The sequence below is a fragment of the Pleomorphomonas koreensis DSM 23070 genome, assembly GCF_000425185.1.
Lineage (GTDB): Bacteria > Pseudomonadota > Alphaproteobacteria > Rhizobiales > Pleomorphomonadaceae > Pleomorphomonas > Pleomorphomonas koreensis.
Window position 1 is genome coordinate 114640 of record NZ_AULH01000016.1, and the last position, 42037, is coordinate 156676.

The following is a 42037-nucleotide window of genomic DNA, read 5'->3' on the forward strand; positions in this document are numbered from 1 at the left end:
GCTCGGGATTCCAGGTGGCGCCATAGGCGAGCGACGACGGGAACAGCGTGCCGCCGCGCGCCATGGTGCCGGACAGGCATTCCTCGTGGCTGATCGCCGGGATGCCGAGCCGCGTTTCCTCGACGAGGAACTTCTGCAGGCTGTTGAGCGCCCTGACGCCGGCCGCCGGGTCGATCGAGCGGGTGCCGAGCGGCCGGGTGATCTGGCCGAGGCCCTTCTTCAGCATGTCGGTCAGCGTGTTCTCGTCGGACGAACCGATGAAGGCGTCCTCGGTGCGCGGGCGATGCTTGCCGTGCTCGTCGAGCACCAGCCAGACGGCGTGCATCTGGGCGATCTTCTCGTCGATGGTCATGCGCCCGAGGAGGTCGGCGACGCGGCGTTCGATCGGCTGGGCGGGGTCCTGGTAAACGAAGGTCATGATGGGCTCTTTCGGCCGGTCGGCCGTCCTGATGATGATCCGGGGAAGGTCAGAGGCTGTCGCGGCGGGGGAGCGCGATGCCGTCGCCGTCGAACAGGTGGCAGCATGAGGCGGGCGCCGCGAAGCTGGCGCTGTCGCCGGCCTTGAGGCCGCCGTCGCCCGGCACCTTGGCGATCAGTGGCGCCGCGCCGCCATCGAGGTAGACGAAGCTGTATTCGCCGAAATGCTCGACCGCCCTCACCTGGCGCGTCAGCGTCTGGGTAGCCGCCGCGGCCACCGGGGCAAGATGCTCCGGCCGCACGCCGAGCGTCACCGACGCGCCGGAGGCGAGCGTCGAGCCGTCGACAGGCACCGTGAGGTCCTCCCCGCTCTTCAGGGCGACGCGGGCACCGGTCTCCTCCTGTCCGACGAAGGTGGCCTCGAGGAAGTTCATGGTCGGCGAACCCAGGAAACCGGCGACGAACAGGTTGCGCGGCTGGTGGTAAAGATCGAGCGGCCGGCCGACCTGGGCGATCGAGCCGTGCTTCAGCATGTCCTTGCCGGCGTGCAGCAGCACGATCTTGTCGGCGAGCGCCATCGCCTCGGTCTGGTCGTGCGTCACGTAGATCATCGACGCCGCCGGGAAGTTCCTGTGCAGCGTGGCGATTTCCGAGCGCATATGGACGCGCAGCGCCGCGTCGAGGTTGCTGAGCGGCTCGTCGAACAGGAACACCTTCGGCTGGCGCACGATGGCCCGGCCGATGGCCACCCGCTGCCGCTGGCCGCCCGAGAGCGCCTTCGGCATGCGGTCGAGCAGCGGCTCGATTTGCAGGATGCGCGCCGCTTCCTTGACGCGGCGCTCGATCTCGTCCTTGGGCGTCTTCGCCTGGCGCAGGCCGAAGGCCATGTTGTCGTAGACGCTCATGTGAGGGTAGAGCGCGTAGTTCTGGAACACCATGGCGACCTGGCGGTCGGCCGGCTCCACCTTGTCGACGGCGCGCTCGCCGATGCGGATCTCGCCCGTATAGGCGGTCTCGAGGCCGGCCACCATCCTGAGGAGCGTCGACTTGCCGCAGCCCGACGGGCCGAGGAAGACGCAGAACTCGCCGTCGTCGATCACAAGGTCGACGTCGCGGATGACCGGGAAGTTGGCGCCGAAGGACTTGTTGACGCCGGAGAGGGTGATGCTGGTCATGGGGTGTCTCCGAAGCCTCAGCCCTTGAGCGAGCCGGCCATCATGCCCTTGACGATCTTCTCCTGCCCGAAGGCATAGGCGACGATCAGCGGCAGCGAGGTGAGCGTGACGACGGCGAGGATCGCCGGGATGTTCGAGGAATACTGGCCCTGGTAGTCCCAGATGGCGAGCGGCAGCGTGCGGGTGCTGGTCGACGAGGTCAGCACGTAGGCGAAGATGAACTCGTTCCACAGCATGATGGCGTTGTAGATCGCCACCGTGGAGAGGCCCGGCCCGGACAGCGGGAAGAACACCTTGAAGAAGATGGCGAACGGGCCGCAGCCGTCGAGCCGCGCCGCCTCCTCCAGCTCCTTGGGGATCTGCCGCATGAACTCGGTGAGGATGAAGATCGAGATCGGCAGCGAGGTCGCCACATAGGGGCCGACCAGCGCGAACGGGCTGTCGTAGAGGCCCATGTCGCGCGTCATCAGGTAGATCGGCACCAGAGTGATGTGGATCGGCACGATCATGCCGGCGACGATGAGGCCGAACAGCGCGTCGTTGAGGCGGAAGCGCATGCGGGCGAAGGCGAAGGCGGCCATGGCCGAGATCAGCACGATCAGCGTCACCGAGATCCCCACCACCATCACCGAATTCTTGAGATAGGTGAGGAAGGGGCCGGCGAGTACGGCGCGATAGTTGACGAAGTCGAGCGCCTCGGGCAGCGCCCACACCGAACTCGAGTAGGATTCCTGCTGCGTCTTGAAGGTGGTCATCACCATGAACAGGAAGGGCATGGTGGTGACGGCGAGCCAGATGAGGCCCAGCACGGGGACGGCGACCGGTCGGACGATGCGGGCGGTGGTGGACGACGCCATCTCAGACCTCCGTCTCGAAGCGCTTGGAGAAGCGCAGCAGCACCGAGGCGATCAGGATGACGATGATGAACATCGCCGAGGCCACCGTGCTGCCGTAGCCGAGCTGGAACGAGGAGAAGACGTTGCGGTACATGTAGGTGGCCATCAGTTCCGACGCGCCTTCCGGCCCGCCGCCGGTCATCACGTAGATCAGGTCGAAGTAGCGGAGCGCGCCGATCACCGAGAGCACCACGGCGGTGCGGAAGGTGCCCTTGAGGTGCGGCAGCTTCATCTTCCAGAAGATGGTCGTCTCCGACGCGCCGTCGAGCTTGGCCGCTTCCGAGATTTCGGCCGGGAACGAGGCGAGGCCGGCCATGAACAGCACCATGTAGAAGGGGATGTACTGCCAGCAGACGACGGCGATCACCGCCCCGAGCGCGAAACGGGTGTCGCCGAGCCAGTCCTGGGCAAAGGCGCCGAGGCCGACATAGTCGAGCAGCGCGTTGAGCGGGCCGAAGTTGACGTCGTAGAAGTATTTGAACAGGACGCCGAGGGCGACCGACGACATCAAGAGCGGCAGGAAATACAGGATCTTGAGGATGCGCGAGCCCTTGCCGGCGTTGTCGAGCACGACGGCCAGCACCACGGCGATCGGCATCTGGATCACCACCGAGAAGACGGCCAGCAGGATGTTGTTCCAGGCGGCCTTCCAGAACAGCGTGTCGGTGGCGAGCTTCTTCCAGTTGTCCAGCCCGACGTAGCGCGCGTTCTCCCCGAGCCCGTTCCAGTCGAGCAGCGACAGACGGAAGCTGTCGACCAGCGGATAGAGCAGGTAGACGGCGAGCAGCAGGACGGCCGGCGCCAGAAAGACGGCCGGCGCCAGCTTCCTGAGCGACAATGCCGCCCCTCCCGCCCCGCCGGCGGCGGAACGCGTCGATATGTCGGTCACGGGAATCCTCCGGTCCTCAGATAGGTGCCCCGCCGGCGGCGACCGTCGGCGGGGTTGTTTGCTGGAGGAGAGGTTACTTCAGCTCGGCCTTGGCGGCGGCCTCGAACTCGTCGGCCACCTGCTCGGGCGTCTTGGACAGGCCGAACAGCTCCTGCGAGGTGTCCTTGTGCAGCTCGCCGAGCTTCGGCGGCAGCTCCTGGTCCCACCAGAGCTGGACGCTCTTGGCTTCGCTGACCAGCTTGGAAACCTCCTGCAGGAAGGGATTGTCGACCTTGAGGTTCTTGATCGGCGGCAGACGCGAGTCGGCCACGCGGCCGGCGGCGGCGGTATCGTCGGTCAGGAACTTGATGAAGTCGACGGCCTTGTCCTTCTCGGGGCAGGCGTTGGTGACGGAGACGAAGTTGTCGCCGAGCGTGCCGAGCAGGTCGGACGGATCGCCCTTGCCGCCGGGAACCGACGGGAACGGGAAGAAGCCGAGCTTCTTGGCGAACTCGGGATTCTCGTTGCCGATGGTCGAGGCTTCCCAGGTGCCCATCAGCTCCATGGCCGCCTTGCCGGTGTAAAGCAGGCGCCGCGAGCCGCCGACGTCGTAGTCGAGGCCGTTGTAGCCCTTCTGGAAGGCGCCGAGGTTGACCAGCTCCTGGAGACGCTTGCCGGCCTCGACGAACACCGGATCGGCGAACGAGCCGCCGTCCTTGCGCTGGGCCGCCTTGGCGAAGGCCTCGGGGCCGCCGATGCGATCGACGAGGTAGCCGTAGTACATCGAGCCCGTCCACTTGTTCTTGTTGGCGAGGGCGAAGGGCGCGATGTCGTTCTTCTTGAGGACGTCGATCACCTGGAGCAGCTCGTCCCAGGTCTTCGGCGGCGTCAGGTTCAGCTTCTCGAACATTTCCTTGTTGTAGAACACCACGGCGATGGCGGTGTTCTCGGCCGGCAGGCCGTAGATCTTGCCGTCGACGGTGACCGCGCCGAAGCTGGCCGGAGCGAAGCGCTCCTTGAACGCCGGGTCCTTGTCGAGATAAGGCGTGAGATCGACCACCTGGTTGGCGGCGACATACTCACGGAACGGACCGCCGCCCCAGGAGGCGAACACGCAAGGCGGCTCGTTGGCGCCGAAGGCGATCTTGATCTTGGTCTTGTAGGCGTCGTTGAGGATGTGGGTATCCTCGACCTTGTAGCCGGGGTTGGCCGCCTCGAAGCGGTCGGCGGCGTCACGGATCACCTTGACGGCGCCGGCGGTGGTCTGGAGGTCCCAGGACGTGATGACCTTGTCGGCCGCATGAGCGGCGAACGGAACGACGGCGACCATGGCGGCGCCGCAGGCCAGCGCCGAAAGTTTGGATGCGAGTTTAGAAGACACCTTCTCCTCCCAAGAAGCACGTTGCGGCAGCAACGGGTGACAGCTGAACGTTAGCGCTAACGTCGGCATGCGTCAACTCTACCAGTTGACCGTTGACGGGACCGCCGGAAGAGCCCTTGCTGAAGAGAGGCGCCCTCCCCGCTGCCGGCCGCGATCGTCGGTTTTCCGCGCCTTTTCAAGGAGCGGCCATCGTCGTCGCAGTTGACAGGGGAAGGGCCATCGGACAAACAGGGACAATACCCGGAAACCATTCGACCAAATGATGAAGCGACAATACCCAACGTTAGCCGAGGTCGCCAAGGTCGCCGGGGTTTCCCTGATGACGGCCTCGCGGGCGATCAACAACCGCCCGGGCGTTTCGCCGGAGAAGCGCGAGGACATCCTGCGCATCGCCGACGAGATGGGTTACGTCGTCAACCGTGCTGCCCAGAAGCTCAGCGGCGCCCGCACCCGCATCATCGCCGTGGTGGCCGAGCTGCACACCCCGTTCACCAGCGATCTCGTGCTCGGCATGGGCGCGGTGGCGCGCGCCGCCGATTACGAGATGCTGGTCTATTCGCTGCCGGTCTGCGACCGCCGGCCGCCGGGTTCCATCCTCGACCTGCTGCGCCAGATCGCCGACGGCGTCATCGTTATCCTGCCTTACGAGTCGGATTACCTGGAATCGGTGGTCTCGGCCCACATTCCCGTGGTGACCATCGAGCAGGGCGCCATTTCCGCCTTTCCGTCGGTCACCGCCGACAACTACCAGGGCGGCCGCTCGGCCCTGCAGCACCTGATCGAACTCGGCCACCGCCGCATCGCCTTCATTTCCGGCAACGACCGCCTGACCTCGGCGCGCGACCGCCGCCGCGCCTATCGCGACGTGCTGGCCCAGGCGCGCCTGCCCTACGACCCCGACCTCGAGGTAACCGGCGACTTCTCGCGCAAGAGCGGCTTCGAGGCGGCCAACAAGCTGTTGGCCCTGCCCGACCGTCCCACCGCCATCTTCGCCGCCAACGACATTTCCGCCTACGGCGCCATCGCCGCCATCCGCGAAGCCGGCCTCAGCGTGCCCGGCGACATCTCGGTGGTCGGCTTCGACGACATCCCGATCGCCTCGCAGCTGCATCCGCAGCTCACCACCGTGCGCCAGCCCCTGCAGCAGATGGCCCGCGCCTCGGTCAACCTGCTGCTCGCCCTGGTCGCCGGGCTCGACGCCCCCTCCGAGCAGATCGTGCTGCCAACCCAGCTGATCGTCCGCGAATCGACGGTCGCGCTGCGTGGCCGCCGCCGCGCCGATGCCGCGACACGGACAGCCGCCGCGCCCTCGCTGCGCTGACCGATGCGACGAGACGGCGAAATCCAGAGAAAAGACACCTGAAAGGCGAGAAACGCCGCGGCGTCACATAACCGGTTGAAAAGATTGGTGGGCCCGGCAGGACTCGAACCTGCAACCAGACCGTTATGAGCGGCCGGCTCTAACCATTGAGCTACAGGCCCATCGGCGGGCGCCATCCTTAACGAAAAAGGCGGCGGCGCCGGGTGCGGCTCGCGGGTTGTGCCAGAAAACCAGGGCCTGCTCAAGAGCTTGCCGGTGGCACGAGCGCGTTACATTCACCTTTCGGCTGCTGGTCCGCCTCTTGAAACTGCCCCAATCGTCGGTGATTGTCGTTTCTCCAAAGCCGCGTGGACATGCGCGGCTGCAACCTACGGAGACCGAGATGATCGCCTTCACCCGCCCGCTCCTTGCCGCCGCCGGCCTCGTGCTGCTGCCCGCCATGGCCTTCGCCGCCGACGCCGCGACGGCGACGCTGACCCTTTCGGCCGATGGCGTCGTCAGCGCCACTCCGGATACGGCGATCGTGTCGCTCGGCGTGGTGCAGGAAGCGGAGACCGCCGATGCGGCGCTCGGCGCCAACAATACGGCGATGAATAAGACGCTGGCCGCGCTGAAGGACGCCGGCGTCGCCGATCGCGACATCGCCACCTCCAGCTTCACCATCGATCCGGTGCTGGTCTATCCGCCGCAGAAGGCCGATGGCACGCAGGAAGCGCCGAAGATCACCGGCTATCGCGTCTCCAACGCCGTCACCGTCAAGCTGCGCGACATCGCCAAAGCCGGCGGCCTGCTCGACAAGGTGATCCGTGTTGGCGCCAACGAGGTGCGCGGCGTCAGCTTCACCGTCGACGATCAGGACAGCCTGATGGACGAGGCCCGCGTCGCCGCCATGAAGACGCTGGAGACGCGCGCCGAACTCTACGCCAAGACCGGCGGCTTCACGCTGAAGCGCATCCTCGCCGTCTCCGAGGGTGCCCAGGACCGCCCGCCCGTGCCGATGATGATGGCCAAGGCGGCGTCGATGGCCGACGCCGTACCGTTCGCCGCCGGCGAGCAGGACATCCGCGCCACCGTCAACATCACCTGGGAGATCGAGCCGGCGGCCAGGTAAGGCGACGGGCGCCCCGTCGGCGGTCCCTGGAAAGGTCCGCCGATAGTCCTGCGCGGATTTCTCGTGCCCTCGGCGCGACCGGGAAATCCGCAATGGCTGCGGCGCGCCGAGACGCCGGCATCCTCGCAAGTTTGCATCAGGTCCCGGCCGGCGGATCGACCGGCCGGGGCCGTCCGGCGTCGTCGATCGCCACATAGGTGAACTCGCCTTCGGTCACCTTCTCGTGCAGGTCGGAGATGAAGCGGCGCACCCAGACCTCGATGCGGATGTGCATCGAGCTGCGGCCGACGCGGACGATATCGGTGTAGGCGCAGAGAATATCGCCCACCTTCACCGGCCGGTGAAACACCATGGCGTTGACGGCCACCGTCACCACGCGGCCGCCGCAGCGCTGCACGGCGGCCATGCCGCCGGCCGAATCCATCTGGCTCATCAGCCAGCCGCCGAAGATGTCGCCGTTGGCGTTGGTGTCGGCCGGCATGGCGATGGTGCGGATGGCAAGCTCGCCGCGCGGCCGATCGGCGTCCACCGCCTCGACCTCGATGGTCATTGGAAGACCGAGCGGCCCAACTGGTCGACGATCAGCCGCCCCTTCTCGAAGGCCATCTCCCGCGCCTGCTCGACGTCGGAGAATTTGTCGGCGCGGATGAAGCGGTGCTCGCGGACGACGCCGTCCTCCTCGAGGCTGACCACGCCGCAGAGCTGCCACTGCCCCTCGGCCTTGAAGGGCGTCGCGGCGATCTTGAAGCCCTTGTAGTCCTGCGTCTCGGCCGGCTTCTCCGCCGCGGGCGCGCTATCCCCGAGGCCGAACAGCTTTTTCAGGAACGACATGGACTTACCTCCTTGTTGGCATATCCCAAGGAATAGAGCGGCAGCTCCGGAAGGGCAAGGCGACGAGCGCTCCCTCTGCTCAGTAATACTCTATGTAGGTCTCGTTCAGAACGACCCGCAGGACCCGATAGGCGTAAAGAATCGACGCAAGTCCAAGTGTGACGATGATCAGCAGAAGCCAGATGATCACATGCCCGATGGACGAGCCGACGCCGAACTGGCAGTTCAGGCGGCCAACCGGCTGGCCTTGCGCGTTCAGCAGCTCGGTCTTGTTCAGGACCGCGCGATTCAGGAAGTAGGGAAAGAACACCAGGGCGATGCCCAGCGTCACGATGGTCAGCACGATCCACAATATGGCACCGCCGATCGCATCGACCGTCCCGAAGTTGCAGCGAAGACGCCCGATTCGCGTCGTTCCGGCCAGATCGCCCATCATCACCTCCACATGCGTTCCAGACCCATCGCACGCCTTTAGCGGCGAGTCGAGCCGGCGTCCGCCAGTCCCGGAGAGCAGATCACAAGGCGGGAAGTGACATGCGCGACTTCCATGCCCAAGCGGTTCGCAGCAGCGAGGCAGGTGCCGCCCGTCAATAACAAAACGGCGGACCTTGCGGCCCGCCGTCCCGATTTCGCTGGAGATGCTTCCTCAGTTGTCGAGGAAACTGCGGAGCTTGCGGCTGCGGCTCGGGTGCTTGAGCTTGCGGAGCGCCTTGGCCTCGATCTGGCGGATGCGCTCGCGCGTCACCGAGAACTGCTGGCCGACTTCCTCAAGCGTGTGGTCGGTGTTCATGCCGATGCCGAAGCGCATGCGCAACACGCGCTCCTCGCGCGGCGTCAGCGAGGCGAGCACCCGCGTCGTCGTCTCCCTGAGGTTCGACTGGATCGCCGCGTCGATCGGCAGGATGGCGTTCTTGTCCTCGATGAAGTCGCCGAGGTGGCTGTCCTCCTCGTCGCCGATCGGCGTTTCGAGGGAGATCGGCTCCTTGGCGATCTTCAGCACCTTGCGCACCTTTTCGAGCGGCATCGCCAGCTTCTCGGCCAGCTCCTCCGGCGTCGGCTCGCGGCCGATCTCGTGCAGCATCTGCCGCGAGGTGCGGACGATCTTGTTGATCGTCTCGATCATGTGCACGGGGATGCGGATGGTGCGCGCCTGGTCGGCGATCGAGCGGGTGATCGCCTGCCGGATCCACCATGTCGCATACGTTGAAAACTTATAACCCCGCCGGTACTCGAACTTGTCCACCGCCTTCATCAGGCCGATGTTGCCTTCCTGGATCAGGTCGAGGAATTGCAGGCCGCGGTTGGTGTATTTCTTGGCGATCGAGATGACGAGGCGCAGGTTGGCTTCCACCATCTCCTTCTTGGCGATGCGCGCCTCCTTCTCGCCCTTCTGGACGAGATGGACGATGCGGCGGAACTCGCCGGGTTCGAGGCCGGTCTCCGACGACAGCGTCTGGATGGTCTGGCGCAGTTCGCGGATGCCCTCCTTCTCGCGCGCCACGAATTCCTTCCAGCCCTTGGAGGCCAGCGAGGCGACGCGGCGGATCCAGTTGGGATCGAGTTCCGAGCCCTGGTACTGGCGCAGGAAGTCCTCGCGGCCGACGCCGTAGCTCTCGGCGAGGCGCAGCAGCTTGCCCTCGTGGCCCATCAGCTTCTTGTTGATGTCGTAGAGCTGCTCGACCAGCGCCTCGATGCGCGCCGCGTTGAGCGACAGGGACTTCACGTCCTCCTGGATCTCTTCCTCGAGCTTCTTGTAGCGGCGCTCCTGCGACGGGCTGAGCGTGGTGTTCTTGAGGCGGTTCTCGACGTGCTGCTCCTGCAGGCGCCTGAGCTTCTTGAAGTTCTCGGCGATGCGGTCGAAGGTCTCCAGCACCTTCGGCTTCAGCTCGGCTTCCATGGCCGACAGCGACACGTTGTTCTCGAGGTCGTCCTCGTCGATCATGTCGCCTTCCGGCGCCTCGCCTTCCGGCCGCTCCTCGCCGTCGGCGCGCGCCGGCTTGTCCGCCGCCTCGCCGTCCTCGGCACCCTCCTCGCCGCCCTCGAAGGGCAGCGCGCCGCCCTTGCCGTCCGGTCCGGCATAGGTCGCCTCGAGGTCGATGATGTCGCGCAGGAGGATCTTGCCTTCGTTCAGTTCGTCGCGCCAGAAGATGATGGCCTGGAAGGTCAGCGGGCTCTCGCAAAGGCCGGCGATCATCGCCTCGCGGCCGGCCTCGATGCGCTTGGCGATGGCGATCTCGCCCTCGCGGCTGAGCAGCTCCACCGAGCCCATCTCGCGGAGATACATGCGCACGGGGTCGTCGGTGCGGTCGGTCGGCTCGCGCGTCGTCGTGGTCTTGGCGACGGCGGTGCCGGTGGGCTCGCCCGCCTCGCCCTCTTCCTCGCTGGGGCTGTCGTCGGCGACCGGCTCCTCGGCCTCCTCGGAATCGACGACGTTGATGCCCATGTCCGAGAGCATCGCGTAGATGTCTTCGATCTGGTCGGACGAATTCTGGTCCGACGGCAGCACCTCGTTCAGTTCGTCATAGGTGACGTAGCCGCGCTTCTTGGCGAGCTTGATCATCCGCTTGACGGCGGCATCGCTGAGGTCCAGAAGCGGACCGTCCGGACCCTCGGTGCCGGTGTCCTGGACTTCGTCGTTTTCGGTGGCCTTGGTTGCCATAGTCATCTCCGCCGTCCGCCGGGCGCCTGACGCCTGCGCCTGCCTGTCGATCAAACGCGCCGCGGGACCAAAAGGTCCCGGCCCGCAGATCGCGCTACCAATAGGGTTGAGGCATTAAGCCCGACTTAACCCTGTCGCTCCCGCAAAGCGCACGGCATCCGTCAGGCCATAGCCAAATGGGCGGGCCGTTGCCGACCCGCCGAAAATCCCCGGAAAGGGTTATTTAGCGGCGCAAACGGATTCCGCAAGGGTGATTCGGATGGGAATGTGGTGATTCGGGATGATTCGCCTTGGCGGACGGCGGCTTCCGGCGCGCCGGCCGGGCCGGCCGGCAACGCGGCAAGCGCGGAATTGCCGGCTATTTCCAGAGCGCCGGCTGCGACGACGGGCCGCCGGTGGTGGCATCGCGGATGGCCTTGGCTTCCTCGGCCAGTTCCTGCTCGCGGCGAGACAGTTCCTCGCGGCGGCGGTTGAGGTCGCGCGTCAGCTCGTAGATGTAGGCAGCGACGCTCTCGTCGGTCTCCGCCGTCACCGTCTTCATGTCGCGCTCGATGTCGGCGGCCAGCGCCCTCAGCGACAGCCGCTCGACCAGCAGATCGAGGCAGGTCTCGACGAAGCTCTCCGGCGGGTGGAAGCGCAGGATCGGCAGCCGTTCGCGCAGCTTGTGGCCGCGGCCGATGCTGACGCCGTCGTCGCGCTTCACCTCGTCGCCGTGCACCTCGTTGAGCACGAAGTAGAAGCGGGCGTCGAGCCGCTCGTAGAAGCCGGACACCTGATCGGCGTCGAAGTCGACGGCGATGCGGTAGAGCGCCCGCTTGAAGTCCTCGAGCGCCGCCACGTGGAAGTCGAGCCGGGCCAGCCGCTCCATGTTGGCCTCGTAGAGGTCGGGATATTCGACGGCGAGGCCGAGCAGCACCCGTTCGATGTTGGCGAGATCCGGCTCGCTCGGCGGCCTGAGTTCGGCGGCGACGGCAAGGCCCTGCCCGTCACGGCGCTCGCCGCTCCGGAAGTCGCCCCTGTGGTCTCCCCGGCCCTCGCCGCCCCGGCCGCGCCGGTCGCGGCTCCAGAACAGCTCCGACAGGTTGACGCGGAGCGCCAGGCGATAGCGCCGCGCCACCCGCTCATCCTTGATCTGGCGGACCAGCTCGTCGATGCGTGCTTCGAGCGCCGCCTTGCGCTCGGGCGTATCGACGCGGGCATCCGAAGCCTCGCGGTCCCACAGCACCTCGGACAGCGGCCGCGCCTTGGCCACCTCGGCGAGGAAGGCGTCGGCGCCGCCGGTCCGGATGATGTCGTCGGGATCCTGGCCGCCCGGCAGGAAGCAGAAGTTGAAGGAATAGCCGCTCCTGAGCTGCGGCAGGATGCGGTCGATCGCCCGGTGGGCGGCGGACACGCCGGCCTTGTCGCCGTCGAAGCAGATCACCGGCTCGGCGGCGAAGCGCCACAGGCGGGCGATATGGTCCTCGGTGAAGGCGGTGCCGAGGGCGGCGGTGACGTTGCGGATGCCGGCCTGGTAGACCGAGATGGCGTCCATGTAGCCTTCGGTGACGATGATCGTCCCCGACTTGTGCGCCGCCTCGCGCGCCCGGTGGACGTTGAACAGCATCGTCCCCTTGTGGAACAGCGGCGTCTCCGGCGAATTGAGATACTTGGGCTGCCCCTCCGGATCGAGCGTGCGGCCGCCGAAGGCGACGACGCGGCCGCGCTCGTCGTGGATGGGGATCATCAGCCGGCCGCGGAATCGGTCGTAGGAGGATCTGTTGTCCTCGGGCTTGATCAACAGGCCGGCGGCGACGCCGGTCTCCTCCTTGACGCCGTTCTGGATCAGGTGGCGCTTCAGGGCGTCGCGCTCGTCGGGCGCGTAGCCGAAGCGGAATTCGATCGACGTCTTCTCCAGGATGCCGCGCCGCAGCATGTAGTCGCGGGCCGGCTTGCCCTCGGGCGAGCGCAGCTTCTGCTCGAAGAACTTGGCGGCGATCTCGCAGGCGCCGGCGAGGTCGACGCGCACCGCCTCGCGCTCGCGGTCGCGCGGGTCGGGTTTCGGGAGCGGCACGCCGGCCTCCTCGGCCAGCCGCTCGACGGCCTCCGGGAAGGTCAGCCCCTCGGTCTCGGTCAGGAACTTGAAGTGGTCGCCGGTCGCCCCGCAGCCGAAGCAGTGGTAGATGCCGCGCCGGTCGTCGCAGTGGAAGGACGACGTCTTCTCCTTGTGGAACGGGCAGCAGGCCCAGAAGTCGCCGCGCGCCGGCTGGCTCTTGCGCTTGTCGAAGGTGACGCGCCGCCCCACCACCTGGCTGATCGGCAGGCGGGCGCGGATCTGGTCGAGGAGGGAGGGCTCGAAGCGCATGGTCGACTTATAGTCGGAGCGAGGATCATCGCAAAGCGACGATCGCCGGCGCTGGCGCGCCGAGCCCGCCGTCGTCGCGGATCTTGCGGCGGAAGGCGGCCGGCGTCAGGCCGTAGACCGACTTGAACTGCCGGTGGAAGTGGCTGAGGTTGGCAAAGCCGGCCGCAAAGGCCGCCTCGGCCACCGAGGCGTCGCCCGACGCCATCAGCCCGGCCGCCCGTTCGAGCCGCCGCCGGTTGCAGTGGCCGACGAAGCTGAGGCCGGTGTGGCGGCGGAACTCCCGCGACAACAGGCTGCGCGACATGCCGAATCGGCTCGCCGCCGCCTCCAGCGTCACCGCCTCGTCGAGATGCTCGTCGAGCCAGGCGACGAGCGCCGCCAGCCGCCCGTCATAGGCGCCGGCCGGAACGAGCGCCGACCGCTCGACATGCCGCGCCAGCAGCAGGCCGAGCGTCGCCCAGTCGCCGAGCGCGGCAACGTCATCCAGTCCTTCCCGCAGGCTTGCCGCCAGGGTGAGCAGCGCCGCCGGATCGGCGTGCCCCGCCTGCGTCAGGCGGCCGCCGGTCGCCGGCAGCCGTCCGATGAGCTGCGGCGACAGGAAGGCGTTGGCGTCGGACAGCGTGAAGCAGACCAGCCGGACGCGGATCGTCTCGCCGGCGACCACCGAAAAGCGATGCTCCCGGCCGGGCGGCACCAGCAGCGTGTCGCCGGTCCGGAGCGGCCAGTTGCCGTCCCGGGTCGACAGCGCGCCGCCGGCCATCAGCACGGCGACGAACTCGTAGACATCGTGGCCGTGCCAGGGCGAGGATTCCGAAAGCTGCGCGTCGAGACACCACATTCTTGGCCGATCGTACATATTTGCGCGGCGTTTTGCGAAGACGCCAGCATCGTGAGTAGGATAACATCCTTCTTCACGGATAGCGAATCCACATATCGCCCAGGGAGCGCCGATGTACACCGCCCTTTATGAAGCTCACCGCGGCTTTGCCATGCTCGGCTGCCTTACCACGGTCCTGTGGGCCGCCTTCGCCCTGATCCCGACGTTGCAGCGCCGGCCGCCGTCCCGCCTGTGGCGGCCGTTCTACATCTCCGCCATGGCGACCACCGGCCTGTCCGGCGTCACCGGCCTCGTCATCCTGTGGTACGGCGCCTTTCTGACCTTCGTCTTCCCCTGGCTCGGCCTCGTCGCCGTGGCGCTGCACGGCGTCGCCGGCGTGCGCGGCCGCAAGGCGCTCGCCGTCGGCGCCGCCGGAACGCTCGCCGCCGCCGTCATCGTCCAGATCGTCACACTGGTCGTCATCTACGGCCTGATGACGGTCAAGCCCTTCTGAGGAAAGAACCGCACATGACCGACCAATCCCTGTTCGACCTGCCGCTGACGACGCTCGACGGCGCCCCCGCCACGCTCGCCGCCTGGCGCGGCAAGGTGCTGCTCGTCGTCAACACCGCCTCCAAATGCGGCCTGACGCCGCAATACGACGGCCTCGTCGCGCTCTATAGTCGCTACAAGGACCGCGGCCTCGAAGTGCTCGGCTTCCCGGCCAACGACTTCGCCGGCCAGGAGCCGGGCAGCGACGCCGAGATCGCCACCTTCTGCTCGGCCACCTTCGGCGTCGACTTCCCGATGTTCTCCAAGATCGCGGTGACCGGCGAGGGCAAGCACCCGCTCTACGCCGCGCTGACGGCCGCAAGGCCCGAAGCCCGCGCCCTGCCCGGCGCCGACTTTCGCGCCGCGCTGCACGGCTACGGCATCACCCCGACCGAGCCGCCGGACGTGCTCTGGAACTTCGAGAAGTTCCTGATCGGCCGCGACGGCAAGGTCATCGACCGCTTCTCGCCCGACACCCCGCCCGAGGCCGACATCATCGTCGAGGCGATCGAAAAGGCGCTGTGAGGCGGCTTGGCGGGATGCTTGATTTATAGCACCGAGTGCTATAAATTCGGCTTGCTTACGAAAGTGAGCATGACCCGATTGGGCGCCACACCAACGGAGAGCGAAATGATACGATCTCGTTGCCCAATTGGAATCGTCACTAATGCGAGTCCTCAAATCTCCCGAGTTCGCCAAGCGGGCGGGCAGGTTCAGTCTTGATGATGCCGCTCTTCTCAAAGCGGCCGAAGAAATCGAAAGCGGCAGGATCGATGCGCGCCTCGGCAAGCACCTGATTAAGCAGCGCATCGCCCGAACGGGCGGCGGCAAGTCGGGCAGCTACCGCAGCGTCGCCGTGCATGTTATCGGCGACCGGGCACTGTTCATTTATGCTTTCCCGAAGAACGAGAAGGCCAACCTCGGCGCCCATGAACTGGACCTCTACCGCGATGCGGCCAAGGTCCTGTCGGACTTGCCTATCGAACAACTCCTGAAGGCAAACTGGATCGAGATCACCCATGGAGGGCACCCGTAAGACCAAATATCGCAGCAACGCGCTGGAGGTCTTGCATGAGACCATGTCCGGCCTGCATCGCCATGGCGTCATCGACAAGGCGACCATGCGCCATTTCGACGTCGGCTGCCTGACGCCGGTCGAGGAACTGGACGCCGCCGGCATCAAGGCGATCCGCGAGGAGGCCGGCTTTAGCCAGGCGACCTTCGCCCTGGCGCTCAACGTCACGACATCGCTGGTCAGCAAGTGGGAACGCGGCGAGAAGAAGCCGAGCGGCCCATCGCTGAAGCTGCTCGCCCTCGCCAAGACCAAGGGCATCGACGCCATTCTCTAGCGGGGCCGACCGTCCCCAACTCCTCACGCTTGACAGCTCATGCCAACGCGCCCAGCGTAGTTTCCCGTATGGAACTGGAGGCAGGCGCATGCGTGGTTTCGGTCTTCGAGCGCGCGTCGCCGCGCCGCTGATGTCCATCCTGCCGATCGTTGCGCTCGGACTTGCCGGCTGTGGCGAGCAGTCGCTCCTGCCGCCCGACGCCGATGTCGGACCGGCGCCGCAGATCGTCACGCCCGTCAGCCGCATCATTCCCACCGTCAACATCGCGCCGGCGGTCGGCTGGGCGCGCGGCGAGACGCCGATGCCGGCGCCGGGCCTGACGGTCACCGCCTTCGCCGCCGGGCTCGATCACCCGCGAAACGTCTACGTGCTGCCCAACGGCGACGTGCTGGTGGCCGAGAGCGCGGCGCCGCCAAAGCCCGACGACAGTCCCGGCCTCGTCGGCTTCGTCATGCGCCGGGTGATGGCCCGCGCCGGCGCCGGCGGGCCGAGCGCCAACCGCATCACCCTGTTGCGCGACACCGACGGCGACGGCGTCGCCGATGTGCGAAGCGCCTTCCTGACCGGGTTGAACTCGCCCTATGGCATGGCCCTGATCGGCGACCGGCTCTACGTCGCCAACACCGACGCCATCATGCGCTACCCCTACAGGCGGGGAGAGACGGCCATCGCCGATCCGGGCACGCGGCTCACCGCCCTGCCCGGCGGCACGATCAACCATCACTGGACCAAGAACCTCGTCGCCAGCCCGGACGGCCGCTTCCTCTACGCCAGCATCGGCTCCAACAGCAACGTCGGCGAAAACGGCCTCGCCGCCGAGGAGGGCCGGGCGCAGATCTGGCAGGTGGATGCCCTGACCGGCGCCCACCGCCCCTATGCCACCGGCCTCAGGAATCCCAACGGCCTCGCCTTCTCGGGCAACACGCTGTGGACGGCGGTCAACGAGCGCGACGAACTCGGCAGCGACCTGGTGCCCGACTACATGACCTCGGTGCGCGACGGCGGCTTCTACGGCTGGCCCTACAGCTATTTCGGCGGCCACGTCGACCGGCGCGTCGAGCCGCCGCGGCCCGATCTGGTGGCCCGGGCGATCGTCCCCGACTATGCGCTGGGCGCCCACACCGCCTCGCTGGGGCTGGCAATCACCACGCAGAGCGGCCTGCCGCCGCCCTATCGGGCCGGCGCCTTCGTCGGCCAGCACGGCTCATGGAACCGCAAGCCGCTCAGCGGCTACCGCGTGGTTTTCGTGCCCTTCGTCGATGGCAAGCCGACGGGCGCCCCCCGCGACGTCCTCACCGGATTCGTCGATGCCATGGGCAAGGCCAGGGGACGCCCGGTCGGCGTCGCGCCCGACGGGCGCGGCGGACTGCTGGTCGCCGACGACGCCGGCAACACCATCTGGCGCGTCACGGGCAGATGAACGCCGAGACCGGAATTTCATAGCACAATTTCGCCCTGAGAGACGAATTGGCTAGCGGTTGCGGCAGGAATACGCCAGCACGAAATTCCCCCATCTCCTCCGCATGAGCTGTTTACGCGCCGCCCTTCGCCGCGCTAGGAAGGGCGGGCGCCGGCCCGGCGCCGCTCTTGCCCCGAGTCGCCGCCCATGCCGCCGCTTCCCGCCGATCTCACGCCCGCCGCCGTGGCGCTGCTCATCGTCACGGCCCTTGTCGCCGGCCTCGCCCGCGGCTTCTCCGGCTTCGGCGCGGCGCTGATCTTCATGCCGGTGGCGAGCGCGCTGATCGGCCCGCGCCTCGCCGCGCCGGTGATCATGCTGATCGACGCGGTCACCACGCTCGGCCTGGTGCCCGACGCCTTCCGCCGCGCCGACCGGCGCGAGGTGGCGGTGATGTCGCTCGGCGCCCTGGTCGGCGTGCCCTCGGGCGTCTACCTCCTCACCCATCTCGATCCCTTGACCATCCGCTGGGCGATCATCGCCATCTGCGCGGCGCTGCTCGCGCTGCTGCTGCTCGGCTGGCGCTATCGCGGCAAGCCCAGGCCGCCGCTCACCGTCGGCGTCGGTGCGCTGTCCGGCCTGTTCTCGGGCGCCAGCCAGGTCGGCGGGCCGCCGGTGATCGCCTACTGGCTCGGCGGCGCCATTCCGGCCAACATCGTCCGCGCCAACATCGTCCTCTATTTCGAGGTGTCGACGGCGCTGACCATCCTCAACTATTTCCTCGGCGGCCTCTTCGTCTCCGCGCTGGTGCCGCTCTGCCTGATGACCGCGCCGGCCTACGGCCTCGGCCTGTGGGGCGGCTCGAAACTGTTCGGCGTCGCCTCCGAGAAGACCTTCCGCCGCATCTGCCTCGGCCTGATCGCCCTCGCCGTGGTGGTCGGCCTGCCGCTCCTCGACGGCGTGCTGCGCTGATCCGGCTCAGTCGTCGGCGCAGGTCGGACCCGGCTGCCGGACGCCCAGCGCGGCGGCGCGGGCGGCGAAATCGTCCCTGAGATCGGACAGCCGGATGTCGGCGAAGCGCTGCAACAACAGCCGGCGCGCCTCGTCCAGCGTCCGACGCAGCGCATGGTTGACGGCCTGCTCGACGAGGCATTGCGGCTGGTCGTCGGCAAGGCCGAGCGCGAATACCTCCGGCGCCCCCACCGCGTCGTAGACGTCGCGCAGGGTGATTTCGGACAGCGGCCGGCCGAGCATCCAGCCGCCGCCGTGCCCGCGCTCCGAGACGACATAGCCGCCCTCGCGCAGCCCGGCCAGCGTGCGCCTGACGAGCGCCGGATTGGTGCCGAGCATGCCGGCGATCTCCTCGGAGGTCATCGGACGCTGCTGCTCCTCCATGTGGAGCAGCACGTGCAGCATGCGCGACAGACGGCCATCGTGCCTCATCATCGTCTCCCGTCGAACCGGCCGACCCTATCATGAAACGTCATAAGTTACATGAGCCATTGACGGCACTCTTTTCGTAACTTATCAAGTTTCAAATTCTCTGCCGCCGGAGTCCGATCGTGTCCACCGCCCCGTTGTCCCGCCCCGGCCGGCCGCGACTGGCGCTCGCCGTCGTGCTGTTCGCCGCCGCCACGGTGATCATGGACATCTCCCTCCAGATCATCGCGCTGCCGGCCATCGGCCGCGACCTCGCGCCGTCGATGGCGACGCCGGCGCTGGTCCCGCTCGCCTTCTCGCTGGCCTTCGCCCTCGGCCTGCTGCCGCTCGGACGGCTCGGCGATCTCGCCGGCCGCCGCCGGGTGCTCACGACCGGCGCGGCCGTCTGGATCGTCGCCGGCCTGACGACGGCGCTGGCGCCGTCGATCGCCGTCCTGCTGGCCAGTCGCCTGCTGGCCGGCCTCGCCGCCGCCGCCCTGTTGCCGCAGACCATGGCGCTGGCATCAAACCTCGGGCCTTCGGGCGGACGGACCAGCGGCATCGGCCTGTTCATTGCCGCCACCGCCTCCGGATCGATCCTCAGCCCGCTGCTGGGCGGCGCGGTGCTGACGCTCGATCCCGGCGGGCTCGGCTGGCGGCTGATCTTCCTCTACCAGGGCATGGCCGGCCTGCCGATCCTCTGCGGGGCGCTCCTCACCCTGCCGGCCTCCGCCGGCAACACCGCCCGGCCCGGCGCCGGCTTCGACGGCCGGGGCACCCTGCTGTTCTCGCTGGCCATCCTGCTGCTGGTGGTTCCGCTCGCCGCCGGCCGCCTCGCCGGCTGGCCGGCCTGGATCGCCGTTCCCATGGCGGCCGCCCTGCCGGTCGCCCTCCTGCTGCGCCGCCATCTCGGCCGCGCCGCCGGCGCCGGAAGGCCGCAGATCCTGCCGGCGTCGCTCCTGAGGCAGCCGGCAGTGGTCGGCGCCGTCGCGCTGACCGCCGTCGTCTTCACCACCGGTCCCGGCGCCTTCGCCATGCTGTCGACAGTGCTCCAGGCCGGCGTCGGCTTCGCGCCGGACCGGACCGGCGCGATCCTCGCCGCCTTTCCGGCCGGTGTTCTTGCCGCCTCGCTGGTCGCCGCCCGTCTCGGCGGCCGGCCGATCGGCGGCCAGCTCGGCGCCGGCGCCCTGCTGTTCGCGCTCGGCATGCTGGCGACGCGCGCGCTGCTCGGCGCCGCCGCGCCGACGCCGCTATTCTTCGCTGCGGCGCTCGGCCTTGCCGGCCTCGGCATGGGCGCGCTGGTCAACGCGCTGTTCCGGGCGGTGATGGCGGCATCGCCGCCGGCCGACCACGGCGCGGCGGCCGGCGTCCAGCAGGCGTTCCAGCAGGTCGGCACCGCCCTGGGCTTCGCCGTCGTCGACCTCGTCTTCCAGGGCGCCCGTCTCGCCGCCATCGACGAGGGCGCCACCGCCGCCCACGCGCTGACGGCGGCCGGCCGGGCGGCCTGCCTCTATCCGGTGGCCGTCTTCGCCCTGCTGATCGCCGCCCTGTCGATCCGCCGCCTCGCCGCAAGGCCGCCGGCCGCCCGTCATTGACGCCGCCCCTCGCCTCGCCTATGTAGCCCTGACACGCCGGGCGGCCCGCCGCGCCGGCCGGCTTTGCGCGCCTCCCGCCCCTTGCCCGAAAGGACCGCCGCCATGACCGCCAATGCCTGGCAGGAACCCGTGCCCACCGCCGTCCTGGTGCTCGCCGACGGCACCGTCATCGAGGGCTTCGGCATCGGCGCACGCGGCGAAGCGGTGGCCGAGGTCTGCTTCAACACGGCGATGACCGGCTACGAGGAGATCCTCACCGACCCCTCCTACGCCGGCCAGATCGTCACCTTCACCTTCCCGCACATCGGCAATGTCGGCGTCAACGACGAGGACATCGAGACCGTCAACATGGCGGCCGAAAGCGGCGTGCGCGGCGTGGTGCTGAGGGACGAGGTCACCGATCCCTCCAACTACCGCTCGCTGAAGGGCTTCGACGCCTGGCTGACGGCGCGCGGCATCGTCGGCATCACCGGCGTCGACACGCGGGCGCTGACCGCGCTGATCCGCGACAAGGGCATGCCCAACGCCGTCATCGCCCACGCGCCCGACGGCAAGTTCGACCTCGCCGCGCTGAAGGCCAAGGCGGCCGGCTGGACCGGCCTCGAAGGGCTCGACCTCGCCATCGAGGTCACCAATCCCCAGAGCTACGACTGGACGGAGGGAAGCTGGGCCTGGAACAAGGGCTACGGCCGCCAGCAGGACAAGAAGTACAAGGTCGTCGCCCTCGACTTCGGCATCAAGCGCAACATCCTGCGCCTCCTGGTCGACGAGGGCTGCGAGGTGGTGGTGCTGCCGGCCACCGCCACCGCCGACGAGGTGTTCGCCCACAACCCCGACGGCGTGTTCCTGTCGAACGGTCCCGGCGACCCGGCCGCCACCGGCGACTACGCCGTGCCGACCATCAAGGCGGTGATCGACGCCGGACTGCCCACCTTCGGCATCTGCCTCGGCCACCAGATGATGGGCCTCGCCCTCGGCGGCAAGACGAAGAAGATGCACCAGGGCCACCACGGCGCCAATCACCCGGTCAAGGACTTCACCACCGGCAAGGTGGAGATCACCTCGATGAACCACGGCTTCGCCGTCGATCCGGACAGCCTGCCCGACAGCGTCGAGCAGACGCACGTGTCGCTGTTCGACGGCTCCAACTGCGGCCTGCGCGTCAAGGGCAAGCCGGCCTTCTCGGTGCAGTACCACCCGGAAGCCTCGCCTGGGCCCCAGGACAGCCACTATCTCTTCAAGCGCTTCGTCAACCTGATCCGCGCGACCAAGGGCGAGCCGACGGTGCCCGAGCGGGCGTGAGCCCGCTCAAAGCCGCGCGCTGGAAAACGTGTCGCAGGACGCGGCGTCGCCGGTGTCGAAGCCGGTCTTGAACCAGCGCCGGCGTTCGGCCGAGGTGCCGTGGTTGAAGCTCTCCGGCACCACATAGCCCTGCGTCCGCTTCTGGATGGCGTCGTCACCGATCTGGGTGGCGGCGTTCAGCGCCTCCTCAAGATCGCCGCCCTCCAGAATGCCCTTCTTCTCGGCATAATGGCCCCAGACGCCGGCGTAGCAGTCGGCCTGAAGCTCGACCCGCACGGACAGCGCGTTGGCTTGCGCCTGCCCCAGCGACTGGCGCTTCTCGTTGAAGGCCGGCAGCACGCCGAGAAGGTCCTGCACATGGTGGCCGACCTCGTGGGCGATCACATAGGCCTGGGCAAAATCGCCGGGCGCGTCGAACTTCCGTTGCAGTTCGTCGTAGAAGGCGAGGTCGATGTAGACCTTGCCGTCGCCGGGGCAGTAGAACGGCCCGCTCGCCGCGCTGGCGAAGCCGCAGGCCGACTGGATCTGGCCGGAGAACAGCACCAGCGGCGTCGCCGGATAGCGCTTGCCCTCCGCCTTGAAGATCGCCGTCCAGGTGTCCTCGGTGTCGCCGAGCACGGTGGCGACGAAGTCGCGCATCTCGTCGCGGTCGCCGGCGCGCGGCCGCTCGATCGCCGCCGATCCGCTGCCGAGCGACGAGCCGCCGCCGAGGCTGCCGTCGAGCAGCACCAGCGGGTTGATGCCGAGGAACCATAGCACCAGGCCGACGACGATCAGCGTACCGATGGAGAGACCGCCGCCGCGCCCACCTCCGCCGGGGAAACCGCCGCCCGGAAAGCGCAGGCCGCCGCCGGAAAAGCCGCCGCCGCCCCGCATGTCCTCAATGTTGTCGCTCTGGCGACGCCCCTTCCACTGCATGACCGCCCTCCGGGTTTCTTCGGAGTATAACAGCATATCGGGCGGCGAGTTCCAGCGCCGAAACAGGCACGGGCGCCGGCCTCACGGCCGGATCAGGCCGCCGGCATAGCGCAAGCCGTAGGCGCGCGCCTCGCCCACCCGGATCTCCTCGAAGCCGAAGAAGGCGCGGTAGTCGCCGTCGGCGATGTCGATGTAGTCATGGCCGCCGTGGCGGAAGCGGAAGCCGCCGAGGAAGCGGCCCTGGCCGTAGAGCGCCGTGAGCGCCGCCTTCACTGTGGCGCCGGCCTGGGTGCCGGTGATCAGGTCGTCGCGCAGCACCCGGCCGTGATAGCCCATCGCCCACACCGGCACGCCGTCCCGCCACACCACCTCCTGGCCGGAGAAGTCGGTGCCGCCGAAATAGCTGTCGAGATAGCGGTAGGCGCCGTCGGAGAAGGAGAGATCGTGCGAAGCCGGCCGGCAGGACGGCGCCGGCCCGCCGCCGCCGGCATAGGTCGCCGCCTTGGCGCGGATGATGAAGTCTTCGAGGGCGTCCATGGCCGGTCTCCGCTGTCTTCCGGCCGAACCTAATGCGGATCGCTGCCATCTCGTGGCAGCAGACTGACGCCGGTGACGCGGCTTTCGGCTTGGTGGACAAATCGCCCGTCGTGAGGCACTTTTCCGCACCGGTCGTGAGGGCGATCGCGAGGGATGTGGAGCGGCATGGACGCAGAGACGTTTCGCGCCTGGCGGCGGCGCCAGGGCCTGACGCAGGACGAGGCGGCGCGGCAACTCGGCCTCAAGCGGCGGATGATCCAGTATTACGAACGGGGCGAGCGCGGCGGCCGGCACGTGGCCATTCCCAAGCACGTTCGCCTCGCCTGCTGGGCGCTCAGCCAGGGCGTCCGCGATTTCGACGGCAGCGATCCCGGCGGCGAGCAGATCGCCGTCTGAACGCCTGCCAATCTGCCCAACAAAGCCGCCGATTCAAGGTTGAGCGGGGTTTGCGGCCGGCCGCTTTTCCTCTATAAGCCCGGCAACGGTCAACGCCGATCACCCTTCCTGCGACCCGCCCCGGTCGGTGCCCCCTCCAGCGCCGGCCGCGTTTACACGCGAGTGAAGATGCCCAGACGCACCGATATCGACACCATCCTCATCATCGGCGCCGGCCCGATCGTCATCGGTCAGGCCTGCGAGTTCGACTACTCGGGCACCCAGGCCTGCAAGGCCCTGAAGGCAGAGGGCTACCGCATCGTCCTCGTCAACTCCAACCCGGCCACCATCATGACCGATCCGGAGATGGCGGACGCCACCTACATCGAGCCGATCACCCCGGAAATGGTGGCGCGCATCATCGAGCGCGAGCGGGCCGAGCGGCCGGGCGACCGCCTCGCCCTGTTGCCGACCATGGGCGGCCAGACGGCGCTCAACACGGCGCTGTCGCTGAAGAAGATGGGCGTACTCGACAAGCACGGCGTCGAGATGATCGGCGCCACCGCCGAGGCGATCGACAAGGCCGAGGACCGCCAGCTGTTCCGCGAGGCGATGAACCGCATCGGCCTCGACACGCCGAAGGCCGCCTTCGTCAACACCTCGGCCCTGAAGCAGCAGTTCCGCGCCGACTACGAGGCGCGCCGCGCCGCCGTCATCGCCGCCCACCCCGAGGATGATGGCCGCGCCAAGGCGCTGGCCGCCTTCGAGGGCGAATGGGCCACCGACGAGAAGGCCCGCCGCGAGGAGTACAACCTCACCGCCCGCCTCAACGCGCTCAAGGCTTACAAGGTCACCGGCCTGCCGGCCATCATCCGGCCGTCGTTCACCATGGGCGGCACCGGCGGCGGCATCGCCTACACCATCGAGGAGCTGTACGACCTCGTGATGTCCGGCGTCGAGGCCTCCCCCACCAACGAGGTGCTGGTCGAGGAATCGGTGCTCGGCTGGAAGGAGTTCGAGATGGAGGTCGTCCGTGACAAGGACGACAACTGCATCATCGTCTGCTCCATCGAGAACGTCGACCCGATGGGCGTCCACACCGGCGATTCGATCACCGTGGCGCCGGCGCTGACGCTGACCGACAAGGAATACCAGATCATGCGCAACGCCGCCTGCGCGGTGCTGCGCGAGATCGGCGTCGAGACCGGCGGCTCTAACGTGCAGTTCGCCATCAACCCGGCCGACGGCCGGATGATCGTCATCGAGATGAACCCGCGCGTGTCGCGCTCCTCGGCGCTGGCCTCCAAGGCCACCGGCTTCCCGATCGCCAAGGTGGCTGCCCGCCTCGCCGTCGGCTATACGCTGGACGAACTGGCCAACGACATCACCGGCGGCGCCACGCCGGCCGCCTTCGAGCCGACCATCGACTATGTCGTCACCAAGGTGCCGCGTTTCGCGTTTGAAAAATTCCCCGGCGCCGAGCCCAATCTGACCACCGCCATGAAGTCGGTCGGCGAGGTGATGGCCATCGGCCGCACCTTCCAGGAATCGCTGCAGAAGGCGCTGCGCGGCCTGGAGACCGGCCTCACCGGTTTGAACGAGATCGAGATCGTCGGCGACGACGAGCGCGGCGCCATCCGCGCCGCCCTGGGCACGCCGACCCCCGACCGGCTGCGCCACGTCGCCGAAGCGATGCGCCGCGGCGTCTCGCTCGACGAGATCTACGAGATCTCCCACATCGACCCGTGGTTCCTGCGCGAGATCCGCGGCATCGTCGACACCGAAGCGAAGATCCGCGCCAGCGGCCTGCCCGAAACGGCGCCCTGGCTGACCCGCCTGAAAGCCATGGGCTTCTCCGACGCCCGCCTCGCCGAGCTGGCCCACCGGCCGGTCGAGGAGGTGACGGCGCTGCGCGACAAGCTGGGCGTCCACCCGGTCTACAAGCGCATCGACACCTGCGCCGCCGAGTTCGCCTCGCCGACCGCCTATATGTACTCGACCTACGAGACGCCGTTCGCCGGCCGCCCGGCCGACGAAGCGCAGCCGTCCGACCGCAAGAAGGTGGTCATCCTCGGCGGCGGCCCCAACCGCATCGGCCAGGGCATCGAGTTCGACTATTGCTGCTGCCACGCCTGCTTCGCGCTCTCCGACGCCGGCTTCGAGACCATCATGGTCAACTGCAATCCGGAGACCGTATCGACCGACTACGACACCTCCGATCGCCTCTACTTCGAGCCGCTGACCGGCGAGGACGTGCTCGAAATCCTGCGCGTCGAGCGTGAGAACGGCACGCTGCACGGCGTCATCGTGCAGTTCGGCGGCCAGACGCCGCTGAAGCTCGCCGACACGCTGGAGCGGGCCGGCATCCCCATCCTCGGCACCTCGCCCGACGCCATCGATCTCGCCGAGGACCGCGACCGCTTCAAGCGCCTCCTCGACAAGCTGGCCCTGAAGCAGCCCAAGAACGGCATCGCCTATTCGATCGAGCAGGCGCGCCTCGTCGCCAACGAATTGAAGTTTCCGCTGGTGGTGCGCCCCTCCTACGTGCTGGGCGGCCGCGCCATGGAGATCATCCGCGACGAGGCCGGCTTCGATGCCTACCTGTCCGGCACGCTGCCGGCCCTGGTGCCGGCCGACGTCAAGGCGCAGTACCCCAACGACAAGACCGGCCAGATCAACATGGTGCTCGGCAAGAGCCCGCTGCTGTTCGACCGCTATCTCTCCGACGCCATCGAGGTCGACGTCGACGCGCTCAGCGACGGCGAGGAGGTGTTCGTCGCCGGCGTCATGGAGCATATCGAGGAGGCCGGCATCCACTCGGGCGACTCGGCCTGCTCGCTGCCGACCTATTCGCTGCCGGCCGCCACCGTCGAGGAGTTGAAGCGCCAGACCCGCCAGCTTGCCCTGGCGCTCGACGTCGTCGGCCTGATGAACGTCCAGTATGCGGTCAAGGACGGCGCCATCTACATCCTCGAGGTCAACCCGCGCGCCTCGCGCACCGTGCCCTTCGTGGCCAAGACCATTGGCCGGCCGGTGGCCAAGATCGCCGCGCGGGTGATGGCCGGCGAGAAGCTCGCCGCCTTCGCGCTCGAGGAGCGCAAGCTCGGCCACGTGGCGGTGAAGGAGGCGGTGTTCCCCTTCGCCCGCTTCCCCGGCGTCGACACCGTGCTCGGCCCGGAGATGCGTTCGACGGGCGAGGTGATGGGCATCGACCGCAATTTCTCGGTGGCCTTCGCCAAGGCGCAGCTCGGCTCCGGCGTCAAGGTGCCGACCGCCGGCACGCTGTTCGTCTCCATGCGCGACGCCGACAAGCCGCGCATCCTCGATTCGGTGCGCGGCCTCGTGGAGATCGGCTTCAAGGTGATCGCCACGTCCGGCACCCACGCCTATCTCGTCGAGCACGGCATTCCGGCGGTGCTGACCAAGAAGGTGCGCGAGGGCCGGCCGCACTGCGTCGACGCCATCAACAACGGCGAAGTGCAGCTCGTCTTCAACACGACGGAGGGCGCCCAGGCGCTCGGCGATAGTCGTTCATTGCGCCGCGCTGCCCTCTTGCAGAAAGTTCCGTATTATACCACCTTGGCGGGGTCGATCGCGGCGGCGCGCGGAATCGGGGCATGGTCCTCCGGCGTACGCGAGGTCCGCCCGCTGCAATCCTACTTCGGCCCGGCCGGATAGGACGGGATTGGCGTGCCGCCGAGCCAGGCGGCATGCCTGATGAACAGAGCCGCCGGCAGGCCCGTGAAGGGTGTCGGTCTGGCGGCGACGGAGGAGTTAGCGGCCCGGTGCCTTTGGCGCCGGGCGCTGTGATTTTTTGAAAGGCCTTGAGACCGATGGACAAGATCCCGATGACCGCCGGCGGGCACGCCGCTCTCGAGAGCGAGTTGCAGCGGCGCAAATCCGAGGAACGGCCTCGCATCATCGCGGCGATCGCCGAAGCGCGCGCCCACGGCGACCTGTCCGAAAACGCCGAATACCATGCCGCCAAGGAGCAGCAGAGCCACAACGAGGGCCGCATCTCCGAGCTGGAGGACATGCTGTCGCGCGCCGAGATCATCGATGTGGCAAAACTCACCGGCAACACGGTGAAGTTCGGCGCCACGGTGAAGCTGGTCGACGAGGACACCGAGGAAGAAAAGACCTACCAGATCGTCGGCGACGCCGAGGCCGACGTCAGGGGCGGCCGCATCTCCATCTCCTCGCCGATCGCCCGCGCGCTGATCGGCAAGCAGGTCGGCGATTCCGTCGAGGTCGCCGCGCCCGGCGGCGCCCGCGGTTACGAGATCCTGGACGTGGTCTTCAGGTGAGATGGCAAGGCGTGCCGGCGTAGCTGTCGGCCTGACGTCCGGGATAGTGACGTCCGGGATAGCCGCTGGGGGATGGTATCGTGATCGTCGTTGCGTGTTTCAAATGGGGCAGCGCCTTTACGGCCGACCGCGTCAACCTGCTGTTCCGCGCCGTCCGCGACCGGTCGAGCGTCGATCTTTCCTATGTCTGCCTGACCGACGATCCCAGCGGCCTCGACGACTTCATCGAGGCCAAGCCCATTCCCGAAATGGGGCTCAAGCCGGAGAACTGGCGCGACGGCTGCTGGCCGAAGCTCTCCATCTTCAAGCCGGGCCTGTTTCCGGGCGCCGAGGCGGTGATCTTCATCGACCTCGACATGATGGTGCTGGCCGACATCGCGCCCTTCGCCGAGCGGGTGAAGGCGATGGGCGACCTGCACATCCTCCGGGAGTGGAATCCCTTCATCTACAATGTCCTGCCGGTGGCCTGGCGCCCCTATCGCGGCGCCCAGTCGGCGCTGTTCGGCTTCCGCCCCGGCGAGATGGACTACGTGTTCGAAACCTTCGTTGCGGCGCCGGCGGCTGAACTCAAGCGGGCGCACAACGACCAGAGCTATCTCACCGTCGCCGCCCGCAAGATCCATCACTGGCCGCCTGACTGGTGCGTCAGCTTCCGCCGGCATTGCGCCTGGTACTGGCCGCTGTCGCTGGTCTTCTCCCCCACGCGTCCCCGCCGTGCCCGGATCGTCGTGTTCCACGGCAAGCCGCGCCCCTGGGATCTCGTCCAGCCCGAAGGCGTCCGCTGGGGCACCAGCCGCAAGTTCGGCTACAAGCCGGTCGGCTGGGTGCTGGACTATTTCAGGAAATATGGCTTCGGCGCACCCGAAGGCACCGGCAAGAGCGGCTGATCCAGCGCCTGCCTCAGGCGATGAGGCCCGCCGCCTCGGCGAGGGGATGCACCGGCTCGATCGTCAGCGCGAGGTGCAGGCCGATACAGTCGGGCGCCGGCGAGAACAGATGCGGCACGCCCGCTCCGATCGCCGCCTGAAAATCGCTCTCCCGATCCCCGACCATCAGCGAACGCTTGAAATCGAGGCCGGTCAGCCGCCCGGCTTCCAGCAGCATGCCCGGATTGGGCTTGCGCATCGGATGGCCATCGATATCGAGCGGCGGGCGTCCGTTGCCGTAATAGGCGCAGGCCAGCACCAGATCGAGCCGGGCGCCCTGCGCGGCAAGGCCGGCGTCGATATGGGCGGTGATGGCGGCGAAATCGTCCCAGCTCAGCAGGCCCTGCGCCACGCCCGACTGGTTGGTGACCACCACCACCGGCCAGCCGGCGGCGTTGGCCCGCCGGATCGGCTCGATGATCTCCCCGAGAATGCGGATATGCTCGGGACGCGAGGGATAGCCGGTGTCCTCGTTGACGACGCCGTCGCGGTCGAGGAACAGCGCCGGCCGGCCGGAGAACCGTCCGATGTCTTCCTCCGCCTCGGTCCACAGTCCCGGATCGTCGCCGGGCCGGCGCGGGTCGTTGACGAGCCGGCGGCTCACGCCGCACCCGCCAGGCGATCTTCGACGGCGCCGCAGATGTAGTGGTAGAGGCAGAGATGACCCTGCTGGATCACCGGCGTGAAGCGCGAGGGCACGTCGAGCAGCACGTCAGACAATGGCTTGAGCTTGCCGCCGCCCTCGCCGGTCAGCGCGATCACCGTCATGCCGGCCTGCCGCGCCGCCTCGGCGGCGGCGATCACGTTCTTCGAGTTGCCGGACGTCGAGATGGCGAACAGCACCCCCCCTGCCGAGCCGTGCGCCTCCACCTGCCGGGCGTAGAGGCTGTCGAAGGAGTAGTCGTTGCTCCAGGCGGTCACCACCGAGGTGTCGGTGCCGAGCGCGATGACGTTGTAGGCCTTGCGCTCCCTGAGGAAGCGGCCGACCAGTTCGCCGGCGATATGCTGCGCGTCGGCGGCCGAGCCGCCGTTGCCGCAGACCAGCATCGGCTTGCCGGCGCCGAGCGCCGTGACGATGGCCTCCACCGCCTGCTCCACCTTCGCCGAGAGATCGTAGTCGCGCAGGGCGGCCAGTCCGTCGATCGACGTCTGGAGATAGTCTTGCAGTCCGGCCATGCCGTTCCCTTCCATTATCCGAGCGAAGCGATCTTGCCGAGCGTTGCCGTGGTGGACCGGCCGGCGACGATCGGCGACAGGTGCACCTTGCCGCCATTGGCCAGCACGAAGTCGGCGCCGACCACCTGATCGATGGTATAGTCGGCGCCCTTGACCAGAAGGTCGGGCGAAATGGCGCGGATCAGCTCGATCGGCGTCTCCTCGTCGAACAGCACCACCGCGTCGACCGCCTTCAACGCCATCAGTAGCCGCGCCCGGTCCGTCTCGATGTTGATCGGTCGTCCCTCGCCCTTGTTGCGGCGCACCGAGGCGTCGGTGTTGAGGCCGACGATCAGCCGGTCGCAGCGCGATCTGGCGTCCTCGAGCTGGGCGATATGGCCGACGTGCAGGATGTCGAAGCAGCCGTTGGTGAAGCCGACCCTGAGGCCCTCCGCCTTCCAGGCCGCCGCCAGCCGGACGACGCCGTCGCGGTCGAAGGAGCTGCCGGAACGGCCGGCGGAAAGGCTGTCCAGCAATTCGTCGGGATCGGTCTGGGCGGTGCCGCGCTTGCCGACGACGATGCCGGCCGCCGCGTTGGCGATCTCGGCGGCCATGCCCATTTCGCAGCCGGCGGCCAGCGCCAGCGCGAAGGCGGCGATCACCGTGTCGCCGGCACCGGAGACGTCGAACACCTCGCGCGCCTTGGTCGGCAGGTGCAGCGTCCGCGCCGCCTCGACGACGCTCATGCCCTCCTCGCTGCGGGTGGCGAGCACGAAATCGAGGTCGCAGCTCTGCCGGAGCAGGCGGCCGGCCGCCTCGACCTCGGCGTCCGAACCGGTCGGCAGGCCGGTCGCCTCGCCGAGTTCCTTGCGGTTAGGCGTCACCGCCGTGGCGCCGCGATAGACGCGGTAGTCGGTACCCTTGGGATCGACCAGCACCGGCCGTCCGGCCGCCCGACAGAGGGCGATCAGCTCGGCGGCAACACCGTTCCAGAGCGCGCCCTTGCCGTAGTCGGAGAGAACGACGATGTCGGCCCGCCCGAGTTCGGCGGTGAAGGTCGCGACCATCGCCTGCCGGTCGCGTGACGCCAGCGGAGCCACCACCTCCTCGTCGAAACGCAGGAGCTGCTGCTGCTGCGCCACGAAGCGCGTCTTGCGGGTGGTGCTGCGGCTGACACTGGAAATGATCCGGCCATGGTCGATGCGGCGGGCATCGAACAGGCGCCGCAACTGCGCGCCGGCCTCGTCGGCGCCGATCACCGCCACCGGGATCGCCCGGCCGCCGAGCGCCGCGACGTTGGCGACGACATTGCCCGCCCCCCCGAGCATGACGTCGTCCCGGCCGTGGCTCAGCACGGGAATGGGTGCTTCCGGCGACACGCGGTTCACCTTGCCGTGGACGAAGCGGTCAAGCATGAAGTCGCCGGCCACCAGCACGGTCAGCGTGGAAAACTTCGATATGGCGGCGTGATAGGAAAGACCGGCGTCAGGCATTTCGGCGCTTGCAAGGCTCCAGCGGATGGCAGTCCGCACTCCTTCTAGAGCATCGGGCCGAAAAGTGTTACCAGATTTTCCGACCGCGCCCCGAGGGGCCGCCCTGCTGAGGACAACCGCATGATCATCGTCACCGGCGGCGCCGGAATGATCGGCAGCAACATCGTTGCCGCCCTCAATGCCGAAGGCCGGACCGATATCCTCGTCGTCGACGACCTGACCGACGGCACCAAGTTCCGCAACCTCGCCGACCTCGCCATTGCCGACTACGACGACAAGGATCGCTTCCTGGCCCGCGTCGAGCGCGACGAGACGCTGGAGATCGACGGCATCTTCCATCAGGGCGCCTGCTCGGCCACCACCGAGTGGAACGGCAAATATGTGATGGAGGTGAACTACGCCTACTCCAAGGCGCTGCTTCACTACGCGCTGCGCCGCAGGGTGCCGTTTCTCTACGCCTCGTCGGCGGCCACCTACGGCGGCGGCGACACCTTCCGCGAGGAGCCGGAATTCGAGCGGACGCTCAACGTCTACGGCTATTCTAAGAAGCTGTTCGACGACTACGTGCGTCGCAACGTCCTGATATCAGCCGATCATTCGCCAGTGGTCGGCTTGCGCTACTTCAACGTCTACGGCCCGCGCGAGGGCCACAAGGGCAGCATGGCCTCGGTGGCCTTCCATCTCTTCAACCAGGTGCGGGCCGGCGAGAACCCCAAGCTGTTCGACGCCTACGGCGGCTACGGCCCCGGCGAGCAGCGGCGCGACTTCGTGCATGTCGCCGACGTCGCCGACGTCAACCTCTGGTGCTGGAAGCGCGGCGTGTCGGGCATCTTCAACTGCGGCACCGGCCGCGCCGAGCCCTTCCGGGCGGTGGCCGAGGCGGTGATCGGCGGGCTCGGCCGCGGCGCCATCGAGTTCATTCCCTTCCCAGAGCATCTGAAGGGCCGCTACCAGAGCTTCACCGAGGCCGACCTCGGCCGGCTGCGCGGCGCCGGCTACAACGGCGCCTTCCGCGACGTCGCCACCGGGGTGAAAGAGTATGTGGAATGGCTGAAGGCATCCTCGTGATCGGACCGCGCTGGGTCGGCGACATGGTGATGGCCCAGTGCCTCATCACGGCGCTGAAGGAGCTTTATCCGGACTCAAGGATCGACGTGATGGCGCCGGCCTGGGCGGCGCCGCTGATCGACCGCATGCCGGAGGCGCGTGCTCGCGTCGACGCGCCGTTCAGGCCAAAGGAATTTGGCCTGTTCGAGCGCCTGAAGGCCGGCCGTGCCCTGCGCGGCCGCTACGACCGTGCCTATGTGCTGCCGGGCAGTTGGAAGTCGGCGCTGGTGCCGTTCTTCGCCGGCATTCCCGTCCGCGTCGGCTTCCTGCGCGAGATGCGCTATGGCCTGATCAACAGGATCGTGCCGCTGCCGAAGGCGCGGAAGCGCCGCACGGCCGAGATGTTCCACCTGCTGGCCGGCGGCGGCGCCTTCCGGCCGCCGCATCTCTCCATCGACGCCGGCAACCAGGCCGCCCTGCTCGCCTCCCACGGCCTTCAGGCCGGCGGCTACGCGGCGCTGATGCCGGGCGCCGAATTCGGCCCGGCCAAGCGCTGGCCGGAGGACAAATACGCGGGCCTCGCCCGCCATTTCGCCGAGCGCGGCCTCAGGACCATCCTGCTCGGCTCGGCCAAGGATCGCGAGGTGGGCGAGGCGATCACCGCCCTCGCCCCCGATGTGCTCGACCTCACCGGAGAGACCCGCCTCGAGGATGCCATCGACCTCTTGGGCGCCGCCCGCATCGCGGTGGCCAACGACAGCGGCCTGATGCACGTTGCCGCCGCCGTCGGCACGCCGGTGGTCGGCGTCTACGGCTCCACCTCCTACGACAACACGCCGCCGCTCACCGACCGGCGCGAACTCGTCTCGCTGCACCTCTCGTGCTCGCCTTGCCACCAGCGCGAATGCCCGCTCGGCCATCTCAACTGCCTCAGGACGCTGGGCGTCGAGATGGTGGCCGAGGCCGCCGATCGGCTGCTGGCGGCGGACCCGATATGAAGGTGCTGATCGTCAAGATGTCGTCGATGGGCGACGTCGTCCACACCCTGCCGGCGCTGACCGACGCGCTGAAGGCGCGTCCCGACATCGTCTTCGACTGGTGCGTCGAGGCGGCCTTCGCGCCGCTCGTCCGCCTGCATCCCGGCGTCCGCCGCGTGCACGAGATTCGCCTGCGATCCTGGCGCAAGGCGCCGCTGTCCCCGGCCACCTGGCGCGCCGCCGCCGCCCTGCGCCGGGCGCTGAGGGCCGAGCGCTACGATCTTGTCATCGACGCCCAGGGACTCATCAAAAGCGCTCTCGTCGCCCGCATCACCGGCGCCAGGGTGGCCGGCCTCGACAGGACAAGCGCCCGCGAACCGCTGGCCGCCCGCTTCTATGGCGAGCGCCACGCCATCCCGCGCGACCGCCACGCCATCGACCGGCTGCGCCTGTTGTTCGGGGAAATCCTCGGCTACCGGCCCGATCTTGCCACCCTCGACTACGGCATCGCCGCGCCGGCCGAGGAGGGGACAAATACAGTCGTGCTGCTGCACGGCACCACCTGGCCGAGCAAGCGCTGGTCGACGGCGAACTGGATCGAGCTTGCCCGCGCCCTTGTCGCCGAGGGCCTGACGCCGCAGCTGCCGCATGCCGACGCCGCCGAGGAGGCGGTGGCCCGCGCCGTCGTCGCCGGTGCCCCCGGCACGGTGCTGCTGCCGCGCGCGCCGCTCGGCGAGATGGCCGGCCTGATCGGCCGGGCAGCGGCGGTGATCGGCTGCGACACCGGCCTCACGCATCTTGCCGCCGCCCTCGACCGGCCGACGCTCGCCCTGTTCCTCAGCACCAAGCCCGGCCTCACCGGCGTCGCCGGCCGCCGGGCGGCGGTGCTGGAGGCGACGATTGCCTGCGCCCCCTGTCGCAAGCGCGACTGCCCGCTGGTGCCGGTCGGCACCGTGCAGCCCTGCGTCGACACCATTCCGCCGTCGCTCGTCCTCGACACCATCAACCGCCTGATCGGGAGCGCCGCCTCATGACCGCCCCTCGTCTCAGCGCCATCCTGATCGTCCGGGACGAGGCACGCGACCTGCCCGACTGCCTCGCCGCGCTGGCCTTCTGCGACGAGATCGTGGTGGTCGATTCGGGCAGCCGTGACGGCACGCCAGACATCGCCCGCGCCGCCGGCGCCACCGTGCTGGAAACGCCCGACTTCCCCGGCTTCGGGCCGCAGAAGCAGCGGGCGCTCGACCTCGCCAGCGGCGACTGGGTGCTCTCCGTCGATGCCGACGAGCGCATTCCGCCCGAGCTTGCCGCCGAGATCCGCGCCACGATCGCCGCCCCAACCGCCGACGGCTACCGCATCGACCGCCGCAGCCAGTTCCTCGGCCGCGTCATGCGTCATGGCGGCTGGGCACCCGACCGCGTGCTGCGCCTCGCCCGCCGCGCCGCGGCTCGCTTCTCGACCGACATCGTCCACGAGAGCCTGATCGTCGGCGGCCCGGTCGCCGATCTCGCCAGTCCCATGGACCATCTCAGCTATCGCGGCATCGACGAGGTGCTCGACAAGCAGCGCCGCTACGCGCTGGCCTCGGCCGAGGTGCGGCGCCGGCGCGGCAAGCGTGGCGGCCTCGGCCCGGCCATTGGCCATGGCCTGTTCACCTTCCTCAAGCACTATCTCCTGCAGGCCGGCTTCCTCGACGGCGCCCACGGCTTCGTCGCCGCCGCCGCCAAGGCGCAGGAGAGCTTCTGGCGCTATCTCGCCGTTAGCTGGGAGCGCTGATCCATGCGGCTCGCCATCATCCGCAGGCGCTTCGATCCGCACGGCGGCGCCGAGCGCTTCATCCTGACCGCCGCCGGCGCCCTGATCTCGGCCGGCGAGGCGGTGACGGTGATCGCCGAAAACTGGACCGGAGGCGACGCGCCCGGTCTCGACCGGCGACTGGTGTCGCGCGGCGGCTTTACCCGTGCCGGCAAGAACCGGCATTTCCAGAAAGCGGTCGGCGACCTCATCGCCGGCAACGGCTTCGACCTCGTGCAGACGCACGAGCGGCTGGTCGGCGCCGACATCTTCCGGGCCGGCGACGGCGTCCATGCCGCCTGGGTCGACCGGCTCGGCCGCGAGCGCGGCCCGCTCGGCGCTCTCACCCTCAGGTTCGATCCCATGCACCGGCTGGTGATGGATACCGAGCGGCGCATGGTAGCCGACGGACGCACGCTGTTCGTCGCCAACAGTGAACTGGTGGCCGGCGAGCTGCGCGACTGGCTGTCGGTGCCGGAGGCGCGCCTTCGCGTCATCGAGAACGGCGTCGACCTCGACCGCTTCCGCCCGGCCAGCGGCGAGGAGAAGTCCGTAGCGCGCCAGAATTTCGGCCTGCCGGGCGGCGTGCCGGTGGTGGCCTTCGTCGGCTCCGGCTTCGAGCGCAAGGGCGCCTTCAAGCTCGTCGAGGCGCTGCGCTCGTCCAATCTCGCCGGCGTGCATGCGCTGATCGCCGGCCGCGACCGCCGGGCGGCGCGCCTCGCAGCCCTCGTTGACCGGCTGGGCCTCGGCAACCGCGTCCATCTGCTCGGCGGCCTCGACGATGTCAGGCCGGTCTATGCGGCCGCCGACCTCTACGCCCTGCCCTCGCTTTATGATCCGATGCCCAACGCGGCGCTGGAAGCGCTCGCCTCGGGACTGCCGGCCGTAGTGACGCCCGACACCGGCATCGCCGTTCACATCGTGGAAACCGGCGCTGGCGCCGTCGCCGGCCGCAATCCCGACGATCTCGCCGCCGCCCTCGCCACGGTGATCGCCGACCTGCCGGCCCGCGCCGAAAAGGCACGGACGCTCGCCGCCCGCTTCGACCTTGCGGACGCCACGCGCCGCTGGCGCAACCTCTACCGGGAGTTCCAATGACCGACCGACCGCTCACCATCCTGCACACCGAGGCGTCCGAAGGCTGGGGCGGGCAGGAGATCCGCGTGCTGACCGAGGCGGCGGTGTTCATCAAGCACGGGCACAAGGTGACGATCGCCGCCAATGCCGGTTCCGAGATCCTGAAGGCGGCGCCGGCCTATGGCGTACCCGCCCTCGCCATGCCGCTCCGGAGCAAGGGGCTCGGCGCCGTGCGCGCCATGCGGCGGCTACTCGCCGATATGCGACCGGACGTGGTCAACACCCACTCGTCGATCGATTCCTGGGTGGTGGCGCTGGCCCGCCTCGGCCTCAAGCATCGCCCGCGCGTCGTGCGTACCCGCCACATCTCGGCCAACGTGCCGCGCAACTTCGCCAGCCGCTGGATCTACCGCCACGGCTGCGACTTCGTGATGACCACCGGCGAGGCCATCGTCGAGCAACTCACCACAGACGGCTTCCTGCCAAGGGAGCGCGTCGCCTCGGTGCCCACCGGCATCGACACCGACCGCTTCTCGCCCGGCGACAGCCACGAGGCGCGCCGCGCCCTCGGCCTGCCGGAAGATGCCTTCATCTTCGGCATCGTCGCCACGTTGCGTTCCTGGAAGGGCCACGCTGTCCTGCTCGACGCCTTCGCCACCGCCAATGTGCCGAACAGCCGGCTGGTGATCGTTGGCGACGGTCCGCAGGAAACGAACCTCAAGGCCAAAATCACCGAACTCAGCCTTGCCGACCGAGTGACCATGGCCGGCCGCCAGTCCGACGTCGTCCCCTGGCTGCGCGCCCTCGACGTCTTCATACTGCCGAGCTACGCCAACGAGGGTATCCCGCAAGCCGTCCTCCAGGCGATGGCCGTCGATCTTCCGATCATCTCCTGCCCGATCGGCGGCATCCCCGAATGCACCGCCGACCTTGCCGGCGTGACGCTGGTGCCGCCGCAGGACTCAGGCGCGCTGGCCGCGGCGCTCGCCGCCGCACCCGCCGCAGCGCCGACACCCGGCATCCGACGCGCCCGTGCGGTAGAGCGGCACTCGCTGGAGGGGATGTATCGGGCGGTGGGGGACTTCTTCCGTCGCTGATCAGCCGGCACGACCGGCGATCGCCCGCGCGAGCGCTTCGACCACCTCGTCCTGCATGGCGTCGGTGAGGCCGGCATACATCGGCAGCGTCAGCGCCCGGCTGTAGTAGCGCTCGGCATTGGGGAAGTCGCCCGGCTTGAAGCCTAGGGCGCGGTAGACCGGCTGCAGGTGCACGGGAATATAGTGCACGTTGACGCCGACACCCTGCGCCCGCATGGCGCGGAACACCTCGGCCCGCGACCGCTGCACGTCTTCATCAAGCTCGATGACATAAAGGTGCAGTGCCGAATAGACGTCATCCGGCACGAACTGACGGATCACCGGCAGATCACTCAGGAGATGGTGATAGCGCGCCGCGATCTCCTGGCGCCGGGCAAGGAATTGCGGCAACCGCTTCAGCTGGCTGGCGCCGAGCGCCGCCTGAATATCGGTCATGCGGTAATTGTTGCCGACGTCGACCTGCTCGTAATACCAGGGCTCGTCAGCCGCATCCGGGTTCTGGCCGCTCATGGCGGCGGCGTCGCGTGTGATGCCGTGGCTGCGCAGCAGGCGCAGGCGCGCCGCCAGATCGTCCGAGCGGGTCGCCGCAGCGCCGCCCTCGCCGGTGGTGACGATCTTCACAGGATGGAAGCTGAAGACCGAGATGTCGGCGAGCGCGCCATCGCCAACAGGATGGTTCTGATAGCGGCCGCCGATGGCATGCGAAGCGTCGTCCAGGATGAAGAAGCCGTAATCGTCTGCAAGCGCCCGGATGGCAGCGAGATCGGCCGATGTACCGGCAAAATCGACCGGCACCACGACGTGCGGCAACCGGTCCGCCGCGCGGGCAGCCGCGAGCTTGGCGGCAAGCGCCGCCACCGACATGTTGCGCGTCAACGGGTCGATATCGACGAAATCCACCTCCGCGCCGCAGTAGAGACCGCAGTTGGCCGAGGCGACAAAGGTGTTGGGAACCGTCCAGAGACGCTTGCCGGGGCCGAGGCCAAGCGCCAGCGCGGCGATGTGCAATGCCGCCGTGGCGTTCGACGTCGCGACCACATGCGGAGCGCCGCAAATCTCGCCGAGGGCGGCCTCGAAACGCGGAACGGCCGGTCCCTGCGTCAACCAGTCCGACCTCAATGCTTCCGAAACCGCATCGATGTCGTCTTGGCTGATGTCCTGCCGGCCGTAGGGGATCATTTCCTGGCTCTCTCGTTGAACGCCCTGATCTCCTCGATGGACAGGAAATTCGGGTTGGTTCCGGAATTGTATTCAAAGCCGCGCGGCACCGGCACGCCTTGCTCGCCAAGACGGTTGACGTCGTATTTCTGATCGCGGTTGAAGAACACGATCGACGGCTGGATGACGAAATGGTCGGCAAACTCCAGCGTTCTATGGCTGTCGTCGGCCGGGCACATCACTTCGTGCACCTTCTCGCCGGGGCGGATGCCGATGATCTCCTGCGGCAGGCCGGGCGCCATGGCCGTCGCGAGGTCGACGACCCGGATCGACGGCAGCTTCGGCACGAAGATCTCGCCGCCGCTCATGCGCTCGAAGTTCTTCAGCACGAAGTCGACGCCTTCCTGAAGCGTGATCCAGAAGCGCGTCATTTCCGGATCGGTGATCGGCAGCGAGGCGGCGCCCTCGGCGATCAGCTTCTCGAAGAACGGCACCACCGAGCCGCGCGAGCCGGCCACATTGCCGTAGCGCACCACGGAGAAGGTCGTCTTGCGGCCGCCGGCGATGTTGTTGGCGGCGACGAACAGCTTGTCGGAGGCGAGCTTGGTGGCGCCGTAGAGGTTGATCGGGTTGGCGGCCTTGTCGGTGGAGAGGGCGATCACCCGCTCGACGCCGCAGTCGAGGGCGGCGGCGATGACGTTCTCGGCACCGTTGATGTTGGTGCGGATGCACTCCATCGGATTGTATTCGGCGGCCGGAACCTGCTTCATGGCCGCCGCATGGATCACATAGTCGACGCCGCGCAACGCTTCCATGAGGCGGACACGATCGCGCACGTCGCCGATGAAGTAGCGCATGCAGGGCGTGTTCAGCTCCTGCTGCATCTCGAACTGCTTCAGTTCGTCGCGCGAGAAGATGATGAGGCGTTTGAGGTCGTAGCGGTCAAGAAGCGTGCGCGCATACTTGCGACCAAACGAGCCGGTGCCGCCGGTGACTAGAACGCTTTTGCCGTTGAACAAGGGACCCTCATATGTCCGGCGCGAGGGAGCGACAGGACGGCTTCCCCGGCAGAAAAGATGCTGGTGTCATAAAGGCCGGGGCCTCAAGAATCAACTCAACTCCGCCTCGGCGCCAACGCGACGCCGGCGCGGAACAGCGAGAGCGCGCCGGCTATGCCGAAGGTCTCCGCCAGGCGCCACCGCGCGGCATCGATCACCGGCGGCATCGCTTCCCAAATAGCCGGCAGGTCGGCGAGGACGGAGGCAAGCTCCTCCACGTCGGCCGGGCGGAACAGCAGACGCGGCTCTTCGAGCCCCCGTTCAATCACCCCGGTTCGTGATGAGATGAGAACACGACCGGCCGCCAGCGCCTCGAGCGCCGCCATGCCAAAGGTCTCGCGCCGGGAGGCATTGATGACGAGGTCATAGCCGGCAAGTCGGCTCGCGAAATCGTCCGTGTGGCCGAGAAAGCGGCAGAGCGACAGGTCAAAGCGATCAAGCCCGAGGCCGGCCCGCTCGACATCGCTCGGCACTGCGGTGAAGTCGAGGCGCAGGTGACGAACCGGCGCCTCGGCCGGCAGGCGGTCGAGCGCCCGAAGAAGGTCGCCCCAGCCCTTATCGGGATGCGGCGTGCCCAGCACCAGGGCGCACTCGGGAAAGGCTGAAGATAGCGGCGGCGCCTTGATGAAATCCTCATCAGCGAGCCCATCGAACAGTGGCCGCGCCTTCTCGCCGCCCGGAAAGGCGCGGACACGGCCGAGGAAGTCCTCGCCAATCGCGAAGACGACGTCGTGCCGGCCGCAGCCGTATTTCACGAAATCGCGCCCCGTCATCCCCGATGAGCGCAGGATGACACCACTCGGCACGCCGAGCGCCGTAGCAAGCGCCCGCGTCAACAGCGATTCCTGATGGTCGTTACCGATGACAATGGTCGGCGCCCAGCCGAATTGCCGGAGGCGCGCCGCGAGCCGCCATGCCCATAGCCGGATACCCCAGAGCCGACCGGCAAGTGACCGCGAAGAGGGAAACGGCAGCGTCTCGACCGGAATGCCAGCGGCGGCGCAGGCTTCGGTGAGCCAGCCTGCTCCCGCCGTTACTACGAAGGGCCGGCCACCGTCGAGCCGGTCGGCGCGGGCCAACCGGAACAGACAGGTCTGCGCACCGGCTCGTCCAGCCCGGCGTTGCAGGAACAGCACGGCTTGCTCTCCGGCCAACTTTGTCCCCCGTTCTCCCTGGCTCATCTCGCCTCAGATCAGCCTGCCATGGTCTCCTCGATCAGCCGCACGACAGTCGCCCGATAGCGATCCGCCTCCTCGCCTCGGCGATAGGAGCCGCCGCCAAAATGCACCAGACAATTGTCGATGCAAGCCGGCGTGTAGACGCGCTCGCCATCAGAGCTGGTGAGCGAGAGCGGCTCGAACTTGACCAGATCAAGGCTATTCTCGTCGAGATGGCGGAACAGGGTAGTCCACAGCCGCCCACCGGTATCGAGGCGCAGATGCTGGTCGTGATTGAAATCGAGCTTCAATCCCTCGACCAGTCCGAAATTGAAGAACAGGCAACCGGCCCAGATATACCAGGCGTTCTCGACAAAGCGCGGCCGGATGATCGGCCCATCGACCGGCTGCTTTTCCAGATGGCGCAGGAAGGGCGTGGCAGCGATCGGGAAGCAATCATGATCAATGAAGCCGAACCTATGTGGGCGCAGCGCCCGAACAACGTTGCGCCAGGTCCAGTTGAGCGCCAGACCATGCGACCGATTGGGGCTCCATTCGGGATTGGCCGGCAGTCCGAGATAGGGAAGCTCATATTTTCGGGCCACAGTCGCAATCGCCGCCCGATCCGCGTCCTCGCGGGAATTGTCAATGACCACCAACGTCCATTCGGGCATGTGCCGGGCCACCGCCCGCGCCAGAAGATCGATCGTCCAGGTCTCGCGAAAGGCGATGGTGAACAGGAGGTTCCGTCCCGACGCATCGCCGAGGCTTTGGAGGAAAGTGTGGAGTTCCGGGGCCTCTCGACGGCAGAACCAATAGCTGACGAGGGCGTTGCGATAGCGCTTGAAACGGTTCTGCACCCCCTTGAGCGCCAACTTCTCCCGGCGAGTATAGAGACGTCTGGCCTTCATAGGAGCTGTCATTACAAAAATTCCATAAAGGACGACCCGCCAGATTAGGCCGCGGTTCCGACCGGCATTCGCGCCAGATAGTTTGAGCTATCCGTCCAGCGAGGGGCGTTGTCAACGGAGTATGGCCCGACAGGGCAGGGGGAAGACCAAGGCAACCGATCAAAGTTCGATATGCATTGCGCGACCCTTATCCGAGTCAGCCACATCAGGGACAAAGGCCAGTCCTTTCCATACCAAGGATGCCATGTGCGCGATGTCCGTGATTTGGCGGCCGGTCTCTAGAGAGCCGCAAATGTCCTAGGCCGTAGACTCATAAGCTGAGGCACCAGATCCTCGCTGCTATGATTTTGAGGGCGGCCATGTAGTTCTCGGGCCGTTTGTCGTAGCGCGTGGCGATGCCTCGGAACTGTTTGATCCGGTTGAAGAACCGTTCCACGAGGTTGCGCTGTCGGTAAACCCATCGAGAGAAAGCGAAGGTGCCTTTGCGGTTGGCCTTTGGCGGGATGTTGGCCCAGGCTTTTCGTTGGGCAGCCTTGGCGCGGATGGCGTTGTTGTCGTAGCCCTTGTCGGCCAGCAGGATGTCACCTTCACCAAGGCCATCGATCAACACTTCGGC

Annotated in this window: 42 protein-coding genes and 1 tRNA gene (1 of these 43 cut by a window edge); 20 read left to right on the plus strand and 23 right to left on the minus strand. The window is 67.9% G+C overall.

The genetic code is table 11. The features are described 5' to 3' along the window. From H512_RS0114555 to H512_RS0114575, 5 genes are all read right to left on the minus strand, one after another. Positions 1–418 carry the start of a glycoside hydrolase family 3 N-terminal domain-containing protein gene (locus H512_RS0114555; protein ID WP_026784073.1) on the minus strand. It extends 1955 nt beyond the left edge of the window, so the window shows 418 of its 2373 coding nt (coding positions 1–418); it begins with the start codon at positions 416–418; its stop codon lies off the left edge, out of view. A 49-nt stretch (positions 419–467) separates the two neighbouring features. After that, entirely contained in the window at positions 468–1592 is a 1125-nt protein-coding gene (locus H512_RS0114560; RefSeq protein WP_026784074.1) for an ABC transporter ATP-binding protein, read from the minus strand. A gap of 17 nt (positions 1593–1609) precedes the next feature. Beyond that, positions 1610–2449, minus strand: a complete 840-nt coding sequence (locus H512_RS0114565; protein WP_036791882.1) for a carbohydrate ABC transporter permease — start codon at positions 2447–2449, stop codon at positions 1610–1612. 1 nt (position 2450) lies between these two features. Continuing rightward, on the minus strand, positions 2451–3377 hold the full coding sequence (locus H512_RS0114570; protein ID WP_210162700.1) for a carbohydrate ABC transporter permease: 927 nt from the start codon (positions 3375–3377) through the stop codon (positions 2451–2453). 73 nt (positions 3378–3450) lie between these two features. Continuing rightward, complete coding sequence (locus H512_RS0114575) at positions 3451–4737, minus strand: extracellular solute-binding protein (RefSeq protein WP_026784077.1); 1287 nt, start codon at positions 4735–4737, stop codon at positions 3451–3453. Between the two features lie 259 nt (positions 4738–4996). Between H512_RS0114575 and H512_RS24190 the strand changes: the two genes are divergently transcribed. Beyond that, a complete protein-coding gene (locus tag H512_RS24190) occupies positions 4997–6058 on the plus strand; it encodes a LacI family DNA-binding transcriptional regulator (protein WP_210162701.1) in 1062 nt (353 codons plus the stop codon). Positions 6059–6143: 85 nt separating this feature from the next. Here the strand turns inward: H512_RS24190 and H512_RS0114585 are convergent. Further along, positions 6144–6219, minus strand: a tRNA-Ile gene (locus H512_RS0114585). A 221-nt stretch (positions 6220–6440) separates the two neighbouring features. On the opposite strand from H512_RS0114585, the gene H512_RS0114590 reads away from it, so the two are divergent. Next, positions 6441–7169 carry an SIMPL domain-containing protein gene (locus tag H512_RS0114590; RefSeq protein WP_026784078.1) on the plus strand — a complete coding sequence of 243 codons (729 nt, stop codon included), beginning with the start codon at positions 6441–6443 and terminating at the stop codon, positions 7167–7169. A 136-nt stretch (positions 7170–7305) separates the two neighbouring features. Here H512_RS0114590 and H512_RS0114595 read toward each other — a convergent pair whose 3' ends face one another. The 6 genes from H512_RS0114595 to H512_RS25865 form a co-directional block, all read right to left on the minus strand. Beyond that, complete coding sequence (locus H512_RS0114595; RefSeq protein ID WP_036791885.1) at positions 7306–7719, minus strand: acyl-CoA thioesterase; 414 nt, start codon at positions 7717–7719, stop codon at positions 7306–7308. Beyond that, the gene (locus tag H512_RS0114600; RefSeq protein ID WP_026784080.1) at positions 7716–8000 is read right to left on the minus strand and encodes an HlyU family transcriptional regulator; all 285 of its coding nucleotides are present in this window, start codon (positions 7998–8000) and stop codon (positions 7716–7718) included. The genes H512_RS0114595 and H512_RS0114600 overlap by 4 nt, the downstream gene beginning before the upstream one ends. A gap of 79 nt (positions 8001–8079) precedes the next feature. Next, on the minus strand, positions 8080–8436 hold the full coding sequence (locus H512_RS0114605; protein WP_210162702.1) for a DUF6693 family protein: 357 nt from the start codon (positions 8434–8436) through the stop codon (positions 8080–8082). Between the two features lie 210 nt (positions 8437–8646). Further along, positions 8647–10659, minus strand: a complete 2013-nt coding sequence (gene rpoD, locus H512_RS0114610; RefSeq protein WP_026784082.1) for an RNA polymerase sigma factor RpoD — start codon at positions 10657–10659, stop codon at positions 8647–8649. A gap of 358 nt (positions 10660–11017) precedes the next feature. Continuing rightward, positions 11018–13003: a DNA primase gene (gene dnaG, locus H512_RS24195; protein ID WP_053239908.1), complete on the minus strand. Its 1986-nt coding sequence runs from the start codon at positions 13001–13003 to the stop codon at positions 11018–11020. Between the two features lie 25 nt (positions 13004–13028). Continuing rightward, on the minus strand, positions 13029–13841 hold the full coding sequence (locus H512_RS25865) for an AraC family transcriptional regulator (RefSeq protein ID WP_026784083.1): 813 nt from the start codon (positions 13839–13841) through the stop codon (positions 13029–13031). Between the two features lie 112 nt (positions 13842–13953). On the opposite strand from H512_RS25865, the gene H512_RS0114625 reads away from it, so the two are divergent. The 6 genes from H512_RS0114625 (at position 13954) to H512_RS0114650 (ending at position 18089) form a co-directional block, all read left to right on the plus strand. Then, positions 13954–14334, plus strand: coding sequence for a hypothetical protein (locus H512_RS0114625; RefSeq protein ID WP_026784084.1), 381 nt, complete (start codon positions 13954–13956; stop codon positions 14332–14334). 14 nt (positions 14335–14348) lie between these two features. Then, positions 14349–14897: a glutathione peroxidase gene (locus H512_RS0114630; RefSeq protein WP_026784085.1), complete on the plus strand. Its 549-nt coding sequence runs from the start codon at positions 14349–14351 to the stop codon at positions 14895–14897. A 142-nt stretch (positions 14898–15039) separates the two neighbouring features. Beyond that, positions 15040–15408 carry a type II toxin-antitoxin system RelE/ParE family toxin gene (locus H512_RS0114635; protein WP_026784086.1) on the plus strand — a complete coding sequence of 123 codons (369 nt, stop codon included), beginning with the start codon at positions 15040–15042 and terminating at the stop codon, positions 15406–15408. Beyond that, positions 15392–15721 (plus strand): helix-turn-helix domain-containing protein, encoded by a 330-nt coding sequence (locus tag H512_RS0114640; protein ID WP_026784087.1) that lies wholly within the window; start codon positions 15392–15394, stop codon positions 15719–15721. The genes H512_RS0114635 and H512_RS0114640 overlap by 17 nt, the downstream gene beginning before the upstream one ends. An 88-nt stretch (positions 15722–15809) precedes the next feature. Beyond that, positions 15810–17141, plus strand: a complete 1332-nt coding sequence (locus tag H512_RS0114645; protein ID WP_245585420.1) for a PQQ-dependent sugar dehydrogenase — start codon at positions 15810–15812, stop codon at positions 17139–17141. Positions 17142–17327: 186 nt separating this feature from the next. Then, positions 17328–18089 carry a sulfite exporter TauE/SafE family protein gene (locus tag H512_RS0114650; RefSeq protein WP_026784089.1) on the plus strand — a complete coding sequence of 254 codons (762 nt, stop codon included), beginning with the start codon at positions 17328–17330 and terminating at the stop codon, positions 18087–18089. Between the two features lie 6 nt (positions 18090–18095). On the opposite strand, the gene H512_RS0114655 is transcribed toward H512_RS0114650, so the two are convergent. After that, positions 18096–18560 carry an Rrf2 family transcriptional regulator gene (locus H512_RS0114655; protein WP_026784090.1) on the minus strand — a complete coding sequence of 155 codons (465 nt, stop codon included), beginning with the start codon at positions 18558–18560 and terminating at the stop codon, positions 18096–18098. A gap of 119 nt (positions 18561–18679) precedes the next feature. On the opposite strand from H512_RS0114655, the gene H512_RS0114660 reads away from it, so the two are divergent. Together H512_RS0114660 and carA are read left to right on the plus strand one after the other, a co-directional pair. Beyond that, complete coding sequence (locus H512_RS0114660) at positions 18680–20131, plus strand: MFS transporter (protein WP_156899501.1); 1452 nt, start codon at positions 18680–18682, stop codon at positions 20129–20131. A 102-nt stretch (positions 20132–20233) separates the two neighbouring features. After that, positions 20234–21433 carry a glutamine-hydrolyzing carbamoyl-phosphate synthase small subunit gene (gene carA / locus H512_RS0114665; RefSeq protein WP_036791889.1) on the plus strand — a complete coding sequence of 400 codons (1200 nt, stop codon included), beginning with the start codon at positions 20234–20236 and terminating at the stop codon, positions 21431–21433. Positions 21434–21439: 6 nt separating this feature from the next. On the opposite strand, the gene ypfJ is transcribed toward carA, so the two are convergent. After that, positions 21440–22351 carry a KPN_02809 family neutral zinc metallopeptidase gene (gene ypfJ, locus H512_RS0114670; protein WP_026784093.1) on the minus strand — a complete coding sequence of 304 codons (912 nt, stop codon included), beginning with the start codon at positions 22349–22351 and terminating at the stop codon, positions 21440–21442. Positions 22352–22432: 81 nt separating this feature from the next. Beyond that, on the minus strand, positions 22433–22888 hold the full coding sequence (locus H512_RS0114675) for a DUF5680 domain-containing protein (protein ID WP_026784094.1): 456 nt from the start codon (positions 22886–22888) through the stop codon (positions 22433–22435). Positions 22889–23053: 165 nt separating this feature from the next. Here H512_RS0114675 and H512_RS0114680 point away from each other — a divergent pair, with 165 nt between their 5' ends. The 4 genes from H512_RS0114680 to H512_RS24205 all read left to right on the plus strand — a co-directional run bounded on the left by H512_RS0114680 (position 23054) and on the right by H512_RS24205 (position 28457). After that, entirely contained in the window at positions 23054–23284 is a 231-nt protein-coding gene (locus H512_RS0114680; protein WP_036791892.1) for a helix-turn-helix domain-containing protein, read from the plus strand. A gap of 168 nt (positions 23285–23452) precedes the next feature. Next, the gene (gene carB / locus H512_RS0114685) at positions 23453–26941 is read left to right on the plus strand and encodes a carbamoyl-phosphate synthase large subunit (protein ID WP_026784096.1); all 3489 of its coding nucleotides are present in this window, start codon (positions 23453–23455) and stop codon (positions 26939–26941) included. Positions 26942–27096: 155 nt separating this feature from the next. Next, the gene (gene greA, locus H512_RS0114690) at positions 27097–27570 is read left to right on the plus strand and encodes a transcription elongation factor GreA (RefSeq protein WP_026784097.1); all 474 of its coding nucleotides are present in this window, start codon (positions 27097–27099) and stop codon (positions 27568–27570) included. A gap of 80 nt (positions 27571–27650) precedes the next feature. Next, entirely contained in the window at positions 27651–28457 is an 807-nt protein-coding gene (locus H512_RS24205; protein WP_053239909.1) for a hypothetical protein, read from the plus strand. A 13-nt stretch (positions 28458–28470) separates the two neighbouring features. On the opposite strand, the gene H512_RS0114700 is transcribed toward H512_RS24205, so the two are convergent. The 3 genes from H512_RS0114700 to rfaE1 are packed head-to-tail and all read right to left on the minus strand — an operon-like array spanning position 28471 to position 31144. Then, positions 28471–29100, minus strand: coding sequence for a D-glycero-alpha-D-manno-heptose-1,7-bisphosphate 7-phosphatase (locus H512_RS0114700; protein WP_053239910.1), 630 nt, complete (start codon positions 29098–29100; stop codon positions 28471–28473). Further along, positions 29097–29672, minus strand: a complete 576-nt coding sequence (locus H512_RS0114705; protein WP_026784099.1) for a D-sedoheptulose-7-phosphate isomerase — start codon at positions 29670–29672, stop codon at positions 29097–29099. Before H512_RS0114705 ends, H512_RS0114700 begins: the two co-directional genes overlap by 4 nt. A 14-nt stretch (positions 29673–29686) precedes the next feature. Further along, a complete protein-coding gene (rfaE1, locus tag H512_RS0114710; protein WP_026784100.1) occupies positions 29687–31144 on the minus strand; it encodes a D-glycero-beta-D-manno-heptose-7-phosphate kinase in 1458 nt (485 codons plus the stop codon). Between the two features lie 120 nt (positions 31145–31264). Here rfaE1 and rfaD point away from each other — a divergent pair, with 120 nt between their 5' ends. The 6 genes from rfaD to H512_RS24215 are packed head-to-tail and all read left to right on the plus strand — an operon-like array spanning position 31265 to position 37137. Continuing rightward, a complete protein-coding gene (gene rfaD, locus H512_RS0114715; RefSeq protein ID WP_026784101.1) occupies positions 31265–32212 on the plus strand; it encodes an ADP-glyceromanno-heptose 6-epimerase in 948 nt (315 codons plus the stop codon). Then, complete coding sequence (gene waaF / locus H512_RS0114720) at positions 32191–33189, plus strand: lipopolysaccharide heptosyltransferase II (protein ID WP_026784102.1); 999 nt, start codon at positions 32191–32193, stop codon at positions 33187–33189. The genes rfaD and waaF overlap by 22 nt, the downstream gene beginning before the upstream one ends. After that, a complete protein-coding gene (gene waaC / locus H512_RS0114725) occupies positions 33186–34202 on the plus strand; it encodes a lipopolysaccharide heptosyltransferase I (RefSeq protein ID WP_026784103.1) in 1017 nt (338 codons plus the stop codon). Before waaF ends, waaC begins: the two co-directional genes overlap by 4 nt. Next, a complete protein-coding gene (locus H512_RS0114730) occupies positions 34199–34945 on the plus strand; it encodes a glycosyltransferase family 2 protein (protein ID WP_026784104.1) in 747 nt (248 codons plus the stop codon). Before waaC ends, H512_RS0114730 begins: the two co-directional genes overlap by 4 nt. Before the next feature lie 3 nt (positions 34946–34948). Beyond that, the gene (locus H512_RS24210; RefSeq protein WP_053239911.1) at positions 34949–36061 is read left to right on the plus strand and encodes a glycosyltransferase family 4 protein; all 1113 of its coding nucleotides are present in this window, start codon (positions 34949–34951) and stop codon (positions 36059–36061) included. Further along, entirely contained in the window at positions 36058–37137 is a 1080-nt protein-coding gene (locus tag H512_RS24215; RefSeq protein WP_036791898.1) for a glycosyltransferase, read from the plus strand. Before H512_RS24210 ends, H512_RS24215 begins: the two co-directional genes overlap by 4 nt. Here H512_RS24215 and pseC read toward each other — a convergent pair whose 3' ends face one another. From pseC to H512_RS0114765, 5 genes are all read right to left on the minus strand, one after another. After that, the gene (gene pseC, locus H512_RS0114745; protein WP_026784105.1) at positions 37138–38316 is read right to left on the minus strand and encodes a UDP-4-amino-4,6-dideoxy-N-acetyl-beta-L-altrosamine transaminase; all 1179 of its coding nucleotides are present in this window, start codon (positions 38314–38316) and stop codon (positions 37138–37140) included. It abuts the gene before it with no gap. Further along, entirely contained in the window at positions 38313–39314 is a 1002-nt protein-coding gene (gene pseB, locus H512_RS0114750; RefSeq protein ID WP_026784106.1) for a UDP-N-acetylglucosamine 4,6-dehydratase (inverting), read from the minus strand. The genes pseC and pseB overlap by 4 nt, the downstream gene beginning before the upstream one ends. A gap of 95 nt (positions 39315–39409) precedes the next feature. Continuing rightward, complete coding sequence (locus tag H512_RS26390) at positions 39410–40489, minus strand: glycosyltransferase family 4 protein (protein ID WP_169507164.1); 1080 nt, start codon at positions 40487–40489, stop codon at positions 39410–39412. A 56-nt stretch (positions 40490–40545) separates the two neighbouring features. Next, positions 40546–41385 carry a hypothetical protein gene (locus H512_RS25870; protein WP_053239912.1) on the minus strand — a complete coding sequence of 280 codons (840 nt, stop codon included), beginning with the start codon at positions 41383–41385 and terminating at the stop codon, positions 40546–40548. 346 nt (positions 41386–41731) lie between these two features. Then, positions 41732–42037: IS5/IS1182 family transposase (locus H512_RS0114765; protein ID WP_026784108.1), on the minus strand; the 306-nt coding region annotated here is incomplete at its 5' end.

Coding starts and splice junctions, on each gene's coding strand:
- H512_RS0114560 (WP_026784074.1), bottom strand. CDS start 1,592: ATGACCAGCATCACCCTCTCCGGCGTCAACAAGTCCTTCGGCGCCAAC.
- H512_RS0114565 (WP_036791882.1), bottom strand. CDS start 2,449: ATGGCGTCGTCCACCACCGCCCGCATCGTCCGACCGGTCGCCGTCCCC.
- H512_RS24190 (WP_210162701.1), top strand. CDS start 4,997: ATGATGAAGCGACAATACCCAACGTTAGCCGAGGTCGCCAAGGTCGCC.
- H512_RS0114590 (WP_026784078.1), top strand. CDS start 6,441: ATGATCGCCTTCACCCGCCCGCTCCTTGCCGCCGCCGGCCTCGTGCTG.
- H512_RS0114595 (WP_036791885.1), bottom strand. CDS start 7,719: ATGACCATCGAGGTCGAGGCGGTGGACGCCGATCGGCCGCGCGGCGAG.
- H512_RS0114600 (WP_026784080.1), bottom strand. CDS start 8,000: ATGTCGTTCCTGAAAAAGCTGTTCGGCCTCGGGGATAGCGCGCCCGCG.
- H512_RS0114605 (WP_210162702.1), bottom strand. CDS start 8,436: ATGATGGGCGATCTGGCCGGAACGACGCGAATCGGGCGTCTTCGCTGC.
- rpoD (WP_026784082.1), bottom strand. CDS start 10,659: ATGGCAACCAAGGCCACCGAAAACGACGAAGTCCAGGACACCGGCACC.
- dnaG (WP_053239908.1), bottom strand. CDS start 13,003: ATGCGCTTCGAGCCCTCCCTCCTCGACCAGATCCGCGCCCGCCTGCCG.
- H512_RS25865 (WP_026784083.1), bottom strand. CDS start 13,841: ATGTGGTGTCTCGACGCGCAGCTTTCGGAATCCTCGCCCTGGCACGGC.
- H512_RS0114625 (WP_026784084.1), top strand. CDS start 13,954: ATGTACACCGCCCTTTATGAAGCTCACCGCGGCTTTGCCATGCTCGGC.
- H512_RS0114630 (WP_026784085.1), top strand. CDS start 14,349: ATGACCGACCAATCCCTGTTCGACCTGCCGCTGACGACGCTCGACGGC.
- H512_RS0114635 (WP_026784086.1), top strand. CDS start 15,040: ATGCGAGTCCTCAAATCTCCCGAGTTCGCCAAGCGGGCGGGCAGGTTC.
- H512_RS0114640 (WP_026784087.1), top strand. CDS start 15,392: ATGGAGGGCACCCGTAAGACCAAATATCGCAGCAACGCGCTGGAGGTC.
- H512_RS0114645 (WP_245585420.1), top strand. CDS start 15,810: ATGCGTGGTTTCGGTCTTCGAGCGCGCGTCGCCGCGCCGCTGATGTCC.
- H512_RS0114650 (WP_026784089.1), top strand. CDS start 17,328: ATGCCGCCGCTTCCCGCCGATCTCACGCCCGCCGCCGTGGCGCTGCTC.
- H512_RS0114655 (WP_026784090.1), bottom strand. CDS start 18,560: ATGAGGCACGATGGCCGTCTGTCGCGCATGCTGCACGTGCTGCTCCAC.
- carA (WP_036791889.1), top strand. CDS start 20,234: ATGACCGCCAATGCCTGGCAGGAACCCGTGCCCACCGCCGTCCTGGTG.
- ypfJ (WP_026784093.1), bottom strand. CDS start 22,351: ATGCAGTGGAAGGGGCGTCGCCAGAGCGACAACATTGAGGACATGCGG.
- H512_RS0114675 (WP_026784094.1), bottom strand. CDS start 22,888: ATGGACGCCCTCGAAGACTTCATCATCCGCGCCAAGGCGGCGACCTAT.
- H512_RS0114680 (WP_036791892.1), top strand. CDS start 23,054: ATGGACGCAGAGACGTTTCGCGCCTGGCGGCGGCGCCAGGGCCTGACG.
- carB (WP_026784096.1), top strand. CDS start 23,453: ATGCCCAGACGCACCGATATCGACACCATCCTCATCATCGGCGCCGGC.
- greA (WP_026784097.1), top strand. CDS start 27,097: ATGGACAAGATCCCGATGACCGCCGGCGGGCACGCCGCTCTCGAGAGC.
- H512_RS0114705 (WP_026784099.1), bottom strand. CDS start 29,672: ATGGCCGGACTGCAAGACTATCTCCAGACGTCGATCGACGGACTGGCC.
- rfaE1 (WP_026784100.1), bottom strand. CDS start 31,144: ATGCCTGACGCCGGTCTTTCCTATCACGCCGCCATATCGAAGTTTTCC.
- rfaD (WP_026784101.1), top strand. CDS start 31,265: ATGATCATCGTCACCGGCGGCGCCGGAATGATCGGCAGCAACATCGTT.
- waaF (WP_026784102.1), top strand. CDS start 32,191: ATGGCTGAAGGCATCCTCGTGATCGGACCGCGCTGGGTCGGCGACATG.
- waaC (WP_026784103.1), top strand. CDS start 33,186: ATGAAGGTGCTGATCGTCAAGATGTCGTCGATGGGCGACGTCGTCCAC.
- H512_RS0114730 (WP_026784104.1), top strand. CDS start 34,199: ATGACCGCCCCTCGTCTCAGCGCCATCCTGATCGTCCGGGACGAGGCA.
- H512_RS24210 (WP_053239911.1), top strand. CDS start 34,949: ATGCGGCTCGCCATCATCCGCAGGCGCTTCGATCCGCACGGCGGCGCC.
- H512_RS24215 (WP_036791898.1), top strand. CDS start 36,058: ATGACCGACCGACCGCTCACCATCCTGCACACCGAGGCGTCCGAAGGC.
- pseC (WP_026784105.1), bottom strand. CDS start 38,316: ATGATCCCCTACGGCCGGCAGGACATCAGCCAAGACGACATCGATGCG.